Source organism: Pseudomonas sp. CAM1A (assembly GCF_047501685.1).
Lineage (GTDB): Bacteria > Pseudomonadota > Gammaproteobacteria > Pseudomonadales > Pseudomonadaceae > Aquipseudomonas.
Genome location: NZ_JBFNXP010000001.1, coordinates 679,202 through 735,390 on the forward strand (window position 1 = coordinate 679,202; position 56,189 = coordinate 735,390).

52 protein-coding genes and 1 pseudogene (2 of these 53 running past the window's edge) are annotated in these 56,189 nt (G+C 63.9%); 27 read left to right on the forward strand and 26 right to left on the reverse strand.

The features are described 5' to 3' along the window. Both ABZO33_RS03160 and uvrD read right to left on the reverse strand, forming a co-directional pair. A protein-coding gene (locus ABZO33_RS03160) for a Tim44 domain-containing protein (RefSeq protein WP_414534812.1) crosses the window boundary here: on the reverse strand, positions 1–77 show its start. Its footprint begins 772 nt before the window's first position; 77 of the gene's 849 nt are visible here — the first part of the coding sequence; it begins with the start codon at positions 75–77; its stop codon lies beyond the left edge, outside the window. Positions 78–238: 161 nt separating this feature from the next. Then, on the reverse strand, positions 239–2,422 hold the full coding sequence (gene uvrD / locus ABZO33_RS03165) for a DNA helicase II (protein WP_414534813.1): 2,184 nt from the start codon (positions 2,420–2,422) through the stop codon (positions 239–241). 253 nt (positions 2,423–2,675) lie between these two features. Here uvrD and ABZO33_RS03170 point away from each other — a divergent pair, with 253 nt between their 5' ends. Beyond that, positions 2,676–5,537: an EAL domain-containing protein gene (locus ABZO33_RS03170; protein WP_414534814.1), complete on the forward strand. Its 2,862-nt coding sequence runs from the start codon at positions 2,676–2,678 to the stop codon at positions 5,535–5,537. A gap of 82 nt (positions 5,538–5,619) precedes the next feature. Here ABZO33_RS03170 and zwf read toward each other — a convergent pair whose 3' ends face one another. Next, positions 5,620–7,062 carry a glucose-6-phosphate dehydrogenase gene (zwf, locus tag ABZO33_RS03175; protein ID WP_414534815.1) on the reverse strand — a complete coding sequence of 481 codons (1,443 nt, stop codon included), beginning with the start codon at positions 7,060–7,062 and terminating at the stop codon, positions 5,620–5,622. Between the two features lie 103 nt (positions 7,063–7,165). Here zwf and hexR point away from each other — a divergent pair, with 103 nt between their 5' ends. Together hexR and ABZO33_RS03185 are read left to right on the forward strand one after the other, a co-directional pair. Beyond that, positions 7,166–8,032: a transcriptional regulator HexR gene (hexR, locus tag ABZO33_RS03180; protein WP_023630201.1), complete on the forward strand. Its 867-nt coding sequence runs from the start codon at positions 7,166–7,168 to the stop codon at positions 8,030–8,032. Positions 8,033–8,168: 136 nt separating this feature from the next. Then, entirely contained in the window at positions 8,169–8,387 is a 219-nt protein-coding gene (locus ABZO33_RS03185) for a PA3496 family putative envelope integrity protein (RefSeq protein WP_081941302.1), read from the forward strand. On the opposite strand, the gene ABZO33_RS03190 is transcribed toward ABZO33_RS03185, so the two are convergent. Beyond that, the gene (locus tag ABZO33_RS03190) at positions 8,329–9,291 is read right to left on the reverse strand and encodes a LysR family transcriptional regulator (RefSeq protein WP_046857620.1); all 963 of its coding nucleotides are present in this window, start codon (positions 9,289–9,291) and stop codon (positions 8,329–8,331) included. The two genes, ABZO33_RS03185 and ABZO33_RS03190, sit on opposite strands and share 59 nt — an antisense overlap. 189 nt (positions 9,292–9,480) lie before the next feature. On the opposite strand from ABZO33_RS03190, the gene ABZO33_RS03195 reads away from it, so the two are divergent. From ABZO33_RS03195 to ABZO33_RS03210, 4 genes are all read left to right on the forward strand, one after another. Continuing rightward, positions 9,481–10,896 (forward strand): acetyl-CoA carboxylase biotin carboxylase subunit, encoded by a 1,416-nt coding sequence (locus ABZO33_RS03195; RefSeq protein ID WP_414534816.1) that lies wholly within the window; start codon positions 9,481–9,483, stop codon positions 10,894–10,896. An 11-nt stretch (positions 10,897–10,907) separates the two neighbouring features. Next, on the forward strand, positions 10,908–12,716 hold the full coding sequence (gene oadA / locus ABZO33_RS03200) for a sodium-extruding oxaloacetate decarboxylase subunit alpha (RefSeq protein ID WP_414534817.1): 1,809 nt from the start codon (positions 10,908–10,910) through the stop codon (positions 12,714–12,716). 206 nt (positions 12,717–12,922) lie between these two features. Further along, complete coding sequence (locus ABZO33_RS03205) at positions 12,923–14,248, forward strand: type II toxin-antitoxin system HipA family toxin (RefSeq protein ID WP_414534818.1); 1,326 nt, start codon at positions 12,923–12,925, stop codon at positions 14,246–14,248. Next, positions 14,245–14,523 (forward strand): helix-turn-helix domain-containing protein, encoded by a 279-nt coding sequence (locus tag ABZO33_RS03210; protein ID WP_414534819.1) that lies wholly within the window; start codon positions 14,245–14,247, stop codon positions 14,521–14,523. Before ABZO33_RS03205 ends, ABZO33_RS03210 begins: the two co-directional genes overlap by 4 nt. On the opposite strand, the gene ABZO33_RS03215 is transcribed toward ABZO33_RS03210, so the two are convergent. From ABZO33_RS03215 to ABZO33_RS03225, 3 genes are read right to left on the reverse strand one after another with little or no spacing between them, the layout of a single operon-like run. Further along, complete coding sequence (locus tag ABZO33_RS03215; protein ID WP_414534820.1) at positions 14,516–15,208, reverse strand: GNAT family N-acetyltransferase; 693 nt, start codon at positions 15,206–15,208, stop codon at positions 14,516–14,518. The two genes, ABZO33_RS03210 and ABZO33_RS03215, sit on opposite strands and share 8 nt — an antisense overlap. Before the next feature lie 7 nt (positions 15,209–15,215). Continuing rightward, positions 15,216–15,662 carry an N-acetyltransferase family protein gene (locus ABZO33_RS03220; protein ID WP_414534821.1) on the reverse strand — a complete coding sequence of 149 codons (447 nt, stop codon included), beginning with the start codon at positions 15,660–15,662 and terminating at the stop codon, positions 15,216–15,218. An 11-nt stretch (positions 15,663–15,673) separates the two neighbouring features. Next, positions 15,674–16,303, reverse strand: coding sequence for an FMN-binding negative transcriptional regulator (locus tag ABZO33_RS03225; protein ID WP_414534822.1), 630 nt, complete (start codon positions 16,301–16,303; stop codon positions 15,674–15,676). A 90-nt stretch (positions 16,304–16,393) separates the two neighbouring features. Between ABZO33_RS03225 and ABZO33_RS03230 the strand changes: the two genes are divergently transcribed. Continuing rightward, positions 16,394–17,920: a PLP-dependent aminotransferase family protein gene (locus ABZO33_RS03230; protein ID WP_414534823.1), complete on the forward strand. Its 1,527-nt coding sequence runs from the start codon at positions 16,394–16,396 to the stop codon at positions 17,918–17,920. A 40-nt stretch (positions 17,921–17,960) separates the two neighbouring features. Here ABZO33_RS03230 and ABZO33_RS03235 read toward each other — a convergent pair whose 3' ends face one another. The 4 genes from ABZO33_RS03235 to aspA all read right to left on the reverse strand — a co-directional run bounded on the left by ABZO33_RS03235 (position 17,961) and on the right by aspA (position 22,878). After that, complete coding sequence (locus tag ABZO33_RS03235) at positions 17,961–19,064, reverse strand: extracellular solute-binding protein (RefSeq protein WP_414534824.1); 1,104 nt, start codon at positions 19,062–19,064, stop codon at positions 17,961–17,963. Positions 19,065–19,066: 2 nt separating this feature from the next. Further along, on the reverse strand, positions 19,067–20,107 hold the full coding sequence (locus ABZO33_RS03240) for a histone deacetylase family protein (RefSeq protein ID WP_414534825.1): 1,041 nt from the start codon (positions 20,105–20,107) through the stop codon (positions 19,067–19,069). 186 nt (positions 20,108–20,293) lie between these two features. Then, a complete protein-coding gene (locus tag ABZO33_RS03245; RefSeq protein WP_414534826.1) occupies positions 20,294–21,286 on the reverse strand; it encodes an AraC family transcriptional regulator in 993 nt (330 codons plus the stop codon). 167 nt (positions 21,287–21,453) lie between these two features. Then, positions 21,454–22,878 carry an aspartate ammonia-lyase gene (aspA, locus tag ABZO33_RS03250; protein ID WP_031314847.1) on the reverse strand — a complete coding sequence of 475 codons (1,425 nt, stop codon included), beginning with the start codon at positions 22,876–22,878 and terminating at the stop codon, positions 21,454–21,456. A 181-nt stretch (positions 22,879–23,059) separates the two neighbouring features. Here aspA and ABZO33_RS03255 point away from each other — a divergent pair, with 181 nt between their 5' ends. From ABZO33_RS03255 to ABZO33_RS03275, 5 genes are all read left to right on the forward strand, one after another. Further along, on the forward strand, positions 23,060–23,989 hold the full coding sequence (locus ABZO33_RS03255) for a LysR substrate-binding domain-containing protein (RefSeq protein WP_414534827.1): 930 nt from the start codon (positions 23,060–23,062) through the stop codon (positions 23,987–23,989). A gap of 170 nt (positions 23,990–24,159) precedes the next feature. Next, entirely contained in the window at positions 24,160–24,651 is a 492-nt protein-coding gene (gene purE, locus ABZO33_RS03260) for a 5-(carboxyamino)imidazole ribonucleotide mutase (RefSeq protein ID WP_031314848.1), read from the forward strand. Positions 24,652–24,662: 11 nt separating this feature from the next. After that, positions 24,663–25,745, forward strand: coding sequence for a 5-(carboxyamino)imidazole ribonucleotide synthase (locus ABZO33_RS03265; protein ID WP_414534828.1), 1,083 nt, complete (start codon positions 24,663–24,665; stop codon positions 25,743–25,745). Positions 25,746–25,841: 96 nt separating this feature from the next. Continuing rightward, positions 25,842–26,087 carry a GlsB/YeaQ/YmgE family stress response membrane protein gene (locus tag ABZO33_RS03270; RefSeq protein WP_414534829.1) on the forward strand — a complete coding sequence of 82 codons (246 nt, stop codon included), beginning with the start codon at positions 25,842–25,844 and terminating at the stop codon, positions 26,085–26,087. Positions 26,088–26,136: 49 nt separating this feature from the next. Continuing rightward, positions 26,137–26,670 carry a DUF3299 domain-containing protein gene (locus tag ABZO33_RS03275; RefSeq protein ID WP_414534830.1) on the forward strand — a complete coding sequence of 178 codons (534 nt, stop codon included), beginning with the start codon at positions 26,137–26,139 and terminating at the stop codon, positions 26,668–26,670. A gap of 67 nt (positions 26,671–26,737) precedes the next feature. Here ABZO33_RS03275 and ABZO33_RS03280 read toward each other — a convergent pair whose 3' ends face one another. After that, positions 26,738–27,634: a D-hexose-6-phosphate mutarotase gene (locus tag ABZO33_RS03280; protein WP_414534831.1), complete on the reverse strand. Its 897-nt coding sequence runs from the start codon at positions 27,632–27,634 to the stop codon at positions 26,738–26,740. Positions 27,635–27,707: 73 nt separating this feature from the next. Then, positions 27,708–28,106: an acyl-CoA thioesterase gene (locus ABZO33_RS03285; protein ID WP_003253317.1), complete on the reverse strand. Its 399-nt coding sequence runs from the start codon at positions 28,104–28,106 to the stop codon at positions 27,708–27,710. A gap of 362 nt (positions 28,107–28,468) precedes the next feature. Here ABZO33_RS03285 and ABZO33_RS03290 point away from each other — a divergent pair, with 362 nt between their 5' ends. The 8 genes from ABZO33_RS03290 (at position 28,469) to ABZO33_RS03325 (ending at position 38,993) form a co-directional block, all read left to right on the forward strand. After that, positions 28,469–29,758, forward strand: coding sequence for an MFS transporter (locus ABZO33_RS03290; RefSeq protein WP_414534832.1), 1,290 nt, complete (start codon positions 28,469–28,471; stop codon positions 29,756–29,758). A gap of 167 nt (positions 29,759–29,925) precedes the next feature. Further along, a complete protein-coding gene (locus ABZO33_RS03295) occupies positions 29,926–30,924 on the forward strand; it encodes a phosphate ABC transporter substrate-binding protein PstS (protein ID WP_023629870.1) in 999 nt (332 codons plus the stop codon). Between the two features lie 142 nt (positions 30,925–31,066). Further along, positions 31,067–33,355: a phosphate ABC transporter permease gene (locus ABZO33_RS03300; protein WP_414534833.1), complete on the forward strand. Its 2,289-nt coding sequence runs from the start codon at positions 31,067–31,069 to the stop codon at positions 33,353–33,355. Positions 33,356–33,372: 17 nt separating this feature from the next. Next, complete coding sequence (gene pstA / locus ABZO33_RS03305) at positions 33,373–35,043, forward strand: phosphate ABC transporter permease PstA (RefSeq protein ID WP_038707069.1); 1,671 nt, start codon at positions 33,373–33,375, stop codon at positions 35,041–35,043. Positions 35,044–35,146: 103 nt separating this feature from the next. Then, positions 35,147–35,980 (forward strand): phosphate ABC transporter ATP-binding protein PstB, encoded by an 834-nt coding sequence (pstB, locus tag ABZO33_RS03310; RefSeq protein WP_125466083.1) that lies wholly within the window; start codon positions 35,147–35,149, stop codon positions 35,978–35,980. 73 nt (positions 35,981–36,053) lie between these two features. Then, positions 36,054–36,824, forward strand: a complete 771-nt coding sequence (gene phoU, locus ABZO33_RS03315; protein WP_023630537.1) for a phosphate signaling complex protein PhoU — start codon at positions 36,054–36,056, stop codon at positions 36,822–36,824. A 162-nt stretch (positions 36,825–36,986) separates the two neighbouring features. Beyond that, positions 36,987–37,898, forward strand: coding sequence for a response regulator (locus ABZO33_RS03320; protein WP_414534834.1), 912 nt, complete (start codon positions 36,987–36,989; stop codon positions 37,896–37,898). Positions 37,899–38,093: 195 nt separating this feature from the next. After that, positions 38,094–38,993 (forward strand): peptidoglycan DD-metalloendopeptidase family protein, encoded by a 900-nt coding sequence (locus ABZO33_RS03325; RefSeq protein WP_023630538.1) that lies wholly within the window; start codon positions 38,094–38,096, stop codon positions 38,991–38,993. A gap of 50 nt (positions 38,994–39,043) precedes the next feature. Here ABZO33_RS03325 and ABZO33_RS03330 read toward each other — a convergent pair whose 3' ends face one another. From ABZO33_RS03330 to phoB, 3 genes are all read right to left on the reverse strand, one after another. Further along, positions 39,044–40,384, reverse strand: a complete 1,341-nt coding sequence (locus ABZO33_RS03330; RefSeq protein ID WP_214500802.1) for a hemolysin family protein — start codon at positions 40,382–40,384, stop codon at positions 39,044–39,046. 126 nt (positions 40,385–40,510) lie between these two features. Next, positions 40,511–41,782 carry a phosphate regulon sensor histidine kinase PhoR gene (gene phoR / locus ABZO33_RS03335; RefSeq protein ID WP_414534888.1) on the reverse strand — a complete coding sequence of 424 codons (1,272 nt, stop codon included), beginning with the start codon at positions 41,780–41,782 and terminating at the stop codon, positions 40,511–40,513. Positions 41,783–41,854: 72 nt separating this feature from the next. Further along, positions 41,855–42,544: a phosphate regulon transcriptional regulator PhoB gene (phoB, locus tag ABZO33_RS03340; protein WP_003253341.1), complete on the reverse strand. Its 690-nt coding sequence runs from the start codon at positions 42,542–42,544 to the stop codon at positions 41,855–41,857. 175 nt (positions 42,545–42,719) lie between these two features. On the opposite strand from phoB, the gene ABZO33_RS03345 reads away from it, so the two are divergent. Next, positions 42,720–43,091, forward strand: coding sequence for a hypothetical protein (locus ABZO33_RS03345; RefSeq protein ID WP_414534835.1), 372 nt, complete (start codon positions 42,720–42,722; stop codon positions 43,089–43,091). A 54-nt stretch (positions 43,092–43,145) separates the two neighbouring features. Here the strand turns inward: ABZO33_RS03345 and ubiA are convergent, their stop codons facing one another. Both ubiA and ABZO33_RS03355 read right to left on the reverse strand, forming a co-directional pair. Beyond that, on the reverse strand, positions 43,146–44,036 hold the full coding sequence (gene ubiA / locus ABZO33_RS03350; protein WP_414534836.1) for a 4-hydroxybenzoate octaprenyltransferase: 891 nt from the start codon (positions 44,034–44,036) through the stop codon (positions 43,146–43,148). After that, complete coding sequence (locus tag ABZO33_RS03355; RefSeq protein WP_414534837.1) at positions 44,036–44,593, reverse strand: chorismate--pyruvate lyase family protein; 558 nt, start codon at positions 44,591–44,593, stop codon at positions 44,036–44,038. The genes ubiA and ABZO33_RS03355 overlap by 1 nt, the downstream gene beginning before the upstream one ends. A 188-nt stretch (positions 44,594–44,781) precedes the next feature. On the opposite strand from ABZO33_RS03355, the gene ABZO33_RS03360 reads away from it, so the two are divergent. From ABZO33_RS03360 to ABZO33_RS03375, 4 genes and pseudogenes are all read left to right on the forward strand, one after another. Then, positions 44,782–44,949 (forward strand): rubredoxin, encoded by a 168-nt coding sequence (locus tag ABZO33_RS03360; RefSeq protein WP_023532601.1) that lies wholly within the window; start codon positions 44,782–44,784, stop codon positions 44,947–44,949. 33 nt (positions 44,950–44,982) lie between these two features. After that, positions 44,983–46,130: pseudogene (locus ABZO33_RS03365) on the forward strand (NAD(P)/FAD-dependent oxidoreductase). 188 nt (positions 46,131–46,318) lie between these two features. Beyond that, positions 46,319–46,615, forward strand: a complete 297-nt coding sequence (locus ABZO33_RS03370) for an HU family DNA-binding protein (RefSeq protein WP_414534838.1) — start codon at positions 46,319–46,321, stop codon at positions 46,613–46,615. A 133-nt stretch (positions 46,616–46,748) separates the two neighbouring features. Next, complete coding sequence (locus tag ABZO33_RS03375) at positions 46,749–47,123, forward strand: hypothetical protein (protein WP_023631265.1); 375 nt, start codon at positions 46,749–46,751, stop codon at positions 47,121–47,123. Positions 47,124–47,211: 88 nt separating this feature from the next. Here the strand turns inward: ABZO33_RS03375 and ABZO33_RS03380 are convergent, their stop codons facing one another. The 6 genes from ABZO33_RS03380 to exbB all read right to left on the reverse strand — a co-directional run bounded on the left by ABZO33_RS03380 (position 47,212) and on the right by exbB (position 53,953). Beyond that, positions 47,212–48,621, reverse strand: a complete 1,410-nt coding sequence (locus tag ABZO33_RS03380; protein WP_414534839.1) for an aminoacyl-tRNA deacylase and HDOD domain-containing protein — start codon at positions 48,619–48,621, stop codon at positions 47,212–47,214. A 78-nt stretch (positions 48,622–48,699) separates the two neighbouring features. Continuing rightward, entirely contained in the window at positions 48,700–50,778 is a 2,079-nt protein-coding gene (gene recG, locus ABZO33_RS03385; RefSeq protein ID WP_414534840.1) for an ATP-dependent DNA helicase RecG, read from the reverse strand. Between the two features lie 4 nt (positions 50,779–50,782). Next, positions 50,783–51,709 carry a hydrogen peroxide-inducible genes activator gene (locus tag ABZO33_RS03390; RefSeq protein ID WP_102684588.1) on the reverse strand — a complete coding sequence of 309 codons (927 nt, stop codon included), beginning with the start codon at positions 51,707–51,709 and terminating at the stop codon, positions 50,783–50,785. A 94-nt stretch (positions 51,710–51,803) separates the two neighbouring features. Further along, positions 51,804–52,538, reverse strand: coding sequence for an energy transducer TonB (locus ABZO33_RS03395; RefSeq protein WP_414534841.1), 735 nt, complete (start codon positions 52,536–52,538; stop codon positions 51,804–51,806). Further along, entirely contained in the window at positions 52,535–52,963 is a 429-nt protein-coding gene (exbD, locus tag ABZO33_RS03400; RefSeq protein WP_023632733.1) for a TonB system transport protein ExbD, read from the reverse strand. Before exbD ends, ABZO33_RS03395 begins: the two co-directional genes overlap by 4 nt. Positions 52,964–52,966: 3 nt before the next feature. Continuing rightward, entirely contained in the window at positions 52,967–53,953 is a 987-nt protein-coding gene (gene exbB, locus ABZO33_RS03405; RefSeq protein WP_414534842.1) for a tonB-system energizer ExbB, read from the reverse strand. A gap of 191 nt (positions 53,954–54,144) precedes the next feature. On the opposite strand from exbB, the gene ABZO33_RS03410 reads away from it, so the two are divergent. Further along, positions 54,145–55,002 (forward strand): SDR family oxidoreductase, encoded by an 858-nt coding sequence (locus ABZO33_RS03410; RefSeq protein ID WP_414534843.1) that lies wholly within the window; start codon positions 54,145–54,147, stop codon positions 55,000–55,002. 108 nt (positions 55,003–55,110) lie between these two features. Here the strand turns inward: ABZO33_RS03410 and ABZO33_RS03415 are convergent, their stop codons facing one another. Together ABZO33_RS03415 and ABZO33_RS03420 are read right to left on the reverse strand one after the other, a co-directional pair. Further along, positions 55,111–55,836 carry a hypothetical protein gene (locus ABZO33_RS03415; protein ID WP_414534844.1) on the reverse strand — a complete coding sequence of 242 codons (726 nt, stop codon included), beginning with the start codon at positions 55,834–55,836 and terminating at the stop codon, positions 55,111–55,113. Between the two features lie 54 nt (positions 55,837–55,890). Next, positions 55,891–56,189, reverse strand: the 3' portion of a protein-coding gene (locus tag ABZO33_RS03420; protein ID WP_028689951.1) for a RidA family protein. It continues 82 nt past the right edge of the window; the window shows 299 of its 381 coding nt (coding positions 83–381); its start codon lies beyond the right edge, outside the window; the stop codon is at positions 55,891–55,893.

Below are 56,189 nucleotides of genomic sequence, written 5' to 3' on the forward strand. Positions count from 1 at the left end.
AAGCGCTTGGCGTTGGCGTCGAGGCTCAGCGTCAGGCCGACGCAGAGCGCCAGAGCGATGCTAAGAAAACGTTGCATAAGTTGGGGGTTCCCGTTTGTGTGGATTGCACGCGCGTCATGGTGCACATGAACCGGCAGACATAGCCAGCGACAACATGTTTCGAGCTTTTGCCTGATAGTCGGGAATGCAGACGGGCGTTGTCTGAAAGGTCATCGCGGGGCAAGCCCCGCGATTGGGCTCAGATGGCTTCCAGCTTGGCGTATCCGAGCATCAGCCATTTGCTGCCCTCGGAGAAGTTCACCTGAACCCGCGCCTGGGCACCGGAGCCTTCGAAGTTGAGGATCACGCCTTCGCCGAACACCGCATGCTGCACCCGCTGGCCAAGGCTGAAGGCGGTCTGCGGGATGCTGGCGTTGGCGAACAGGCTGCTGGCCGGTGTCTTCGCGCCGCCGAACGGGCGGCTGACGGTATTAGACAGGCGCACTTCCTGCACCAGCCCGGCCGGAATCTCCCGGACGAAACGCGACACCTTGTTGTAGGTCTCGCTGCCATACAGGCGGCGGGTCTCGGCGTAGGTCATGACCAGCTGGCGCATGGCCCGGGTGATGCCCACGTAGGCCAGGCGTCGTTCTTCTTCGAGGCGGCCGGGTTCTTCGAGGCTCATCTTGTGTGGGAACAGGCCTTCTTCCATGCCCACCAGGAACACATACGGGAACTCCAGGCCCTTGGCGCTGTGCAGGGTCATCAGCTGGATGCTGTCCTCGTGCTCGTCGGCCTGGGTGTCGCCGGCCTCCAGCGAGGCATGGCCGAGGAACGCCGACAGTGGCGACAGGTCGGCGTCGTCGTCGCTGGTCTCGAAGTTGCGCGCCGCGCTGACCAGTTCCTCAAGGTTTTCCACCCGGGCCTGGCCTTTCTCGCCCTTTTCTTCCTGGTGGTAGATGATCAGGCCGGATTGCTCGATGACGGTCTGGGTCATCAGGTGCAGCGGCATGTCCAGCACCTTGGCGGCGAGGTTCTCGAGCAGCTCGATGAAGGCACCCAGCGCGCTGGCGGCGCGGCCCTTGAGGGCCTTGGCGGCCAGCAACTGGCACATGGCGTCCCACATCGACAGCTGGCTGTGACGGGCGTGTTCGCGGATGGCCTCGACGGTCTTCTCACCGATGCCGCGTGGCGGCACGTTGATCACCCGCTCCAGCGCCGCGTCGTTGCCGCGGCCTTCGAGCAGGCGCAGGTAGGCCATGGCGTTCTTGATCTCGGCGCGTTCGAAGAAGCGCTGGCCGCCATAGATGCGGTAAGGGACGCGTTCGCGCAGCAGGGCCTCTTCCAGCACCCGCGACTGGGCGTTGGAACGGTAGAGGATGGCGATCTCGTCGCGAGCGTTGCCCTGCTTTATGAGACTTTCGATGGTCTCGACCACGTACCGCGCTTCGTCGTGCTCGTTGTACGCGGCGTAGAGCGTGAGCGGTTCGCCCTCGCCCATGTCGGTCCACAGCTCCTTGCCCAGGCGCCCGCTGTTGTTGGCGATCAGCGCGTTGGCGGCCTTGAGGATGCCGCCGGTGGAGCGGTAGTTCTGCTCCAGGCGAATCAACTCGGCGTCGGGGAAGTCGGCGGTGTACTGGTGGATGTTCTCGATCTTGGCGCCGCGCCAGCCGTAGATCGACTGGTCGTCGTCACCCACCGCCATCAGGCTGTCGCCACCGGAGGCGAGCAGGCGCAGCCAGGCGTACTGCACGGCGTTGGTGTCCTGGAACTCGTCCACCAGCAGGTGGCGGAAGCGCCGCTGGTAATGCTTGAGCAGGTCCGGGTGGTCGCGCCACAGGTCGAGGGCGCGCAGCAGCAGCTCGGAGAAGTCGATGACCCCGGCGCGGTCGCAAGCCTGTTCATAGGCGACATAAATGTCGCGCATGGTGGCCAGGAACAGGTCGCCGCTGGCCTGGATATGCCGTGGGCGCAGGCCCTCGTCCTTCTGGCCGTTGATGAACCACTGGACCTGGCGTGCCGGCCATTTCTGCTCGTCCAGGCCCATTTCGCGGATCACCCGCTTGACCAGGCGTTGCTGGTCGTCGCTGTCGAGGATCTGGAAGTTCTGCGCCAGCCCTGCCTCCTGCCAGTGTGCCCGCAACAGGCGGTGGGCCAGGCCGTGGAACGTGCCGACCCACATGCCGGCCGGGTTGATGCCCAGCAATTGCTCGATACGCTGGCGCATTTCCGCCGCGGCCTTGTTGGTGAAGGTCACCGACAGGATCGAGTGCGGCGAGGCCTGTTCGACCTGGATCAGCCAGGCGATACGGTGCACCAGCACGCGGGTCTTGCCCGAGCCGGCGCCGGCCAGCACCAGTTGGCGTCCGACGGAGGCCGCCACGGCCTGGCGCTGGGCGTCGTTGAGGGAGTTCAGCAGGAGGGAGAGGTCGTCATTATGCATGCGGGCATTCTATGGCCGCGCGCAGGCAGGGGCAAACGCCCGCGCTGCAAATCACCGTATAGGCCATCTACCGTTCATCGGCGCTGCTGGCAGCGCCCCGTGGTTGAGCGGTCAGACCTGGACGCACGAGACATTTTCCAAATCATGACGTAGAGCAGTTTGGTCTGACGCGACGCTTGTGTATTCTCCCTGCACATTTGTGGTCAGCCATAACAAGAACTCAAAAGAATCCAGCCATATGACCCAGGATTGCATGGCGATCGGAGCATCGCCGGAGACGACACGGAGCGTTCGCAGGCAATTCGCCACCCAGCTGTCGATCGAGCGGACTCGCCTGCTGTACCAGGGCTCTCTGCTGCCCACCTTGTTCATGTTGCTCAACGGCCTGCTCAGCGCCTGGTTGCTGTGGAGCCCTGGGCGCTACCTGCTGGTTGGCGTGTGGATGGCGTGGCTGCTGGCACTGGTGGTGCTGCGGGTGATCCAGGTGGCGGCCTTCGAATCGGCGACACCGGTTCGCCAGGCCAAGCCAGCCTGGCGGCGGATGTTCCTGCTCGGTTCGGCGTTCAGCGGCCTGACCTTGGCCAGTGCGGTGATCGCCCTGGCGCCGGCGGACAACTTCGTGCAGCAGGCCTGGGTATTCGGCCTGCTCGGGGCGGCGGCGTTGTCGGCCAGTGTCGCCTACGCGGTCAGCCTGCCGGCGTTTCTCAGCTTCGCGCTGCCATGCCTGCTGCCGCCGATCGCGTTTCTCTTCGTCTATGACGCCGGGCACCAGCGTGGCTGGGGGTGGCTGGGGCTGATCCTGCTGGTGGCGCTGATGGTAGTGGCCTGGCAGGTCAATCGTCTGATCGAGCGTGGCTTGCTGCGTCGCTTCCAGAACCAGGCCCTGATCGAACATCTGCAGTGCGCCCAGCGCCACAGCGAGGGTCTGAATCGCAAGCTCAGCGCCGAAATCGCCCAGCGCCGTCAGGCCGAGGACGACCTGCGCCAGGCGCATGCCGGCCTTGAACAGCGCGTGGCCGAACGCAGCCATGAGCTGGACCTGGCCAACCAGGCCCTGAGCAAGAGCGAGCAGCGCCTGGCCCTGGCCCTGCAGGCCAGCGAGCTGGGGCTGTGGGACTGGAACCTGGAGACCGACGAAGTCCATCACACACAACTGCATGCCCTGTTCGGCCTCGATGCCGAGCAGGTCCGTTCGGTGCGCGCCGACCTCAAGCCACGGCTGCACCCCGATGACCTGCCGCTGCTGCGGCGCACGCTGGTCGAACACCTCAAGGGGCGCACCGAGGACTATCGGGTCGAGTATCGGGTGCGTCACGCCCAGGGCCACTGGTGCTGGATCGAGGACCGTGGGCGGGCGGTGGAATCCGATGCCCAGGGCAAGGTCCTGCGCATGCTGGGCACCCGCCGTGACATCACCGCACAGAAGGAGCAGGAGGAGCAGCAGCGGCTGGCCGCTACGGTGTTCGAGGCAGCCAGCGAGGGGATCGCCATCCTCGATGCCGACTTCCAGCTGCTGGCGGTCAACCAGGCTTTCTGCGATGTCACCGGCTACGGCCGTGCCGAACTGATCGCCCGCAACGCCCTGGAACTGCCCTGTAGCCGTGACGCCCGGCGCCACAGCCAGGCCATCGACCAGGCGCTGGACCAACAGGGCCGCTGGCAGGGCGAGCTGGTCGAGGCGCGCAAGAGCGGCGAACTCTACCCCCAGTGGTTGCAACTCAACAGCGTGAGCGATGTGCGAGGGCGCATTGTCAATATCGTCGGTTTCTTCACCGACCTGTCGGCGCGTCGCGAATCCGAGGAGCGCCTGCGCTATCTGGCGCACTACGACGACCTCACCGGCCTGGCCAACCGTGCGCTGTTCCGCCTGCGCCTGCACGAGGCGGCGCAACGCATGCGCCTGAATGGCCGCAGCCTGGCGCTGCTGCACGTTGACCTGGACCGCTTCAAGCTGCTCAACGAGAGCCTGGGCCATGAGCTGGCCGACCAGTTGCTGAAAAAGATGGCCCAGCGCCTGGCCAACGCGGTGCCCGAGGCCGACACCGTGGCGCGCCTGTCCGGCGACGAGTTCGCGGTGCTGTTCGACGGCTATACCAACTTATCCAGCCTGGTGCGCGTCACCACCCGGTTGCTGGACAAACTGCGGGTGCCCCAGCGAGTGGGCGGGCACGAGGTGGTGATCAGCGCTTCGGTGGGCATCAGCCTGCTGTCCGACGCCAGCCTGGACCTCAATGCCCTGGTCAGCCAGGCTGACATGGCCAAGCAGCATGCCAAGCATCTGGGCGGCGACAGTTTCCAGTTCTATACCGAGAGCCTGCGTGCCAGCACCCTGGAGCGCCTGCAGCTGGAGAACCAGTTGCGCAAGGCTATCGACGAAGGCCAGCTGCTGGTCTACTACCAGCCCAAGCTGTGCCTGCGCACCGGTCAGCTGCACGCGGCCGAGGCCCTGGTGCGCTGGCAGCACCCGCAATGGGGCATGGTGCCACCCAGCGAGTTCATTGGCTTGGCGGAGGAAACCGGGCTGATCGCGCCGATGGGCGAGTTCGTGCTGCGCCAGGCCTGTTGGCAAGCCTGCGAGTGGTTGCGCCAGGGCCTGGAAGTGCGTGTTTCGGTCAACCTGTCGGTGTACCAGTTGCGCCAGGGCAAGCTGGTCAGCCTGGTGCGCCAGGTCCTGCAGGAGTCCGGCCTGGCGCCGCACCTGCTGGAGCTGGAACTGACCGAAAGCCAGTTGCTGGACAGTGTCGAGCACATCATCGCCACCTTCGAGCAGCTACACGCGCTGGGGGTTAAGCTGGCCATCGACGATTTCGGCACCGGCTACTCGTCACTGAGTTACCTCAAGCGCTTCCCGGTCGACTACGTGAAGATCGACCAGGCGTTCATCCGCGGCCTGCTCGAAGGCACGCAGGACGCGGCCATCACCCGGGCTATCATCGCCATGGCGCAGAGCCTGCAATTGAAGGTGGTGGCCGAAGGGGTGGAAACCCGTGAACAGCTGCAGTTTTTGCGCGAGCACGGCTGTGACGAGGTGCAGGGCTACCTGATCAGCCGGCCGGTCGATGCCGCGTCGTTCAAGGCGCTGCTGGGGCGTTCGAGCGCCGACTTGTTGGGCTAGTGTGGTTTTTTGCAAATACGACCAACGCCGCATGAGCGCAAAAAGCGCCGCGAGTTATGGTCGCTATTTGTGAAACATCACACTAGGCATGCCAGGCACGGCCCTGGCGCGCCAGCAGGCTGTTGGCCTGTTCCGGGCCATTGCTGCCGGCGGGGTAAGGGCGCGGCGCCTGGAAGTGCTCTTCCCAGCCCTGCAGGATCGGGTCGATCCAGGCCCAGGCGGCCTCGACTTCGTCGCGGCGCATGAACAGCGTCGAGTCGCCGTCCAGCACATCCAGCAGCAGGCGCTCGTAGGCGTCCCAGCGACGGGTCTGGGCGAAGGCCTGGGCCAGGTTGAGGTCCAGCTCCACTGGCGCCAGGCGCATGCCCTTGCCCGGGCTCTTGGTCATCATGCGCAGGCTGATGTGCTCGTCCGGTTGTAGCTGGATCAGCAGCTGGTTGACCTGGCCGCCGCTGAACAGCTCGTGCGGCACTGGTTTGAACTGGATGACGATCTGTGACGAGCGCCGCGCCATGCGCTTGCCGGTGCGCAGGTAGAAGGGCACGCCGGCCCAGCGCCAGTTGTCGATGTGCGCCTGGACCGCGACGAAGGTTTCGGTGTCGCTGTCGTTGTCCACGTCCTTCTCGAAATAGTAGGCAGGCACTTCCTGGCCGCCGATCTTGCCGGCACCGTACTGGCCGCGCACGGTCTTGTCCTGTACGTCCTGGCCGGTGATGGGCTTGAGGGCGCGGAGGATCTTCACCTTCTCGTCGCGTACCGCCTCGGCCTCGAACTGCGAGGGGGGCTCCATGGCCACTAGGCAGAGCAGTTGCAGCAGGTGGTTCTGCAGCATGTCGCGGGTGGCGCCGGCACGGTCGTAGTAGGCGCCACGGTTTTCCACGCCGAGGGTTTCACAGACGCTGATCTGCACATGGTCAACCTGGCCGTTGCGCCATACCGGCTCGAGCAAGGCGTTGGCAAAGCGCAGGGCCATGAGGTTCTGCACGGTTTCCTTGCCCAGGTAGTGGTCGATGCGAAAGACCTGGGATTCGTCGAACACTGCGCCGATCGCTTCGTTGATCGCGGTGGCCGACTCCAGCGAGTGGCCGATGGGCTTTTCCAGCACGATGCGCGCTTCGCTGTCGGCCAGGCCGGCGATGCGCAGGTGAGTGGCGATCGGCACGAACAGCTTGGGCGCGGTGGCCAGGTAGAAGATCCGCGTCAGCCCGCCGGGCTCGCCCAGGTAGCGGGCCAGGCGGCCGAAGTCGGCGCTCTGCGCCGCGTCCATGGGGAAGTAGTCGAGCCGTGCCGAAAAGCGCTGCCAGACGTCTTCGTCGAAGTCCTGGCGGGCGACCTGCGCCCGGCAATGGCGCTCGGCAAGCTTGACGTAGTCGTTGCGCGGCAGGTTGCGTCGGGCCAGGGCGATAATCCGCACGGCCGGGTGCAGGCGGGCTTCACGATACAGGTGGTAGAGCGCCGGGAGCAGTTTGTGCAGGGCCAGGTCACCCGTGCCGCCGAAGACCAGGATGTCGCAAGGAATCGTCAAACCACCACTCTCCACGTTCGATTAGCTGGGCGGGTTGGCAAGCATGTAGTATAACTACAAGAAAGCTACATCCCGGCACGCCGATCATAACCGAGTCCAGCCCGTGAATCTGTTGCAACATATCGACCAATCGCGGCACCTGCTGCGCAAATCGGAACTCAAAGTGGCCGACCATGTGCTGCTCGATCCGGCTGCCGTCATGCACAGCTCGATGGCCGACCTGGCGCACAGCGTGGGGATCAGCGAGCCGACCATCGTGCGCTTCTGCCGAGCGATCGGGTGCTCGGGCTTCCAGGATCTCAAACTCAAGCTGGCGCAAAGCCTGGCTGCCGGTGCCAGCTTCGGTCAGTTCGCCATCCACGAAGACGACTCGGTCGCCGACTACAGCCTGAAAATCTTCGACACCACCCTGCATACCTTGATGGAAGTGCGCGAACACCTCGATCCGCAAGCCTTGCAACAGGCGGTGACGGCCATGGCCCAGGCCCAGCGCGTGGAGTTCTACGGGTTTGGTGCCTCGGGCGCGGTCGCGGCGGATGCGCAGCACAAGTTCTTCCGCCTGCTGCTCAGCGCGGCGGCCTATTCCGATCCGCACATGCAGGCAATGTCGGCTGTCACGCTCAAGCCGGGCGATGTGGCGGTGTGCATTTCCCAGTCGGGGCGCTCGAAGGACCTGCTGATCACCGCCAACCTGGTGCGCGAGAGCGGTGCCAACCTGATCACCCTGTGCCCGAGCCAGACACCGCTGGCCGAGCTGTCGACGGTCAACCTGGCCATCGACGTGCATGAGGACACCGAAATCTACACGCCGCTGACCTCGCGCATCGCCCACCTGGTGGTGATCGACGTGCTGGCCATGGGTGTGGCCATGGCCCGCGGGCCGAGCCTGGTCAACCACCTGAAGAGCGTGAAGCGCAGCTTGCGCAGCCTGCGCCTGTCGCCCAAGTCGATCAAGGCGACCGACGACTGAGTCAAGGCAGTGCTTGCCTAGGGGCGGGCTGGCCCGCGCCCATGAAGATTTCATCATTTCGTCACCAATCCACCGCCAAACCGTAAACCACCGAAGCCAGTCTGAAACTCCCCGCATCCTTTCTGGGAGACAGGCAATGGCACGTGATCACGACGGTGTGTACCAACCCAACGCCAAGGCTCGCAAGCAGCAGGAAAAGGATCAGCGCCGCATGGAGTACCGCCGCGCGATCGAATGCTACTGCGACCAGCGCCAGTTGCTGCGCGAACTGGCCGACTACCCCGACCTGCAGGACCTCACGGTGTGGCAGGTATCGGCGGCAACTTCCCCGAGAAACGCTCAACAAGCCCGCTGATCATTGCACGTTCGCTGCGGATGAACGCTTGAAAGGCCAGGGCCACCGGCGATTGCCGCTTGCTCCGGGACTGCACCAGGCACCAGCTGCGGTACAACGGCAGTTCTTCCACCGGCAACTCCCTGAGCATGCCGGTGGCCAGTTCCATGTTGACCGCATGGCGAGTCAGCAGGGCAATGCCCAGCCCGGCCACCACGCATTCGCGCTGGGCATCGGTGGAGGCCACCTCGAGGGTCTGGGTGAAATGCACGCGCTTGTCCTTGAAAAACTCCTCGCAGGCCTTGCGGGTGCCCGAACCCTGTTCACGGACCAGCAAGGTATGCGGTTCGAGATCCTGCAGGCGCAGGCTGTCCGGCTTGCACAACGGGTGTTGCGGCGGTGCCACGGCGACGATCGGGTTGTTCAGGAAGGGCAGGAACTCCAGGCCCATGTCCTGGGGCACCATGGACATGATGACCAGATCGTCGCGGTTGTCCGACAGGCGCCTGATCGCCTGGGCACGGTTGACCACCGTCAAGGTGAGGTTGACCTCCGGGTGGCGCTGCTTGAAGGCGGCGAACAGGTGTGGCACGAAGTACTTGGCGCTGGATTCGATCGCCAGTTTCAGCTGACCCTGCAGTGAGCCCTGCATGTCCGACAGCTGCATGTCGAGGTTCTCCAGGCGCCCGAAGATATCCCGGCTGGCGCGTTGCAGCGCTTCGGCGGCCTCGGTCAGGTAGAGCTTCTTGCCGACATACTCGAACAGCGGCTGGCCGACCAGCTCCTCGAGCTGGCGGATCTGTAGACTAACGGCGGGTTGCGTCAGCGCCATCTCCTCGGCCGCCCGGCTGTAGGAGCGCAAATCACACACTTCGTTGAAGATCTGCAACTGACGTAAAGTCATACGCATCAATGACTTGCGCATTTTTTGCGGTACCCCGGCAAAACCTTGTTACCCAACTATAAGCTTTTGCTTATGCTGCCTCTAACAAATATTGATTTTTGTTTATCGACCTTCAGCGCTAGGGTGAATATGCGACTGGCCAGCGACGTCTGGTCACGCGCCGACCGGTAGAACCGGATCGTCTGTTCCTACGGCTTTGGGAAGACTCCAGTGATAACAAAAATCCTGATCGCCAACCGGGGTGAGATTGCAGTACGGATCGTGCGTGCCTGCGCCGAGATGGGCATTCGCTCCGTGGCGATCTACTCCGACGCCGACCGCCACGCCTTGCACGTCAAGCGCGCCGACGAGGCCTACAGCATCGGTGCCGAGCCCCTGGCCGGCTACCTGAACCCGCGCAAGCTGGTGAACCTTGCTGTCGAGACCGGCTGCGATGCCTTGCATCCCGGCTACGGTTTCCTGTCGGAAAACGCCGAACTGGCGGAGATCTGCGCTGAACGCGGGGTCAAGTTCATCGGCCCGGCCGCCGATGTCATTCGCCGCATGGGTGACAAGACCGAAGCGCGCCGCACCATGATCGCGGCCGGCGTGCCGGTCACCCCCGGTACCGAAGGCAACGTCGCCGATATTCATGAAGCCTTGCAGGAAGGCGACCGCATCGGTTACCCGGTGATGCTCAAGGCCACCTCCGGTGGTGGCGGGCGCGGCATCCGCCGCTGCAACAGCCGCGAGGAACTGGAACAGAATTTCCCCCGGGTGATTTCCGAGGCCACCAAAGCCTTCGGCTCGGCGGAAGTGTTCCTGGAAAAGTGCATCGTCAACCCCAAGCACATCGAGGCGCAGATTCTCGGTGACAGCTTCGGCAACGTGGTGCACCTGTTCGAGCGCGACTGCTCGATCCAGCGCCGCAACCAGAAACTCATCGAGATCGCCCCGAGCCCGCAGCTGACCCCTGAGCAGCGTGCCTACATCGGCGACCTGGCCGTGCGCGCGGCCAAGGCGGTGGACTACGAGAACGCCGGTACCGTGGAGTTCCTGCTCGCCGATGGCGAGGTGTACTTCATGGAGATGAACACCCGGGTGCAGGTGGAACACACCATCACCGAGGAAATCACCGGCATCGACATCGTCCGCGAGCAGATCCGCATCGCCTCCGGCCTGCCGCTGTCGATCAAGCAGGAAGACATCCAGCACCGCGGCTTTGCCTTGCAGTTTCGCATCAATGCCGAGGACCCGAAGAACAACTTCCTGCCCAGCTTCGGCAAGATCACCCGCTACTACGCCCCGGGCGGCCCAGGTGTGCGTACCGACACGGCGATCTACACCGGCTACACCATTCCGCCGTTCTACGACTCCATGTGCCTGAAACTGGTGGTCTGGGCGTTGACCTGGGAAGAAGCCATGGACCGCGGCCTGCGTGCCCTGGACGACATGCGCCTGCAGGGGGTCAAGACCACTGCCGCGTACTACCAGGAAATCCTGCGCAACCCGGAATTCCGTAGCGGCCAGTTCAACACCAGCTTCGTCGAAAGCCACCCTGAACTGACCAACTACTCGATCAAGCGCAAACCCGAAGAGCTGGCCCTGGCCATCGCCGCCGCCATCGCCGCCCACGCAGGCCTGTGAGGAACCGAACAATGTCCAAGAAAATCTTTGTTACCGACACGATCCTGCGCGACGCCCACCAGTCCCTGCTGGCCACCCGCATGCGCACCGAAGACATGCTGCCGATCTGCGACAAGCTCGACAAGGTCGGCTACTGGTCGCTGGAAGTCTGGGGCGGCGCCACCTTCGACGCCTGTGTGCGCTTCCTCAAGGAAGACCCGTGGGAGCGCCTGCGCAAGCTGCGTGCCGCACTGCCCAACACCCGTCTGCAGATGCTCCTGCGTGGGCAGAACCTGCTGGGCTACCGCCATTACAGCGACGATGTGGTCAAGGCCTTCGTGGCCAAGGCCGCGGTCAATGGCATCGACGTGTTCCGCATCTTCGACGCCATGAACGATGTGCGTAACCTGCGCGTGGCCATCGAAGCGGTGAAAGCCGCCGGCAAGCACGCCCAGGGCACCATCGCCTACACCACCAGCCCGGTGCATACCGTTGACGCCTTCGTGCAGCAGGCCAAGCAGATGGAAGCCATGGGTTGCGACTCGGTGGCGATCAAGGACATGGCTGGCCTGTTGACCCCGTTCGCCACCGGCGAGTTGGTCAAGGCACTGAAAGCCGAGCAGTCATTGCCGGTGTTCATCCACTCCCACGACACCGCCGGCCTGGCCGCGATGTGCCAGCTCAAGGCCGTCGAGAACGGCGTCGACCACATCGACACCGCGATTTCCAGCTTCGCCTGGGGCACCAGCCACCCGGGCACCGAGTCGATGGTCGCCGCGCTCAAGGGCAGCGAGTTCGACACCGGCCTGGACCTCGAGCTGCTGCAGGAGATCGGCCTGTACTTCTACGCCGTGCGCAAGAAGTACCACCAGTTCGAAAGCGAGTTCACCGCCGTGGATACCCGCGTGCAGGTCAACCAGGTACCGGGCGGGATGATTTCCAACCTGGCCAACCAGCTCAAGGAGCAGGGCGCGCTCAACCGCATGAACGAAGTGCTGGCGGAGATCCCGCGGGTGCGCGAAGACCTTGGCTTCCCGCCGCTGGTGACCCCGACCTCGCAGATCGTCGGCACCCAGGCGTTCTTCAACGTGTTGGCCGGCGAGCGCTACAAGACCATCACCAATGAAGTGAAGCTGTACCTGCAAGGCGGCTACGGTAAAGCCCCAGGTGTGGTCAACGAGCAACTGCGCCGCCAGGCGATCGGCAGCGAGGACGTGATCGACGTGCGCCCGGCCGACCTGCTCAAGCCGGAGATGGCCAAGCTGCGCGCCGACATTGGCGGCCTCGCGCACTCCGAGGAAGACGTGCTGACCTTCGCCATGTTCCCCGACATCGGCCGCAAGTTCCTCGAGGAGCGTGAAGCCGGCACCCTCAAGCCAGAAGCCTTGCTGCCGATTCCGGAAGCCGGCGCAGTGGGGGCAGTGGGCGGCGAAGGCGTGCCGACCGAGTTCGTCATCGATGTTCACGGTGAAACCTACCGCGTCGATATCACCGGTGTCGGCGTGAAGGCCGAAGGCAAGCGCCACTTCTACCTGTCCATCGACGGCATGCCGGAAGAGGTGGTGTTCGAGCCGCTCAACGAATTCGTCGGCGGTGGCGGCAGCAAGCGCAAGCAGGCCAGCGCGCCAGGCCACGTCAGCACCACCATGCCGGGCAACATCGTCGATGTGCTGGTCAAGGAAGGCGACGTGGTCAAGGCCGGCCAGGCGGTGCTTATCACCGAGGCGATGAAGATGGAGACCGAAGTCCAGGCGGCGATCGCCGGCAAGGTCGTGGCCATCCACGTGGCCAAGGGCGACCGGGTAACCCCGGGCGAAATCCTGATCGAGATCGAAGGCTGACAGAAGTCTTCATCTACAAGCGGTTAACCTCTGGGGAGCGGATGCTCCCCTTTTTTTAACTGCACTTTACTGCAGATTTTTGATGTCGCCTGATCGATAAATGCATTTAAATACATATTTTGAAGATGTTGTGAGATGGATCTGCACTATACTGCAGAGCTAATCAGATAGCGTTTCAAAAAAGTGCAGTAAAGTGCAGGTGGCCAATGAGCAGACTCACGCTCCAGCTATACACGGACGGCAAATGGCATGACGCCATGGCCTTGAACTTTGCTGCGCCTGAGCAAAGTTTGCTCAGCCCCTGCGAGTTTGCCTACACCTCCAGTTACGTAAAAAACCATCCAGACGCCTACGACAGCCTGTTCTGCCAAGCGGTAAGCGCCAGGCTACCCGTCGATTTTGGTGCTCATCGGCTGACACACGCGCCTGCATTCTTGTATGACATCGCCCCTGCGGGCGCGGCCAGGCGCTTCCTGCTCAAGCATATCGGCCGTGAGAAACCGGCAGACATCGGCGATGACCTGTTTTTGTTGGAGCGCTGTACACCTGCGCCTGTTGGCAACTTGCGTATCAAAGAGTCGATCGAGCGGCTGGAACTGGCAGACCCCTTGGGCTTCACCCGGGAGGATGTCGTCACCCGGGATCAACGCTTTCTGGAGTACGCCTATGAGCAGGGCGCGGCGATCGGTGGCGCAACAGGTGCCGGCGGAGAAGCGCCAAAGCTCTTGATGACCGAGGACGCCGGTGGCCGACTGTATCCGGACGCAGTGCTTGCTGATGAGCGCGCCCAGCGTCACTGGTTCATCAAGTTCGCCAGGAATCAGGCCCTGGCCAACGACCAGGAAATCCTGCGGGCTGAACACCTGTACTACAAAGCCTTGCAGCAGCTTGGCCTGGAAACGGTTGCCAGCTCGCACATGGCACTGGAAGAGGGCAGCAAACCCAGCCTGTGGCTGGAGCGCTTCGACCGACAGGTAACCACCCAAGGGGTAGAACGGTTCGCGGTGGAGTCGGTGTATGCACTGTGCGGCGTGACCGAAGCCGGTAGCCGAATGGGGCATCTGCAAGTGATAGAGGCTTTGGTCGGACTGTGGGTGGATGCAGGGCAGAGAGGTGAAGTGCCGGAAATGATTGCGGACTATTTGCGTCGAGACCTGATCAACAAGATTCTGGGCAACGCGGACAACCATGGACGCAACACGGCCATTATCCGCACGCGCGATGCGGTGCGCCTGGCGCCAATCTATGATTTGGCACCGATGGTGATGGACCAGGAAGGGACAACCCGGACGACCAAATGGCCGACACCCATCGAGCGTGCTGGTGATATCGACTGGCGGGCGGCCTGTGATGCCTTGGCGCCCCTCATGGATCCGGAGCAGGCCTTCCAGCGCCTGCGCCAGGATGCTCGCAACCTGCAGGCATTGCCGGACATCCTGTCCGACATGGGGCTCTCTGCTGCGGTAATGAACCATCCGGCCATCGCCCTTGGCGCACTGCAACAGCGGCTGAGCGCCTGGGGGCTGGCATGACAGTTTCCATTGATGTGCGCGGGTTGTTGATCGATGCTGTGCGCGAAGGTATCGCTGACGGCAGCCTGGAACTCGGCGCGGCAGTGCGACGGTTGCGTGTCGAGGTGGCCAAGATGCAGCAGGCGCCGTTTGCGAAGATGTGCAAGATTTCGGTTCGCACGCTGATCCAGATCGAGCAGGGGGAGGGCAACCCCACGCTCAAGTCGCTGAATGCCGTGTTCAGGCCGTTTGGCTTGAAAATGGGGGTGGTCAGTCGTAACCGTCCGATCAGCTGACGGTATCGCGGGGCAGGCCCAGGCGGCACGCCTCCAGCGTGCGTACTTGTCCCTCAGGCTGCTGGTTTTCCTCACTCAACCAACGCTCGAACCCCGCCGCCACGGTAGGCCATTCGGTATCGGTAATCGAATACCACGTTGTATCGCGATTACGGTCCTTGACCACCATGTGGTTGCGGAACACGCCCTCGAACATAAAACCGAACCGCTCTGCCGCGCGCTTGGAGCGGGAATTGGCGTCGTTGCACTTCCATTCCAGCCGGCGATTGCCCAGCTCGAAGCCCAGCTTGCTCAAAAGGTAAACCGCCTCGGTGCCTTTAGGCGTGCGCTGCATGGCGGCGCCGAAGGCGATGTGGCCGATCTCGAAGCGGCCCTGTTCGGGGACGATCGACATATAGCTGAGGATGCCTTGAACCTGGCCGCTGGCGCGGTCGATCACGCTGTAGAACAGCGGATCGCGGCTGGCGGCGTTGCCGTCGAGCCAGCGGTCGAAGCTGGCGCGTTCGGCGAATGGCCCGTAGGGCAGGTAGTCCCACAATACCGGGTCCGAACCCGGGCCTTGCAGCAAGTCCCAAAGGTCGTTGCCGTGGCGCGCCGGGTCAAGTTTCTCCAAGCGGATGAAACGGCCTTCGATGGGCTCGGCCTTGGGCGTACCGGCGGGTTTCCAGTTCAATGCGTCGTTCATGGGGGGCCTACAGTGCTTTGCGGAATTGGATGAAGCCCGGGCGCTCGGCGACCTGCTCGTACAAGCTGATGGCGGTGGCGTTGGTTTCGTGGGTCAGCCAGTGCACCTTGATGCTGCCGGCGGCCTTGGCCGTGGCGTAGACATGCTCGATGAGCTGCCGACCGATGCCCAGGCCACGCACTTCACTGTCCACGTAGAGGTCCTGCAAGTAGCAGGAGTTCTCGATGCTCCAGTTGGAACGATGGTAGATGAAGTTGACCATCCCCACCGCCTTGCCATCGACCCAGGCCAACACCGAATGGGTGGGTTCGTTCGCATCGAGCAGGCGTTGCCAGGTGCTGGTATTGACGGCGTCGGGCAGTTCGGTCTGGTAGAAGCGCAGGTAGGCCTGCCACAAGGGCAGCCAGGCGGCATGGTCTTCGGCGCGAACTGGGCGCAAGGTGATGGCTGTCATGGGTTTTTCCTTCAAAGGTCGCGCATGTGTGCAGCGAGTTGGTTATCCACAGGGTCGGCGCTGGCGGCCAGGCCTTCGCGGACCCCGGCGATGTCTTGTGCCGAACGGTTCTGGCTGAGCTTTCGTGCGCCCTGCAGGCGGGCGATGGGCAGGCGGAAACCGACTATGGCGCGGAGCATGCCGTCGAGGTAGTCCGCCGGAGCATCGGCGACACTCCATGGTGCTGCGCGGCCTTGCTCATGGCGCTCGGTCAGACGGCTGACGATGTCCAGCAATTGTGTCGGCGCGTGGATCACCTCCACCGGGCCCCAGGCATGCACCGCCATGTAGTTCCAGGTGGGCACTACCTTGGGGTTGTCGGCCTTGCTCGGGTAGTAGCCTGGGCTGACATAGGCGTCGGCGCCGGGGAACACCAGCAAGGCCTCAGCGCCTTGTGCCAGGTCCTGCCATTGCTGGTTGGCCCGGGCGAGATGGCCGTAGACCGTGCCGAATTCGCCTTCGCCGGTGGCGACCAGTATGGGCAGGTGGGTCGCCAGCAGCCCGTGCTCACCGTGGCTGACCAGCGTTGCCAGGCGGGTGTGCAGCATGTGCTGGTGCAGGCGGCCAAGGTCATGTTCCTGATGCGGTTTGCTGTTGTACATGCCAGTGTTCCTTGTGCTGTGGCTTCATCCTAGGCAGGCTATTGGCTCTGCGTAAGAGCCATTCATGACTGTTTTGATAGGTCCAATGCCATGAGCGAACGTACCCACGCGTTGCCTTTCGATCCAACCGGGATCGTCCTGGATCGCCGTCGCGGGCTCAGTCAGCAGCTCTACCAGGCATTGCGCGCGCGCGTGCTGGATGGGCGCCTGGAAGGCGGCACGCGGCTGCCGGCCACCCGTGACCTGGCGACAGTGCTGGCGTTGTCGCGCAACAGCGTGGTGCGTGCCTACGACCAGTTGTATGCCGAGGGCTTTATCGAAAGCCGGGTAGGCGATGGCACTTATGTAAGCCGTCTGGGAAAACTATCCACACAACTGTCCACAGGGTTATCCCTGGGTTTATCAACAGGCTTATCCACATTTCAGGCATCTGATACTGAGGATTTATCCAGTTTTGCACTGCGCAGTGAGCCATTGTTGCGTCTGAAAAAGCACCATTTACCGCCGCCCAAAGGCGATGCGCTGAGGGCTTTCAGGGTTGGCCTGCCAGCATTCGACCTGTTTCCTTTCGAGGTCTGGGCCAAGCTGCAAGCGGGTTTCTGGCGAAATCCCGACCCGGCGCTGCTCGGCTATGGCGACCCGGCAGGGGAGCTGCCATTGCGCGAATTGATCGCCACCTATCTGCGGCGGTCGCGGGGGCTTTCCTGCAGTGCTGAACAAATTGTGATCACCAGTGGTGCGCAGCAGGCAATCAGCCTTTGTGCACAGTTACTGTTGCAGCCTGGTGACGGAGTGGCTGTGGAAAACCCGGGCTACCGCGCTGCCGGGCACGCTTTCGCGCTGGCGGGGGCAAGGGTCAGGGGCGTGCCGGTAGATGAAGAGGGCATGGACTGTGCGCGTTTGGCCGAGCTGCCGGATTGCAGGCTGGCTTATGTGACCCCGGCTCACCAGTACCCTACCGGTGTGACCATGAGCCTGGCCCGGCGCCTCGCATTGCTGGCCTGGGCCGAGCGCCAGGACGGCTGGGTCGTCGAAGACGATTACGATGGCGAGTACCGCTACAGCGGTGCGCCTTTGGCACCGCTGGCGGCACTGGACCGGCAGGGTCGGGTGCTGTACGTGGGAACGTTCGGCAAGATCGCCTTTCCGGCTTTGCGGCTGGGTTACCTGGTGCTGCCCAGCCGCCTGGTGCAGGCATTCAGCCAGGCCAAGGCGCTGGCGGTGCGGCACTCGGAGGTCGGCACGCAATGTGTCATGGCGCAGTTCATGGCCCAAGGGCATTTCCAGCGGCATATCCGCCGTATGCGCCGGGCGGCGCTGGCCCGTAGGAATGTGCTGAAGGCCGGCTGGCCGGTGGACGTACCGGGGCTGGGGGCAATGCCGGACGTCGCAGCAGGGCTGCATGTGAAGGTGGCTGTGGATAACTTGGCGCGGGAGCAGGAGTTGGTGGCGCGGGCGGAGGCGGTCGGGGTGGAGGTCACTCCGCTGAGCAGCTACTGGCTGGAGGACAGCGCGGAGCCTGTGGATGAAAGGGCGGGGCTGGTGCTGGGGTTTGCGGCGGTGTCAGAAGGGGAGATTGCGCAGGCTCTTATGCGCCTGCGCAAGGCCTGGCGCTAGCCATCGCGAGCCAAGTTGGGCCGCCGCACCGCGATGGTGTTCAGGTGCCGGACTTGATCTTGGTCCAGGCCCGCGTCCGCGCCCGCTCGGCATCCCGTGGCAATGGCTTCAAGGTATACAACTTGGCCATCGCCTCCGCCGTCGGGTACAGGTTGGGGTTGTTGCGGATCGCCGGGCTGACCTTGTCGGTCGCATCCTTGTTCGGGTTCGGATAGCCGACGAAGTCGCTGATCGGCGCGATCACTTCTGGTCGCAACAGGTAGTTGATGAAAGTGTGGGCATCTTCCTGGTTGGCCGCGTTCTTGGGGATCGCCAGCATGTCGAACCAGATCGGTGCGCCTTCCTTGGGTAGGCGCATGTCCACCACCACGCCGTTCTTCGCTTCACGAGCCCGATTCGCGGCCTGGGAGAAGCTGCCCGAGTAGCCCACCGCCACACAGATATCACCATTGGCGATGTCGGCCATGTACTTGGACGAGTGGAAGTAGGTTACATGCGGGCGGATCTTCAGCAGCAGATCCTGGGCTTTCTGATAGTCGGCGGGCTTGCCGCTGTTGGGGTCCAGGCCCAGGTACGACAGCGCCAGCGGCAGGATCTCCGACGGCGAATCCAGCAGCGCCACGCCGCACTGCTTGAGCTTGGCGATGTTCTCTTCCTTGAAGATCAGGTCCCAGCTGTCCACCGGTGCGTCGTCGCCGAGCACCGCCTTGACCTTGGCTGGGTTGAAGCCGATCAGCACCGTGCCGTACATGTAAGGCACGGCGAACTTGTTACCGGGGTCGTTGGCCTCGATCAGCTTCATCAGCGCCGGATCCAGGTGCTGCCAATTGGGCAGCTTCGCCCGATCGAGAGGCTGGAACACGCCGGCCTCGATCTGCTTGGCGAGAAACACGTTGGACGGCACTACCACGTCATAGCCGGAGTTGCCGGTAAGCAGCTTGGCTTCCAGTGCTTCGTTGGTGTCGAAGATGTCGTAGATCAGCTTGACCCCGCTGTCCTTCTGGAAGTCGACCAGGGTTTGCGGGGTGATGTAGTCGAACCAGTTGTACACCTTCAGTGTGCCCGGTGCGGCGTGGGCTTGCAGGGCGCCGGTGAAAAGGCTGGTGGCGATGAGCGGGGCGAGCAGGCGTTTGAGTCGGGTCATGTTCACGCTCCTGGCTGGGCCTGCTGGAAACCTTCCAGCACATTGACCGCGTTGATGCCGATTTCCTCCACAGCGTAGCCGCCCTCCATCACGAACAAGGTCGGCTTGCCCAGCTGGGCGATGCGCTTGCCCATCGCCAGGTAGTCGGGACTGTCGAGCTTGAACTGGGAGATCGGGTCGTCCTTGAAGGTATCCACGCCAAGGGAGATCACCAGTACATCGGCATCGAAGGCGGCGATGCGCTGGCAGGCGTCTTCCAGGGCTGCGCTCCAGGCTGCCCAGTCGCTGCCGGCAGGCAGCGGGTAGTTGATGTTGCAGCCCTCGCCGGCACCTTCGCCGGTCTCGTCGGCGTAGCCGAGGAAAAACGGGAACTCGTCCTGCGGGTCGCCGTGGATCGAGGCGAAGAACACGTCGTTGCGGGTGTAGAAAATGTCCTGCGTACCGTTGCCATGGTGATAGTCGACATCGAGGATGGCCACCTTGCGCCGGCCTTGGTCGATGAAGGCCTGGGCGGCAATGGCTGCGTTGTTCAGGTAGCAGTAACCCCCCATCACTTCGCCTGCGGCGTGGTGCCCTGGCGGCCGGCACAGGGCGAAGGCGGCATGGGCGCCTTGCTGGATCGCGGCCTGGGCGGTCAGGGCGACCTGGGCGGCGCTGTAGGCGGCCTGCCAGGTGCCAGCGGTGATCGGTGCACCGGCGTCGAAGCTGTAGTAACCGAGCTCGCCGTGCAGGCCGCTTGGTTTGACCTGGCGCAGGGTGCGCGCCGGCCAGGTGAACGGCAGCAGGTCACCTTCCTGGCCAAGCGCGGCCCAACGGGCCCAAGCGCCTTCGAAGAAATCCAGGTAGTCGGCGCTGTGGATGCGCTGCAGCGGCGCGCGGCCAAAGTCGGCGGGGCCCTGCACGGGCCCGAGGTTGCGCTGCTTGACCCGCTCAAGGACGTGGTCGGCGCGCGACGGCATTTCGAAACAGGGCATCAGCTTGCCGTCGATGAGCTCGCAGCGGCCATGGTGCAGGCGGTGGTCATCGGAATAGATCGTCAGCATTTATTGTTCTCCGGTAGGGCTGGCGTGGACCAATTCTGCTGGGTAGCCAGGTGAGGGAGAACGATGGGAACGGCCAAAAGGGGATCGATGTGGCCAAGCCATCCTGGCTGACCCTTTCGCGGGGCAAGCCCGCTCCCACGTGATAGTCGTGGGAGCGGGCTTGCCCCGCGATGAGGCCGGTACAGGTCAACCGCGAAAATGGCTCGGCGCCACGCCGCTCCAGCGCTGGAAGGCATGCCGGAAGCTCGCGGTCTCGCTGAACCCCAAGGTTTCGGCAATGCGGTAGATCGGCATCTGGTCCTCGGCCAGCAACTGCTTGGCCCGCTCGAAGCGCAACTCGTCGAGCAACTGTTGATAACTGCTGCCCAGCGCCTGCAGGTGCCGGCGCAAGGTGCGCGACGAGCAGTTCATCTGCCGTGCCAGGCCGTCCAGCCCGGGAGCGGCCTCCAGCTGCTGGATCAGTAACTGGCGAATGCGTCCGAGCCAGGCCTGGCGTCCGGTGAACTCCAGGTTCAGCCGACGGCAGCGTTCGCCCATGGCCTTGTGAGTGATCGGATCGGCCAGCGGCAGTGGCATGTCCAGCCAGCGGCGCTCGAAGGCAAAGGCGTTGTCGCCGGCCTCGAAGCCGAGCGGGCACTGGAATGCACTGTCGTAGAGCGCGTGGTAGCCGGGGCGCGAGTGTTCGAAACGCGCCGCCAGCAGCGGCAGCGGGCGGCCGAGCAAATCGTCACAGATCACTTTCAGCGACAGCAGGCAGAATTCGGCATTGAAGGCGGCCAGCCCAGGCGCATCGTAATGGTCGCTGGCGCTGAGCCACACGCGCTGGCCATCATCCACCAGGCGCAGCTGGAAAACTGTTCCCAGCAGTGCCGGAAAGGTCAGCGCCAGGCGCAGGGCGTCACCCAAAGTGGCACTGGAGAGCAGGGCGTAACCGAGCATGCCGTAGCACGACACGTGCATGCGCCGGCCGAGTTCCAGGCCGATGTCCTGGCGCCGGGCAACGGCGTTGGCGCAGACCTGCAGTTCCTGCTGGGTGGTGATGCGCGCATCGGCGTGGCCCAGGTCTGCGGGGCCTATGCCGCTGCCGGCGAGCATGTGCTGCGCGTCCACGCCGTCTTCCTGAAACACCTGGAGGATCAGCGAAACCGCGTTGAGGGTGGTGAGGTGGCTGTGCAGCATGCTCGGCATCCCGTTGGGCTGGGGAGCATTATCGAGCAAGTTGTGTGCCGTTCAGCAGGCGCCTGTTCCGTGCATAAAAAAAGGGCCCGTAGCATGCGCTCGGGCCCTTGAAAGGTTGAGAGGTGTCTAGTCCCTCGACCTGGTGAGACTGTTTGCAGCGGCCTGGGTTACGCCTTCAGCGGAACCAGACGGGGAGCGATCATGTTTTCCGGACGCAGGATGTCGTTGAGCATCTCTTCGTCCAGCAGCTTCTCTTCGCGCACCAGTTCCAGCACGCCGCGGCCGGTTTCCAGGGCGACGCGGGCGATACGGGTGGCGTTTTCGTAGCCGATGTACGGGTTCAGGGCGGTGACCAGGCCGATCGAGTGCTCGACCAGTTCACGGCAGCGCTGTTCGTTGGCGGTGATGCCGACGATGCAGTGCTCGCGCAGCATGTCCATGGCGCGTTGCAGCAGGCGGATCGAGTCGAAGATCTTGTAGGCGATCAGCGGTTCCATCACGTTCAGCTGCAGCTGGCCACCTTCGGCGGCGACGGTCAGGGCCAGGTCGTTGCCCATGATGGCGAACGCGACTTGGTTGACGGCTTCCGGGATAACCGGGTTGACCTTGCCTGGCATGATCGAGCTGCCTGGCTGGCGCGCCGGCAGGTTGATCTCGTTGATGCCGGTGCGTGGGCCGCTGGACAGCAGGCGCAGGTCGTTGCAGATCTTCGACAGCTTGACCGCGGTGCGCTTGAGCATGCCGGAGAACAGCACGAAGGCGCCCATGTCGGAGGTGGCTTCGATCAGGTCGGCAGCCGGCACCAGCGGCTGGCCGCTGATGATCGCCAGGCGCTGCACGGCCAGCATCTGGTAGCCCGGGTCGGCGTTGATGCCGGTACCGATGGCGGTGCCACCCAGGTTGATTTCGGTCAGCAGTTCCGGAGCCAGCGAGCGCAGGCGCTGCAGGTCTTCGGTCATGGTGGTGGCGAAGGCGCGGAATTCCTGGCCCAGGGTCATCGGCACGGCGTCCTGCAGCTGGGTACGGCCCATCTTCAGTACGTGGTCGAACTCTTTACCTTTGGCAGCGAATGCCTGGATCAGGCTGTCGAGGCTGGCCAGCAGGGCGTCGTGGCCCAGCAGCAGACCCAGACGGATCGCGGTCGGGTAGGCGTCGTTGGTCGACTGCGCCATGTTCACATCGTTGTTCGGGTGCAGGTACTGGTACTCACCCTTCTGGTGACCCATGGCCTCCAGCGCGATGTTGGCGATGACTTCGTTGGCGTTCATGTTGGTGGAAGTACCAGCACCGCCTTGAATCATGTCCACCACGAACTGCTCGTGGTAGTCGCCTTTGATCAGTCGTGCGCAGGCTGCGCTGATCGCGGCGTGCTTGGCATCGCTCAGGTGCCCCAGCTCACGGTTGGCGTCAGCAGCTGCCTGCTTGACCATCGCCAGGCCGACTACCAGTTTCGGGTAGTGCGACAGCGGAACACCGGAGAGGTGGAAGTTGTTGGCAGCGCGCAGAGTCTGGATGCCGTAGTAGGCATCGGCAGGGACTTCAAGGGTACCAAGCAGATCTTTTTCGACGCGGAACGATGCAGCGGAGGACATGATGGATATCATCTCGATTTTGACCCGGCACCTGCCGGAATGGCGCCAATGCTAGGGCTGCCCAGATTTTGCGGCCAATGCTGTTGCACGCTAACCTATGCGCAAACGGCATACGGTTTGATGTGACGCCGATTGACAATCGAGCGTGTTCCATTTTGGTGCACGCAGTGCGGAGTAGTCGATGAACCTCGAAAGCAAATGGCTGGAGGACTTCAGTGCCCTGGCCTCGACCCGCAGTTTCTCGCAAGCGGCCGAGCGCCGGTTCGTTACCCAGCCAGCGTTCAGCCGACGCATACGCAGCCTGGAAGCGGCGCTTGGCCTGACCTTGGTGAATCGTTCCCGCACACCTATCGAACTGACCGAGGCCGGGCAGCTGTTTCTCGTCACTGCGCGCACCGTTGTCGACCAGTTGAGCGAAGTTCTTCGCCATTTACATCACCTGGAAGGCGGCCAGGGCGAGGTGATCCAGGTCTCGGCCGCGCACTCTTTGGCATCGGGCTTTTTCCCGCGCTGGGTGGCGCAATTGCGCAACGATGGCCTGAACATCGCCACGCGCCTGGTCGCCACCAACGTCGGCGATGCGGTGCATGCATTGCGCGAAGGCGGCTGTGACCTGATGCTGGCGTTCTATGACCCGGACGCGGCGCTGCAAATGGACGCCGAGATCTTCCCGTCACTGCACATGGGCACTACCGAAATGCTTCCGGTGTGTGCCGTGGGCCCCGACGGCAAGCCGTTGTTCGACCTGGAGGGGGAGGCCAGCGTGCCGTTGCTGGCCTACAGCGCCGGCGCTTTCCTCGGCCGATCAGTCAACTTGCTGCTGCGCCAGCGCAACCTGCGCTATACCACTGTCTATGAAACGGCCATGGCCGACAGCCTCAAGAGCATGGCGCTCGAAGGCATGGGTATCGCCTGGGTGCCGAAACTGTCGATGCGCGGCGAGCTGGAGCGCGGCGAGCTGGCGATCTGCGGTGGCAGCCAGTGGCATGTGCCACTGGAAATCCGCCTGTATCGCTGTGCCCTGGTGCGCAAGGCCAACGTGCGCTTGCTGTGGCGCAAGCTGGAGGGTGGTTCAGTTGACCCAAAAGTCAGCCAAACCCCCGAAAAATAAGGCCGACAGTTGGTCGCCGGGGTGCCTTAAACGCACTCCCTTGCGGTATACTGCGCGGCCTTTCGACCGGACAGCTCCGGTCCAGATCAGCAAACAAGCCACGCCGGTCGTCCCGCGTGGCTTGTTGTTTTTTGACGCGCCTGCGGGCGCACAAGCGAAGAGGCTCGACGATGAGTGCACTGGTTGGCGTGATCATGGGCTCCAAGTCCGATTGGTCCACCCTTAGCCACACCGCCGATATGCTGGAAAAACTCGGCATTCCCTACGAAGTGAAGGTGGTTTCCGCCCACCGCACCCCGGACCTGCTGTTCCAGTACGCCGATGAGGCCGAAGGCCGCGGCATCGAAGTGATCATCGCCGGTGCCGGCGGCGCCGCCCACCTGCCGGGCATGTGCGCCGCCAAGACCCACCTGCCGGTGCTCGGCGTGCCGGTGCAGTCGTCGATGCTGTCGGGTGTCGATTCGCTGCTGTCGATCGTGCAGATGCCTGCCGGCGTCCCGGTCGCCACCCTGGCCATCGGCAAGGCTGGCGCGATCAACGCAGCCTTGCTGTCGGCGAGCATCCTCGGGGCCAAGCACCCGCAGTTCCACGCGGCGCTCAAGCAGTTCCGCACCGAGCAGACCGACACCGTGCTGGACAATCCAGACCCGCGTCAGGCTTGAGGCTGAAACCCATGAAGATCGGTGTAATCGGTGGTGGCCAGCTGGGCCGCATGCTGGCCCTGGCGGGCACTCCGCTGGGCATGAACTTCGCTTTCCTCGACCCGGCACCGGACGCCTGCGCCGCGCCGCTGGGCGAGCACCTGCGCGCCGATTACGGCGACCAGGACCATCTGCGCCAGCTGGCCGACGAAGTCGACCTGGTGACCTTCGAGTTCGAAAGCGTGCCGGCCGAGACCGTGGCCTTCCTCTCGCAGTTCGTCCCGGTCTACCCGAGCGCCGAGGCCCTGCGCATCGCCCGTGACCGCCTGTTCGAGAAGAGCATGTTCCGCGACCTGGGGATTCCCACCCCGGCCTTTGCCGACATTCTTTCGCAGGCGGACCTCGATGCCGCGGTGGCCAGCATCGGCCTGCCGGCCGTGCTCAAGACCCGCACCCTGGGTTACGACGGCAAGGGCCAGAAGGTCCTGCGCAAGCCCGAAGACGTGGTCGGCACTTTCGCCGAACTGGGCAGCGTGCCGTGCCTGCTTGAAGGCTTCGTGCCGTTCACCGGTGAAGTGTCGCTGGTGGCCGTGCGTGCCCGCGATGGCGAAACCCGCTTCTACCCGCTGGTGCACAACACCCACGACAGCGGCATCCTGCGCCTGTCGGTGGCAAGCGTTGCGCACCCGCTGCAGGCCTTGGCCGAAGACTACGTCGGCCGCGTGCTGCAGAAGCTCGACTACGTCGGCGTCATGGCCTTCGAGTTCTTCGAAGTCGACGGTGGCCTGAAGGCCAACGAAATCGCCCCGCGTGTGCACAACTCCGGGCACTGGACCATCGAAGGCAGCGAGTGCAGCCAGTTCGAGAACCACCTGCGCGCCGTGGCCGGCCTGCCGTTGGGCTCGACCGCCAAGGTCGGCGAGAGCGCCATGCTCAACTTCATCGGTGAAGTGCCGCCGGTGGATAAGGTGGTCGCCATCGATGACTGTCACCTGCACCACTACGGCAAGGCATTCAAGGTCGGGCGCAAGGTCGGCCACGCCACCCTGCGCTGCCAGGACATGGCCACCCTCAAGGCCAAGATTGCCGAAGTAGAGGCGTTGATCGCCGGCTGATCGAACTTCTGCCGGGCATTGCCGCTCTGAGATGGCAACATGCCAAAGCGCTGACTAGGCTTTGGCATGTTTCATGTTCATCACAGAGGGATTGCCATGGGCATCATTGGAACCATCTTCATCGGCCTGATCGTCGGCCTGCTGGCGCGTTTCCTGAAACCGGGTGACGACAGCATGGGCTGGATCATGACCATCCTCCTCGGCATCGCCGGTTCCCTGGCCGCCACCTACGGCGGACAAGCCCTGGGCATCTACGAGGCCGGGCAGGCCGCGGGCTTCTTCGGGGCCCTGGTCGGCGCGATCATCCTGCTGGTGATCTACGGCTTCATCAAGAAACGCTGAATTCCCGCTAGAATGCCCGGCAATTCATCCTGAGTTGCCGAGCATTTTCATGCGTGCGTTATTCCTCATCCCCCTGTTGCTGACCAGCGCCCTGGCCCATGCCGAGCTGCCCGAGACCGACTGGCTGGAGCTGATGCCCAAGTCGGACCAGAAGGCGCTCGAGCAGATGCCCGAGATCGACCACAACTCCCCGGAAGCCTTGGGCACCTTCACCGCCAAGGGGGGGCTGAAGCAGAGCAAGGGCCTGCCGGCAGTGATGTACTCGACCAAGACCGTGGCCGCCATGAACGGCAGGCAGATCCGCCTGGGTGGGTATCCGGTGCCGCTGGAGAGCGATGCCAAAGGCAACAGCACGCTGTTTTTCCTGGTGCCGTACCCGGGGGCCTGCATCCACGTGCCGCCGCCGCCACCGAACCAGTTGGTGCTGGTGCGGTATCCGAAAGGATTGAAGATCGACGATATCTACACACCGTTGTGGGTGACCGGCACCTTGAAGGTGGAGAAAGTCAGCAATGACCTGGCGGATGCGGCGTATGCGTTGGAGGCGGGGCAGGTGAGGGTGGTGGAGGATGCGGACCTGTAGGCATTGTAATGCCTTGGCTGGCCCTATCGCCGGCTTGCCGGCGATGCGGTCGGCCGAAATGCCTGAATCAGAGCGCCTCGCTACCGATCGCCACGCTCATCGCATGAGTCGCCCCTGGCTTGAGCACCACCACGTCATCCATCACATTCGCCGTCTCGATGCACAGCATGCGCTGCCAGCCATCGTCGGCCATGTCCGGCAGGTCGCGGGCGCGGTCGGTCCAGGGGTTCCAGATTACCGCAGTGCGTGAGCCGCCAGCGGTAAGGGTGATACGCCGGTTCCAGTGCGGATCGACAATTGCCAGTTGCGCAGGCGCGTTCAGGTAGATGCGATCAGTCTCGCCCGCGAAACCCAGGTTGCCCTGCTGTTTGCGTTGTTCCCAGTTGGCCAGTGTTTCGATGTAGGCCAACCCGTCCACGCCTTCCACCTGCAGCTGGCGCACATCGCTCACGGCGAAATAGCTGTGCAGGGCCTGGCTCAGGGTAACGTCGGTATTGCCGAGGTTGTAGCTGGTCAGGGTGAGCTTCAGCTGGTCACCCAGCTCTACCAGGAGCTTGAGTTGGACCTCATGAGGCCAACCCGGCAGGTCGCCTTGGGCTTCGGGCAATTCGAACTCGACCTGCAGGTGATCGCCTTGTTCCTCGGCGCGCAACAACTGCCAGTCGCGGCCACGCACCAGGCCGTGGGCCGGCGGCTGCTCGCCCTTGAACATGGCTTTGACCGAATCCGGGTTGCGTTCGAAGATACCGAACCAAGGCCAGCACACGGGTGCGCCGGCACGCACCGACTTGCCCTGGCGGAAGATCGCCTGGTCGCTCAGCCACAGCAGCGGTGGCTGGCCCAGGCGCTGATAGCTCAGGACCTGGGCGCCCTGCTGGGCAATCAGTAGTTCGGCATGATCGCTGGTGATGCGCCAGCAGTTGAGTTCGCCGTGCAGCTCGGTCTCGACCGTGAAGTTAGCCATTGCGCTCGTCTCATTGATTGTCTGTCAGGCCGTTGGACCCGGTGACGTGCAATGAGTTTACCGCTCGCCAGGCTCAGCGACGAGGTACGGAGCGAGTGCGACCACTGCCATCGATGGCGACGAACACGAACACCGCCTCGGTGACCTTGCGCCATTCGCTGGACAGCGGGTCGTCGCTCCACACTTCGACCATCATCTGGATCGAGCTGCGGCCGATCTCCAGGGTCTGGGTATAAAAGGACAGTTGCGCGCCCACGGCCACCGGGACCAGGAACGCCATGCGGTCGATGGCTACCGTGGCCACTCGGCCTCCGGCGACGCGGCTGGCCATGGCGGTGCCGGCCAGGTCCATCTGGGCGACCAGCCAGCCGCCGAAGATATCGCCGAAACCATTGGTTTCGCGCGGCAGCGCGGTGATCTGCAAGGCCAGGTCGCCTTGCGGGATAGGATCTTCTTGTTCGAGCTCAATCATGCCGTGGGGCCTCTGACCCGTGACGCTTCGTTGGTGGCGCAATAACGGACGCCGTAAAAACGATTCAGCAACACGCATACTACGCTGATTTCGCTTCAGGGGGCGGCCTCAGGGAAACTCTGCGAAACAGTCTGACAACGATGACCGACGTTTTCGCACAACATCCCTCAGGATAAGCAACCTTTTCCTACGAGCGGGCAGTATATATACCTGCACAGCCAGCGACGACCGCGCATTCATGAATATCTGTATGGATTTTGTACCGCTATGAGCGCGGCTCGGCAATTTGCTATCTTCGCCGACTACTCAATCCAGAAGCCGCATGCCAAGCGGTCCGCAGACCTACAAGAGAAAGAACAGCGATGACCTCCGTGCAGAGCAGTATCGAGCAGCCGTCCCGGCCGTTGTCCCGCAGTGACTACAAGACCCTCTCGCTGTCCGCCCTGGGCGGTGCCCTGGAGTTCTACGACTTCATCATCTTCGTGTTCTTCGCCACGGTGGTGGGCAAGCTGTTCTTCCCCGCCGACATGCCCGAATGGCTGCGCCTGATGCAGACCTTCGGCATCTTCGCCGCCGGCTACCTGGCCCGGCCATTGGGCGGCATCGTCATGGCCCACTTCGGCGACCTGCTCGGACGCAAGAAGATGTTCACCCTGAGCATTTTCATGATGGCCGTGCCGACCCTGGTGATGGGGCTGCTGCCCACCTATGCGCAGATTGGCCTGTGGGCGCCGATCCTGCTGCTGCTGATGCGGGTTATCCAGGGCGCGGCCATCGGTGGCGAGGTGCCCGGGGCCTGGGTGTTCGTCTCCGAGCACGTGCCGGCGCGCAACACCGGCTATGCCTGCGGCACCCTGACCGCCGGCCTGACCTCGGGCATCCTGCTTGGCTCGCTGGTGGCGACGCTGATCAACACGATCTACAGCCCCGAGGAAGTGGCGGACTACGCCTGGCGTATCCCGTTCCTGCTCGGTGGGGTGTTCGGCTTCTTCGCGGTCTACCTGCGCCGCTGGCTGCATGAGACCCCGGTGTTCGCCGAGATGCAGGCGCGCAAGGCTCTGGCCGAGGAGTTGCCACTGCGCGCGGTGCTGCGTGATCATCGCGGCGCGATCATCCTGTCGATGCTGCTGACCTGGCTGCTGTCGGCCGGCATCGTGGTGATCATCCTGATGACCCCGGCCTTGCTACAGAGCCTCTACCACGTCAGCCCCACCGACTCGCTAAAGGCCAATAGCCTGGCCATCGTGCTGCTCAGCCTGGGCTGCGTCGGCGCTGGCAGCCTGGCCGACCGTTTCGGTGCCGGTCGGGTGTTCATCCTCGGCAGCCTGGCGCTGCTGGCGTCGTCCTGGGCCTTCTACCACAGCCTGCCGACCCGCCCGGACCTGCTGTTCCCGCTCTATGCGCTGACTGGCCTGTGCGTGGGTATCGTCGGCGCCGTGCCTTACGTGATGGTCAAGGCGTTCCCGCCGGTAGTGCGCTTCAGCGGCCTGTCGTTCTCCTACAACCTGGCCTATGCGATCTTCGGTGGCCTCACGCCGATGGTAGTGACTGCGCTGCTGAAGTTCAGTCCGATGGCACCCGCCTATTACGTGGCGTGCCTGTGCGCCGTTGGTCTACTGGTGGGCATCTATCTGCTCGCACGCAAACGCTGAAACCCGCTCTAACTCCCCCTCTGCAACATCCTGTAAAGGCCATCCCGGTTACCGGTGATGGCCTTTCATCCAATTGTCACATTCGAGTCATAGAGTGTTCATGCGGCCTGCAGATACTTGGGCCCGTTCCATCTCACAACCCACGATATTCCTGCTAGGAGCAAGGCATGAAACTGAAGCGTTTGATGGCGGCCCTGACCTTTGCCGCCGCTGGCGTCGCTGCCGCCAATGCGGTCGCCGCTGTCGATCCTGCAATCCCGACCTACACCAAGACCACCGGTGTTTCGGGCAACCTCTCCAGCGTCGGTTCCGACACCCTCGCGAACCTGATGACCCTGTGGGCCGAGGCCTACAAGAAGGAATATCCGAACGTAAACATCCAGATCCAGGCCGCCGGTTCCTCGACCGCGCCACCTGCCCTGACTGAAGGCACCGCCAACCTGGGCCCGATGAGCCGCAAGATGAAGGACGTCGAGCTGCAGGCGTTCGAGCAGAAGTACGGCTACAAGCCGACTGCCATCCCGGTTGCCGTTGACGCCCTGGCCGTGTTCGTTCACAAGGACAACCCGATCAAAGGCCTGACCATGGCCCAGGTCGACGCCATCTTCTCCTCCACCCGTCTGTGCGGTGGCAAAGCCGACGTCAAGACCTGGGGCGACCTGGGTGTGACCGGCGACCTGGCCAACAAGCCAGTTCAGCTGTTCGGCCGTAACTCGGTATCCGGCACCTACGGCTACTTCAAGGAAGAAGCCCTGTGCAAAGGCGACTTCAAGCCTAACGTCAACGAACAGCCTGGCTCGGCTTCGGTCGTGCAGTCGATCAGTTCCTCGCTGAACGGCATCGGCTACTCGGGCATCGGCTACAAGACCGCCAGCGTCAAGACCGTGGCCCTGGCCAAGAAAGAAGGCGGCGCGTTCGTCGAAGACAACGAAGCCAACGCCCTGAACGGTACCTACCCGCTGTCGCGCTTCCTCTACGTCTACGTCAACAAGGCCCCGAACAAGCCTCTGGCCCCGCTGGAAGCCGAGTTCGTCAAGCTGGTGCTGTCGCAGGCCGGCCAGCAAGTTGTCGTGAAGGACGGCTACATCCCGCTGCCAGCCAAGGTGGTCGACAAGACCCTGGCCGACCTGGGCCTGTCCCACGCGGGTAACGTTGCAAAGAAGTAAGTAATTGAGGATGAGGCCGGTGCCAAAAATGCCGGCCTCCTCCACGAATTCCTTAGTCCGAAGCCAGGGCTCCTGCGCGGCGGGCTTTTTTGCGTCACTGCACTGTCATGTTTTTGTCATACGGGACCGCTAGGGTGTGCGCATGAATGATCTGGCCAACTCCACAATGACCCAAAATTCTCCTCCGGTGCGCATTGACTTCAATACGCCCGAGTTGCAACGCAAGCGCCGCCTGCGCGCCCTCAAGGATCGCCTGACCCGCTGGTACGTCCTGGTGGGCGGGCTCGCCGTGCTGGCGGCGATCACGCTGATCTTCTTCTACCTGGCCTATGTGGTGCTGCCGCTGTTCCAGGGTGCCACGCTGTCCAGCAAGAAGGCGCTGGAGCCGACCTGGCTGCAGCAGGACGCCGGTAAACCGCTGCTGATCGCCCTCGAGGAACAGAACCTCGTGGGTATGCGTGTATCCGACAAGGGCCAGGCCCTGTTCTTCGATACCAAGACCGGCAACGAACTGAAGCGCGTCGACCTGCCGCTGCCGGCCGGCGCCCAGGTCAGCTCGATCAGCACCGACCAGCCGGGCAGCCCGCTGGTGGTGGTGGGCCTGTCCAACGGCCAGGCGCTGGTGTTCCACCACACCTACAAGATCACCTATCCGGACAACAAGAAGACCATCGAGGCGGGCATCGACTTCCCCTATGGTCAGGACCTGTTCACCCTGGATGACCAAGGCCGCGCACTGGAACATGTGAGCGTCAACGTCAACGGCGACACTTTGTTGCTGGCCGGTTCCACCGGTGCGCACCTGCAGGTGATCGAACTGTCGCGCACCGAGAACATGATGACCGACGAGGTCACTGTCGAGCAGAACCGTATCGAACTGCCGCAGATGACCGAGGTGGTGAAGAACATCTTCATCGACCCGCGCCAGCAGTGGCTGTACGTGGTCAACGGCCGTGCCACCGCCGACGTGTTCAGCCTGCGCGACAAGAGCCTCAACGGCCGCTACAAGCTGCTCGAGGACGGCAACGCCGAGATCACCGCGACCGCCCAGCTGGTCGGTGGCATCTCGCTGATCTTCGGTGACTCCAAGGGTGGCCTGAGCCAGTGGTTCATGGCCCGTGACCCCGATGGCGAGTCGCGCTTCAAGTTGATCCGCAGCTTCCAGATGGGCAAGGCCCCGGTGGTGCAGATCGACGCCGAGGAGCGCCGCAAGGGCTTCATCGCTCTGGATAGCGAAGGCAAGCTCGGCGTGTTCCACAGCACCGCGCACCGTACCCTGCTGGTCGAGCCGGTCGCCGAAGGCGCGGGCATCCTCGCCCTGTCGCCACGCGCCAACCGCATCATCATCGAGCAAGGCGGCAAGCTGTTGCCGCTGAGCCTGAAGAACCCGCACCCGGAAGTCTCGTTCAGCGCGCTGTGGGGCAAGGTCTGGTACGAGAACTACGACGAGCCCAAGTATGTCTGGCAGTCGACCGCCTCGAATACCGACTTCGAACCCAAGCTGAGCCTGTCGCCGCTGACCTTCGGTACGCTCAAGGCCGCGTTCTACGCGATGATCCTGGCCGCGCCGCTGGCCATTGCCGCCGCCATCTACACCGCCTACTTCATGGCCCCGGGCATGCGCCGCAAGGTCAAGCCGGTGATCGAGTTGATGGAAGCGATGCCGACGGTGATCCTCGGCTTCTTCGCTGGCCTGTTCCTGGCGCCGTATCTGGAAGGTCACCTGCCGGGCGTGTTCAGCCTGTTCCTGATCATGCCGATCGGTATCCTGCTCGCCGGCTTCAGCTGGAGCCGCCTGCCGGAGTCGATCCGCCTGCGCATCCCGGATGGCTGGGAAGCGGCGATCCTGATCCCGGTCATCCTCGTGATCGGTTGGTTTGCCCTGTACATGAGCCCGTTCCTCGAGAGCTGGTTCTTCAATGGCGACATGCGCCTGTGGATCAGCAACGACATCGGCATCACCTACGACCAGCGCAACGCCCTGGTGGTCGGTATCGCCATGGGCTTCGCGGTCATCCCGAACATCTACTCCATCGCCGAAGACGCCGTGTTCAGCGTGCCGCGCAGCCTGACCCTGGGTTCGCTGGCCCTGGGCGCGACGCCATGGCAGACCTTGACCCGCGTGGTCATCCTCACCGCCAGCCCGGGCATCTTCTCGGCGCTGATGATCGGCATGGGCCGTGCGGTGGGCGAGACCATGATCGTGCTGATGGCCACCGGCAACACCCCGGTGATGGAGCTGAACCTGTTCGAGGGCATGCGCACCCTGGCCGCCAACGTGGCCGTGGAAATGCCCGAATCGGAAGTCGGCGGTAGCCACTATCGTGTGCTGTTCCTCGCCGCCCTCGTGCTGCTGATGTTCACCTTCGTGATGAACACCCTGGCCGAGCTGATTCGCCAGCGCCTGCGCAAGAAATACTCGTCGCTTTGATAGAAAGGTAGAGATCCGTGAAAAAGGATTCCCTCAAAGGCTGGTTCAAGAGCGGCGCCCCCGGCGTCTGGATCAGTGGCGGCGCGGTGGCCATGGCGGTCATCATGACCGTCGGCCTGCTGGCCGTGATCGCCGTGCGTGGCCTGGGCCACTTCTGGCCGGCCGACCTGGTCCAGGCCACCTACAAGGTGCCGGGCCAGGCTGACCACATCGTCATCGGTGAAGTGGTGCAGAAGGAAGAAGTGCCCCGTGAACGCCTCAAGGGTGCCGGCCTGCCGGTGCCCGACCAAGGCCCGGAGTTCATGACCCGCGAGCTGATCAAGGTGGGCAACCGCGACCTCAATGGCAGCGACTTCACCTGGGTGGTCGGCGAGTGGCTGGTCGACCAGCAGAAACCTGCCGACCTGATTGCCCTGGAGCGCCGCGAATGGGGCAACTTCTACGGCTATCTGGTCAGCGTCAAGGAAGAAGGCCGCGTGGTCGCCCAGGGGCCGGAAGCCTGGAACGAGCTGCAGGCCCGCCTCAAGCGCGCCAGCCAGCTCAACGACCAGCTTGTGAAGCTCGAGAAGAAGGACATCGGTGCCATCAACCACGGCCTGGAGCGCCTGCGCCTGCACAGCCGCAAGCTGGAGCTGGACGGCAAGCTCGACGCCGCCGCCCAGGCCGACATGGACGCCGAGCGCGCCGAGCTGAACAACCGCTACAAGGCCATCGAAGAGCGCCTCAACGGCCTGCACCAGGAGTTCGCCCGCGACAGCCTGGTAGCCCGCGACGGCAACGGCCGCGAAGTGGAGATCAACCTGAGCAAGGTGGTCCACGCCATCCAGCCGAACGCCATGTCCGGTTTTACCAAGATGGGCGCCTACTTCGCCAAGGTGTGGGAGTTCCTCAGCGACGACCCGCGTGAGGCCAACACTGAAGGCGGTATCTTCCCGGCCATCTTCGGCACCGTGATGATGACCCTGATCATGGCAGTGATCGTCACCCCGTTCGGTGTACTGGCTGCCGTCTACCTGCGTGAATACGCCAGGCAGGGGCCGGTGACTCGATTGATCCGTATTGCCGTGAACAACCTCGCCGGCGTCCCGGCGATCGTCTACGGCGTGTTCGGCCTGGGCTTCTTCGTCTACGTGCTGGGCGGCTCGATCGACCGGCTGTTCTTCCCCGAGTCGCTGCCGGCACCTACGCTGGGTACGCCGGGCCTGCTGTGGGCTTCGCTGACCCTGGCGCTGCTGGCCGTGCCGGTGGTGATCGTGGCCACCGAGGAAGGCCTGGCGCGTATTCCGCGCACCGTGCGCGAAGGTTCGCTGGCCCTGGGCGCGACCAAGGCCGAGACCTTGTGGAAGATCGTCCTGCCGATGGCCAGCCCGGCCATGATGACCGGCATGATCCTCGCCGTGGCCCGCGCCGCCGGCGAAGTGGCCCCGCTGATGCTGGTGGGTGTGGTGAAGCTGGCGCCATCGCTGCCGGTGGACGGTAACTACCCGTACCTGCACCTGGACCAGAAGATCATGCACCTGGGCTTCCACATCTACGACGTCGGCTTCCAGAGCCCCAACGTCGAGGCCGCGCGGCCGCTGGTGTACGCCACCGCGCTGCTGCTGGTGCTGGTGATCGCCACCCTCAACCTCTCGGCGGTGTGGATCCGTAACCACCTGCGCGAGAAGTACAAGGCCCTGGACCATTGATTTCAAAGCCTAAGCCACAAGCGGCAAGCGCCAAACAGCTCGCCGCTTTGCTCAAACTTGCAGCTTGCAGCTGATAGCTTGCAGCTACAAAAGGAGTAAGAACATGCAACACGAAGCTCATACCCACGGCATCGACATGTCGGCCCTGGGCCGCGACAAGCAGAGCCTGCGCCTGGCTGAAGAGACCGTGGCCATCGAAGTGCCCGGCCTATCGCTGTTCTACGGCGACAAGCAGGCGCTGTTCGACGTCAGCATGAACATCCCCAAGCAGCGTGTGACCGCCTTCATCGGCCCGTCCGGCTGCGGCAAGTCCACGCTGCTGCGCACCTTCAACCGCATGAACGATCTGGTCGACGGCTGCCGTGTCGAAGGCGCCATCAACCTGTACGGCAACAACATCTACCGCAAGGGCGAGGACGTGGCCGAGCTGCGCCGTCGCGTGGGCATGGTGTTCCAGAAGCCCAACCCGTTCCCCAAGACCATCTACGAGAACGTGGTCTACGGCCTGCGTATCCAGGGCATCAACAAGAAGCGCACCCTCGACGAGGCCGTCGAGTGGGCGCTGAAGGGCGCGGCCCTGTGGGATGAGGTCAAGGACCGCCTGCACGAGTCGGCGCTGGGCCTGTCCGGTGGCCAGCAGCAGCGTCTGGTGATCGCCCGTACCATTGCCGTCGAGCCGGAAGTGCTGCTGCTCGACGAGCCGTGCTCGGCACTGGACCCGATCTCGACGCTGAAGGTCGAAGAGCTGATCTACGAACTGAAATCCAAGTACACCATCGTCATCGTCACCCACAACATGCAGCAGGCGGCCCGTGTTTCGGACTACACCGCCTTCATGTACATGGGCAAACTGGTCGAATTCGGTGATACCGACACCCTGTTCACCAACCCGGCGAAGAAGCAGACCGAAGACTACATCACCGGTCGCTACGGCTAACACCGGCAGGGTAGGAACGCCAGGGAACGACACGAACGACTTGAAGCCTGCAGCTGCTTCGCGGAGCGAAACGATGATCAACAAAGAAAGCCTTACCCACCACATCTCCCAACAGTTCAACGCCGAGCTCGAGGAGGTGCGCAGCCACCTGCTGGCCATGGGCGGGCTGGTGGAGAAACAGGTGAATGACGCCGTCACCGCGCTGATCGAGGCCGACTCGGGCCTGGCCCAGCAGGTACGTGAAGTCGACGAACAGATCAACCAGATGGAGCGCAACATCGACGAGGAATGCGTGCGCATCCTCGCCCGTCGTCAGCCGGCGGCCTCCGACCTGCGCCTGATCATCAGCATCTCCAAGTCGGTGATCGACCTGGAGCGCATCGGTGACGAATCGACCAAGATCGCCCGCCGTGCCATCCAGCTGTGCGAGGAAGGTGAGTCGCCGCGTGGTTATGTCGAGGTGCGCCATATCGGTGACCAGGTGCGCAACATGGTCCGCGACGCGCTGGACGCCTTCGCCCGCTTCGACGCCGACCTGGCGCTGTCGGTGGCCCAGTACGACAAGACCATCGACCGCGAGTACAAGACGGCGTTGCGCGAGCTGGTCACCTACATGATGGAAGATCCGCGCTCGATCTCCCGCGTGTTGAGCGTGATCTGGGCCCTGCGTTCGCTGGAGCGCATCGGCGACCACGCGCGCAACATCTCCGAGCTGGTGATCTACCTGGTGCGTGGTACCGACGTGCGCCACATGGGCCTCAAGCGCATGAAGGCCGAGGTGCAGGGCGAAGCGTTCGATGAGGGCGAAATCGCTAATGTTCCGGCTGAACCGGACGATAAATAAGATTGCTCCCGAGCATGAACGCCCGGCAACCGCCGGGCGTTTTCGTTTGCGGTCGAGCACCAGCAGGCACCCGCGAACCGTGTGAGAAGTCCCGGCGTGACCAGTGGTTTGGCAAATGGCCATCAGTCGGCGGTATGCTAGCCGGGATCAAGAGGAGTATCGATGAGTAAAGTGAATGTGCTGGTCGTGGATGATGCCCCGTTCATCCGCGACCTGGTAAGGAAGTGCCTGCGCAATGCCTTCCCCGGCATGGTGATCGAGGACGCGGTCAACGGTCGCAAGGCCATGGCCATGCTGAGCAAGGAACGTTTCGACCTGGTCCTGTGCGACTGGGAAATGCCGGAGATGTCCGGCCTCGAACTGCTGACCTGGTGCCGCCAGCAGGAAGAGATGAAGACCATGCAGTTCATCATGGTGACCAGCCGTGGCGACAAGGAAAACGTGATCCAGGCCATCCAGGCCGGCGTTTCCGATTTCGTCGGCAAGCCGTTCACCAACGAGCAACTGCTGACCAAGGTGAAGAAGTCGCTGACCAAGATCGGCAAGCTCGACAGCCTGATGTCCAGCGCGCCAGCGCGGGTCAACTCGGCGTTTGCCAATGACTCGCTCAGTGCCCTGACCGGTGGTCGCCCTGAAGCTGCCAAGGTGACTGCGCCTGCCGCCGCGCCCGTGGCAGCAGCGGCCAAGCCGCTGCTCAACGCCCCCACGCCAAAGACTGCCGCTGCGGCGGCCCAGGCTGGTCGTGGCCAAGGCCAACTGCGCCTGGCCAGCGGCACTCAGCCGTGCATGATCAAGGCCCTGAGCCTGAAGGAAGCCCTGCTGGTGGTGCGCCGCGGTACCAACCTGCCACAGGTGCTCGAAGGCGCGGTGCTGGATCTGGAGCAAGGCGAGAATGCCGAAACGGCGCGCCTGAACGGCTACCTGCACGCCATTGCGGCGTTGGAGCCCAAGCCTGAGAGCGACTGGCTGCAGCTGACCTTCAAGTTCGTCGACCAGGATGCGCAGAAGCTCGACTACCTGTCGCGGCTGATCGCCCGCGGCACGGCGCAGAAGCACTTCACCCCCGGGGCCTGATGGCCGGGCTGTACTCTCTGTAGGAGCGGCTTCAGCCGCGATCACCCGCGAAGCGGGTGCCATAGCCGCGTTGCCTGCATCGCGGCTGAAGCCGCTCCTACAGGGGCCCGCTAAAACTTCCGACCAGCTGTCACAACTTGTCTTTATCTGGGCTGCTAGGCTTCGACAGAACGCAACTGTCAAAAAGCCACCATCATGCCGCCCTCCCGACTGCTGCTGTTCTGTGCCTTGCTCACGGCCTCGGCGTCGAGCCTGGGCATGACCATCTACAAGACCACCGATACCTATGGCGTGGTTTCCTATTCCGACCGACCCAGCGTGGGCGCCAAGGTTTTCGTGTTCCGCGAACCCATGGTCGAGCGCCTGGACGGCCAGGTGCGGCTGAAGACCGAGGATTTCGCCGGTGGTGTGCGTTTTGTCGCGCGCAACGAGCTGTTCGTGCCGATGGAGGTTGAACTGCGTGTGGAGCGCCTGGCCAATGCCCAGGGCGGCAACGCCCCGCGCATCGTCCGGCGCCTGGTGCCGCCGCGCTCGAACCTGATCCTCAGCGTGGTACAGGCTCGCCAGGGGGCTCGCCTCAAGTACGACACCAAGTTCCGTTACGCCATGGGCGACCCGGGCCAGCGCCCGCAGGGCTATCGGTATCCGTTCCCCTGGAAGGGCGGGCCGTTCCGCCTGAGCCAGGGCCCCAATGGCCGTTTCAGCCACTTCGGGCCCAAGGGCCGCTACGCCATGGATATCGCCATGCCCGAAGGCACGCCGATCATCGCGGCACGCGGCGGGGTGGTGGTGAAGATCGAGAACAACCAGAGCGGGCGCGGCAACAATCCGGCGGGCAATTTCGTCAGGATCCTGCACCCGGACGGCACCATGGGCGTTTACCTGCACCTGATGCGCGGCTCGGTGGTGGTGGGCGAGGGGCAGCGGGTTGCTCAGGGGCAGCCATTGGCCAAATCGGGCAACACCGGCAACAGCAGCGGGCCGCACCTGCATTTCGTGGTGCAGCGCAATGTGGGGCTGGCGCTGGAGTCGATCCCGTATCAGTTCGACCGGCCAATCGGTGGGCTGCCGGACTTTACCGCAGGGAATCCATGACGCATCGCGGGGCAAGCCCGCACCCACAGAGGTAGGCGCGGGTTCTCGGGTCAATCGAGCTTGAGCACCTTGGCCAGCACGATCTTCGGCCCTTTCATCTTCTTGATGATGATGCGCAGGCCTTCGACCTCCAGCACTTCCTCTTCCTCAGGGACGCGCTTGAGGGTCTCGTAGATCAGCCCGGCGAGGGTTTCCGCCTCGATGTGGTCCAAGTCGATACCCAGCAAGCGCTCGACCTTGAACAGCGGCGTATCACCGCGCACCAGCAGCTTGCCCGGCTGGTAGGCGAGGATGCCGCGCTCGGTCTTGCGGTGCTCGTCCTGGATATCGCCCACCAGCACTTCCAGCACGTCTTCCATGGTCAGGTAGCCGATCACCTTGCCGTCGGCTTCCTCGACCAGCACGAAGTGCGCGCCACCCTTGCGGAACTGCTCAAGCAGCTGGGCCAGCGGCATGTGCCGCGACACCCGTTCCAGCGGGCGGGCGAGGTCTGCAAGGTCGATGGTTTGCGGCAAGTGATCGAGCTCTGCGAGCTCCAGCAGCAGGTCCTTGATGTGCAGCAGTCCGGTGAATTCCTCGCGCTCGGCGTCATACACCGGGTAGCGGCTGAACTTGTGACGGCGCAGCAGGGCGAGGATTTCCTTCAGCGGCGCATGGGCATCGATGCTGACCATGTCCTCGCGGGAGTTGGCCCAGTCGACCACTTCCAGCTCGCCCATCTCCACGGCCGAGGCCAGCACGCGCATGCCCTGGTCGCTTGGGTCCTGGCCACGGCTGGAGTGCAGGATCAGCTTGAGCTCCTCGCGGCTGTAGTGATGCTCGTGGTGCGGCCCAGGCTCGCCTTGGCCGGCGATGCGCAGGATGGTGTTGGCGCTGGCGTTGAGCAGGTAGATCGCCGGATACATCGCCCAGTAGAACAGGTACAGCGGCACGGCGGTCCACAGCGACAGCAGCTCGGGCTTGCGGATCGCCCACGACTTGGGGGCCAGCTCGCCGACCACGATGTGCAGGTAGGAGATCACGAAGAAGGCGACGAAGAACGAGATCGCCTTGATCAGCTCCGGGCTGTCCACGCCGACATAGGCCAGCAGCGGCTCGAGCAGGTGGGCGAACGCCGGCTCGCCGACCCAGCCCAGGCCAAGGGAGGCGAGGGTGATGCCCAGCTGGCAGGCCGAGAGATAGGCGTCGAGCTGGTTGTGCACCTTGCGCAGGATGCTGCCACGCCAGCCATGCAGCTCGGCGATGGATTCGACGCGGGTGGAGCGCAGCTTGACCATGGCGAACTCGGCGGCCACGAAGAAGCCGTTGAGCAGCACCAGGAACAAGGCAAAGAGAATCATGCCGAAATCGGCGAACAACGAGGTGAGGCTGATACCAGGGGAAGGGTCCATGATGGGGTTTTTACGGGGTCCGTCTTTGAAAGGGAGAAAAAAAGTGCCAGCTATGGCTGGCACGGGGGATCCAATGTAGCGGCTGAAGCAGCAAAAGCAAAGGGCTGCAAAGCAGCCCCGGTAATGTCAGGCTTTGTTTGCGACCAATTGCGCTGGCGCAAAGTGGCAGGTAAAGGTGCTGCCATGCCCCGGTACGCTGCTGATTTCCAGGCGTGCGCGATGGCGCATCAGTACGTGCTTGACGATCGCCAGGCCCAGCCCGGTGCCGCCGGTGTTGGAGGCGCGGCTGGAGTCGACCCGGTAGAAGCGTTCGGTCAGGCGTGGCAGGTGCTTGGCCTCGATACCGACCCCCGAGTCCTGCACACTGAGGTGCGCGCCCTGGTCGTCGGCCCACCAGCGAATGCGGATATTGCCCTCATCCTGGGTGTACTTGACCGCGTTGAACACCAGGTTGGAGAACGCGCTGCGCAGCTCCGACTCGCTGCCCTTGAGGCGTATGCCAGGCGTTGCTTCCAGGCTGATCCGCTGGTTGCGCGGGCCCGAAAGTGCCTGGGCGTCGTTGTAGATCGTGGTGAGCAGCGTGTCGACCGCCACCGGCTGGTTGTCAGACGGATAGTCGGTGGCTTCGAGCTTGGCCAGCAGCAGCAGGTCGTTGAGCAGGGTCTGCATGCGTGAGCCTTGCGCGCTCATCTGCTTCAAGGCACGGCTCCAGCGGGGGTTCACGTCCTCGACGTTGTCCAGCAGCGTCTCGAGGTAACCGGTGATCACCGTCAACGGCGTGCGCAGCTCGTGGGAGACGTTGGCGACGAAGTCCTTGCGCATCTGTTCCAGCTGGTGGATGCGGGTCACGTCGCGCACCAGCATCAGGTGCTCGTTGTTGCCGTAGCGGGTGAGGTGCAGTTGCACGCGCAGGCGGTCGTTGATCGGCGACGGGATTTCCAGCGGTTCGGCGTAGTTCTCCGACTCGAAATACTCCTTGAAGCGCGGGTGACGCACCAGGTTGGTCACCGGCTGGCCACCGTCCTGCGGGGTCTTGAAGCCCAGCAGGGTTTCGGCGGCGCGGTTCCACCACTCCAGGTTGCCGTCGCTGTCGAGCATGATCACCGCATCGCGCAGGGCGGCGGTGGATTCCTGGACCCGGTCGATCACTGCCTGCAAGCGACCGCGCACGCGCTGGTCGCGGCGTTGCAGGTGATAGATGCTGTCGAACACTTCGCCCCACAGGCCGTAGCCATCGGGTGGCGCTTCATCGGGTTGATGATTGCGCAGCCAGTCGTGCAGGCGCAGCAACTGCTTCAGTGTCCAGCCCAGGTAGAAGGCTAGGCCGATGGCCAGGCTCCAGCCGTAGTACCCGCTGACCAGCCCGCCGATCAGGCAGACGGTGATCAGCAGGAGCATGTGGCGAATCAGGGTCGCGTGCCAGTTCTGGTTCAATTCACGGTCCTTGTACAGCGGGCGCTTGGGCTTCGATCAGCTTTTGGTCGAGAAGCGATAGCCAGTGCCGCGGACGGTTTGTACCAGATTTTCGTAGGCTTCACCCAGTGCCTTGCGCAGGCGGCGGATGTGCACGTCGACGGTGCGCTCCTCGACATAGACGTTGCCGCCCCAGACCTGGTCGAGCAACTGGCCGCGGGTGTAGGCGCGCTCCTGGTGGGTCATGAAGAACTGCAGCAGGCGATACTCGGTGGGGCCCATCTCGGCCGGCTTGCCGTCGATGGTCACGCGGTGGCTGATCGGGTCGAGCAGCAGGCCGCCGACTTCGATCGGCGCTTCGCTGTCGCTTGGGCCGGTGCGGCGCAGCACGGCCTTGAGGCGGGCCACCAGTTCACGGGGCGAGAACGGCTTGGTGATGTAGTCGTCGGCGCCGACTTCCAGGCCCTGGATCTTGTTGTCCTCTTCGCCCTTGGCGGTGAGCATGATGATCGGAATGTCGCCGGTCAGCTCGTCGCGCTTGAGGCGGCGGGCCAGTTCGATGCCGGAGGTGCCCGGCAGCATCCAGTCGAGCAGGATCAGGTCCGGCTTGCGGTCGACGATGATGGCGTGGGCCTGCTGCGAGTTCTCAGCCTCCAGGCAGTCATAGCCGGCCATTTCCAATGCAACGGCGATCATCTCGCGGATAGGCGCTTCGTCGTCGACGATCAGAATGTTTCTGCCAACCATGCTCAATTACCTCTCCCAGGAACGATGTCTTGGCCCGCATTAGATAACGGAATTATTGCAGCTGTGTGACAGGGCGTGGGCGGTTCTGGCGACATTGCGTGACTGGACTAGGCTACAAGGGGCCGCGAGGGCGGCCGCGAACATTCAATCCACCCCTGAAACAATGGTGATTCCAATGACACGACATACGCTGAGCTGGATGGCCCTTTGCGCTGCGCTGGCAGTGCCGGGGGTGGCGTCGGCTCATCACGCCATGGAGAAGGATGGCATGTGGGTCGACCACGATGGCATGACGCTGTACACCTTTGACAAGGACGCTGGTGGCAAGTCCATGTGCAATGGCGAGTGCGCCAAGAACTGGCCGCCGCTGATGGTGAAGAATGACGACGAGGCGCCGAAGGACAAGTGGACTCACGTCACCCGCGACGATGGTTCGATGCAGTGGGCCTATGACGGCAAGCCGCTGTACACCTTCGTCAAGGACAAGAAGGCCGGGGAGACCACCGGTGATGGCATGAAGGATGTCTGGCACGTCGCCAAGCCTTGATGCACCAGGCGTGGGAGCGCCGCACCGCCGCTCCCACCATTGGCCTGCATAATTTCAGCGCAGCGCGTAGTCCAGCACTACACCCATGAAGATCAACAACCCCGCCCAATGGTTATGCAGGAACGCCTTGAAGCACGACTCGCGGTCCAGTTTGCGCGTCGACCAGAACTCCCAGGCGAAGCATATCGCCGCCGCCAGCAGCCCAAGGTGGAACCAGCCGCCCAGCTCGAAGCGGTTGCCCGCCAGCAACAGGCAGCCCAGCGACAGCAGCTGCAAGGTCAGGATGATCACCCGGTCGGCCTCGCCGAACAGGATGGCGGTGGATTTCACGCCGATCCTCAGGTCGTCGTCACGGTCGACCATGGCGTAGTAGGTGTCGTACCCCACCGTCCATAGCAGGTTGGCGATATACAGCAGCCAGGCGCTGGCCGGCAGCTCGCCACCCGCGGCGGTGAAAGCCATCGGGATACCCCAGGAATACGCGGCGCCCAGCACCACCTGCGGGTAGTAGGTGTAGCGCTTCATGAACGGGTAGCAGAAGGCCAGGGCGACCGCGCCGAACGACAGCCACACCGTGGTGGCGTTGGTGCACAGTACCAGCAGGAAGCTCACCCCCACCAGCAGGGCGAACAGCACCAGCGCTTCGCGGGGCTTCACCCGGCCGCTGGCCAGTGGCCGGTCGGCAGTGCGTTTGACATGGCCGTCCACCTTGCGGTCGGCGAAATCGTTGATGCAGCAGCCGGCGGCACGCATCAGCATCACGCCCAGGCCGAAGATCAGCACGTTGGCCAGGGTCGGCGAGCCATTACCGGCGATCCACACCGCCGACAGCGTCGGCCACAGCAGCAGGTAGATACCGATCGGGCGGTCCATGCGACTCAGCTGGATGAAGTCCCAGGCTCGTGGGTGCAGGCGGTTGAGCGACTTGAGCAGTTGCAGGTACATCAGCGGTTTTCCTCCTTGGCCGCGTGCCACAGGGCGGGCAGGAACACCTCGGCCACCAGCAGGTCGAGGCCGGCGCGTTCGAAACGCGAGCGACGTCCCCACAGTCCGGCGCTGGCGACCTCGGTGGGCAGCCAGGCCTGTGGATAACTACACACTTCGATTGGGTGGCGGACGAACGCCTGGTCGCAGAACAGCAGCTCGCCCAGCGAGCGGCTGCCCAGGGTTTCCAGGTCCAGCCCGCCACGCTCCAGCGCTGTGCGGCTGGCGACGCTGCGGGCGAATACCCACGGCTGGCCATGGCCGCGCAGATAGACCTCGCGCACCCAGCCCTGCGCGCCGGGGGCAAGGCTCAAGGCGGCGCATTCGTCGTCGCGCAGGGGCTGCCAGCCCTCGAACAGGGGCGTGACGCTGAAGTGATCGTGGGAGAGATGGGTCAGGCGACGGGTCAGGGAGCCCTCGTCGAACAGCCAGCCCAAGGTCGGCTGGTCGAGGGTGGTCGCCAGCTGCGGATACGCCAGCCACGCGACAGCGGCTGCTTGCGGGGTTTCGTACGGCACGTCGGTATGCTTGATACAGGCCAGAGAGGCGGCGAGCTTAGCATGATTGCCATCCTGGCTTGCATACTGCCAGCAGGGTCAGTACAAAAGCCGACCAGAGATTGCACGGTGGTCCCCTGGCGGGCTTGTCCCGCACCGAGGCCATCAGTTGCAACGCACCCAGTAGCCTGAGCGAGGAACAGCAGTAAATGAAGAAGTGGCAATGTATTGTCTGCGGCCTGATCTATGACGAAGCCGACGGTTGGCCGGACGACGGCATCGCCCCCGGCACCCGCTGGGAAGATGTACCGGAAGACTGGCTGTGCCCTGATTGTGGCGTAGGCAAGAGTGACTTCGAAATGATCGCCATTGGCTGATCACAAACCTGGTTTGAACAAGGAACGCACGACATGACGTCCCCCGTGGTGATCATTGGTACCGGCCTTGCCGGCTACAACCTGGCGCGAGAGTTTCGCAAGCTGGACGGCGCACGCCGCTGCTGCTGATCACCGCCGATGACGGTCGCTCCTACTCCAAGCCGATGCTGTCCACCGGCTTTGCCAAGCAGAAGGACGCCGACGGCCTGTGCATGGCCGAGCCGGGCGCCATGGCCGAGCAGCTCAAGGCCGAGATTCGCACCCATACCCGCATCAGTGGCATCGACCCGGGCCACAAGCGCCTGTGGATTGGCGAGGAAGCGGTGGAATACCGCGACCTGGTGCTGGCCTGGGGCGCGCAGACGGTGCAGGTGCCTGTGGAAGGCGATGCGGGCGAGCTGGTCTTCCCGATCAACGACCTTGAGGACTACGCACGTTTTCGCGTCGCTGCCGCAGGCAAGCAACGGGTGCTGATCCTCGGCGCCGGCCTGATCGGCTGCGAATTCGCCAACGACCTCACCTTGGGCGGCCTGCAGTGCGAGGTCGTGGCGCCGTGCGAACAGGTAATGCCGACCTTGCTGCACCCGACGGCGGCGGCCGCTGTACAGGCAGGCCTGGAAGGGTTGGGCGTGCGTTTCCATCTCGGCCCGGTGCTGACCCGCCTGCAACGTTCGGGGGCGGCTGTGGAGGCGCACCTGTCCGACGGCAGCGTCATCCCTTGCGACCTGGTGGTGTCTGCGATCGGGCTGCGGCCGCGTACCGACCTGGCGGCGGCAGCGGGCCTGCAGGTCAACCGCGGGGTGGTGGTGGATCGCCAGCTGCGCACTTCTCACGCCAACATCTTCGCCCTGGGCGACTGTGCCGAGGTCGATGGCATCAACCTGCTGTACGTCATGCCCTTGATGACCTGTGCTCGTGCCTTGGCCCAGACCCTGGCCGGCAACCCGACTGCGGTGGCCTATGGCCCGATGCCGGTCACCGTGAAGACCCCGGCCTGCCCGCTGGTGGTATCCCCGGTGCCGCCCGGCCACGAGGGCACCTGGGTGGTGGAAGGTAGCGGCGCCGACCTGAAAGTGCTCTGCCAAGGCGCCGATGGCCAACTGCTGGGCTACGCCCTGACCGGCGGCGCGGTCATGGAGAAACTGGCGTTGAATCGCCAGTTGCCACCCTTGATGGCGTAAATAGCGGGCGTTCTGTCGGAATTATCCTGTTCTTGCCGCGACAATGGCCGCCCAGATACTGGCGCGGCCCCGGTCGGCGTGCCATCCTCACTGGCGTCTGCCGCAGCCTAGAGCCTGCGGTGCCTTGAACGCTGCTCCCTTCGGCAGCACGGCATAACAACAAGAAATCCCGTCAAAGAGGCTTCACTATGCGTAAACCAGAACTCGCCGCCGTCATCGCCGAAAAGGCCGATCTGACCAAGGAAAAGGCCAACCAGGTCCTCAACGCGATTCTCGACAGCATCACCGGCGCACTCGACAAGGACACCGTCACCCTGGTCGGCTTCGGCACCTTCGAAAAACGCCACCGCGGCGCTCGCACCGGCAAGAACCCGCAGACCGGCGAGCCGGTCAAGATCAAGGCCAGCAACACCGTCGCCTTCAAACCAGGCAAGAACCTGAAAGAGAGCGTCAACGCACCGGCCAAGCCTGCCAAGAAAAAGTGATCGACAAGCCATCGAGACGGGCGCCTTATGGCGCCCGTTGTGTTTCTGGTGAGCAAATGCGGCGAACTTGCATAATCAGGGCGATAAACGGATAAACTGCGCGACTCAGTCATTTTTCACTCGAGGCGCGTTGATGAAGTTTCGTTTTCTTCTCTGGGCCATGGGCTTGCTGATGGCCAAGGCCAGCCGCAACAACCCGGCGTTCCAGCAGCAGCTGCAGGACAAGGATCTGGTGTTCCAGATGCAGACGCTCGACGGCAAGGTTGCCCGGCACTTCATCGTCAAGGACCTGCGCATCAGCAGCAAGGGCGGCCTGCACCCGCAGCCGGCGTTCGCCATTGCCTTCAAGGATGCCGCGTACGGCTTTGCCACGCTGCAGGCCGGTAACAAGCAGCTGGCGTTCATGCAGGGGATTCAGGAGAAGAACATCCAGATCAAGGGCAATCCGGCGCTGGTGATCTGGTTCCAGGGCTTGATGAAGTACCTGAAACCGAAGAAGAAAGTGTAGGAGCGGCTTTAGCCGCGATACAGGCACCGCGGTTTCTGGCACCCGCTTCGCGGGTGATCGCGGCTGAAGCCGCTCCTACGGGGCGGCCTTAATGCGAATGCGGTGCGTGGAACTGCGACGCCAGCTCGCGTAGCAAAGCCTCGGCCTCCAGCACCTTGTTCACCACCTCTTCGGCCTTGTCCCGGGTCAGCCCCAGGCGCTCGAGCAGGGCATCCGGGATCTCGTCCTTCGGCCCCGAGCCGATCCCCCGGGCGCGCAGCAGGCGCGTCGCGAGGCACACCAGGTTAGGGAACGCCGCATAGTCACCGTCGTACGCCGGATCGTGCTGAAAACGCAGTGCTGTTGACAGTTCGTCGGGCATGTCCCACAGCTTCATCAGCCAGGCACCGATCTGTTCACGGCTGATCCCCAGCAAGTGCTGCTCCACATAGCTGTGGCACAGGTGCGGGTTGACCTCCAGATGACGGCAGATCAGCGAGAAATGCGGTGGGAAGACGTGGGCCAGCAGCAGGTAGCCGAAGTTGTGCAGCAGCCCGGCCAGGTAGGTCAGGCCCGCTTCCGGGCGCTCGGCGCGCGGCATGGCACGGGTCAGGCCCTCGATCACGGCAGCGGTATAGATCGACTGCTGCCAGTATGGCGTGGCCTGTTGCGGGTGGTCCTTGGGCAGGCTCAGGGTCTTGCCCAGGGCCAGGCCCAAGGCCAGGTTGATTACCAGGTCAAAGCCCAGTACCCGCACGATGGCGTCTTCCACCGAGCGGATCTTGCCGGGCGAGGCATAGTAGGGCGATGCCGCCCAGCTGACGACTTGCGCAGCCAGGGCCGGGTCGGTTTCGACCACGCCAGTGATGTCGTCGATGCTGGCATTGGGGTCGACACGCAGCTTGATGATCTTCTGCGCGGTGTCGGCCAGCGGCGGAATCTCGATGGTCTGCTCCAGGCGTTGCTGGATGCGCCGGGCGGTGAAGGCCTGGACCGCGCGGATGACTTCCTTGGGAGGGCCGTCCAACTGATCGAAACTCAGGCGAATATCGCTGATCGGCTGGCCGAAGGTGCTGGCGCTGGCCTTGACCAGCATCTTCTTGAAAGCCGTCCGGCCAACTTCCAGGAGCAGCCCGGCTTCACCGGACTGGATCAGCAGGGTTTCGTTGTCGAGCAGGCTCTTTTCGTACTGGCACGGCGAGCTGGTCAGCGCGGGAATGGCGGGCAGGGCCTTGAGGTGATGCTTGTCGAGCATCTGTTTCAAGCGCTCCAGCGGCACGGCCTTGAGCTTGCGGCCGGTCAGTTCCTCGAGGCGCTTGAGGTCCAGCAACTGGCTTTGCGGGAACAGCACCATCAAGGCACCGATCTCGTCATCGAGCAGCACGGCCTGAACGCGCGAGTTGGCCGGCAGCCCCGGGTGCTCGGGCACCTCGCGGAAGCTGACGCCGAGCTTGTCGAGCAACAGCCGGATGACAGACGGTGCGTGTAGGGTTGCGGTATCCAGGGCAACTTCAGTCATGGCCTGTATCCAATCATTTCTGTAAACGCGAAGTATAACCAGCCTGGCCGCCAAGCTGGATCCATTATGGGACGGGCGTCACACCTGGCCATATTGTTGGCCGTGGCGCAACCAGCGGTCGAGCAGCGGGCTGACGTGGTCGGGCCAGCGTGCCAGCAGGGCCTGGGCCGCGTCGCGCACAGCCGGCAACAGGTCGGCGTCGCGCATCAGGTCGGCGACCTTGAACTGTAGCAGGCCGGTCTGGCGGGTCCCGAGCATCTCGCCGGGGCCACGCAACTCCAGGTCCTTCTCTGCTATGACGAATCCGTCGTTGGTTTCCCGCATGATGCCCAGGCGCTCGCGGCCGATCTGCGACAGCGGCGGGTGGTAGAGCAGTACGCAGTGGCTTGCCGCGCTGCCCCGGCCGACCCGCCCACGCAGCTGGTGCAGCTGGGCCAGGCCCAGGCGCTCGGGGTTCTCGATGATCATCAGGCTGGCATTGGGCACGTCGACGCCGACCTCGATCACCGTGGTAGCCACCAGCAGTTGCAGGTCGCCGGCCTTGAACTCGGCCATCACCGCCGCTTTTTCCGCAGGCTTCATGCGTCCGTGGATCAGCCCCACGCGCAGTTCGCCCAGGGCGCTACCCAGCTCTTCGAAGGTGCTTTCGGCTGCCTGGCAGGTCAGTTCCTCGGATTCCTCGATCAGGGTACACACCCAGTAGGCCTGGCGCCCTTCGGCACAGGCGGCGCGCACCCGCTCGACCACCTCGAAACGACGGCTGTCGGCGACCAGCACGGTATTCACCGGTGTACGACCAGGGGGCAGTTCGTCGAGGACCGAGGTGTCCAGGTCGGCGTAGGCGCTCATGGCCAGGGTGCGTGGGATCGGGGTGGCGGTCATGATCAACTGGTGCGGGCACAACTGGCCCATGACGCCTTTCTTGCGCAGGGCCAGGCGCTGTTGCACGCCGAAACGGTGCTGCTCGTCGATGATCGCCAGGGCCAGGTGCTTGAACTGTACCTCGTCCTGGAACAGCGCATGGGTGCCGACCACCATTGGCGCGCCATTGGCGATCTGCTCCAGGGCACTGGCGCGGGCCTTGCCCTTGAGCTTGCCGGCCAGCCACGCGACTTCGATGCCCAGCGGCTCGAGCCAGCGCTTGAAGGTGATGAAATGCTGCTCGGCGAGGATCTCGGTGGGGGCCATCAGCGCCACCTGGTAGCCGGCCTCCAGGGCCTGCAGCGCCGCGAGGGCGGCGACCACGGTCTTGCCGGCGCCCACGTCACCCTGTACCAGGCGCATCATCGGTTCGGGTTGGCTGAGGTCGTAGGCGATCTCGTTACCGACGCGCTGCTGGGCACCGGTTGGGTTGAAACCGAGGTTGGCCAGGTATTGCGCTGGCAGGCGGGTTGCCTTGGGCAGTACCGGCGCACGCAGGCTGCGCTGGCTTTCACGCAGGCGCTGCTGGGAGAGCTGGTGGGTCAGCAGTTCCTCGAAGGCCAAGCGGTGCTGGGCCCAGTGATGGCCCTCGGCAAGCTCGTCGAGGTCAGCATCGGCCGGTGGGTTGTGCAGGTAGCGGATGGCGTCGCTCAGCGGTGCCAGCTGGTAGTCGCGGGCCAATTCGTCGGGCAGCCAGTCGGGCAGGCTGCGCGGGCCGAGCAGGCCCAGGCTCTGCTGGCACAGCAGGCGCAGGCGTTGCTGGGTCAGGCCTTCGGTGGTCGGGTAGATCGGCGTCAGTGTCTGTTCGACCGGCGGCGGTGCTTCATCGCCGTTTAGCGCCCGGTATTCCGGGTGGTAGATTTCCAGCCCCGAGGCCCCAGGGCGCGCTTCGCCATAGCAACGCAGGTGGGTGCCTCGCTTGAGGCCCTCCTTCTGCGCATTGCTGAAATGGTAGAAGCGCAGGCTCAGCGTGCCGCTGCCATCGCCCAGGCGCACCACGAGACTGCGACGCTTGCCCATGGTCACGTCAGCGCCGCTGACCACGCCCTCGATCACCGCATCCTGGCCGGGACGCAGTTGGCCGATGGGCACCACGCGAGTGCGGTCCTGGTAGCGCAACGGCAGGTGGAACAGCAGGTCCTGCAGGTTCTCCAGGCCGACCTTGGCGAGTTTTTCCGCCATGGCATCACCTACACCCTTGAGCGTGGTGACCGGGACGTTCGACAGCTCGGTCATGGGCTCAGGCCGGTTGTTCCACGGGTGGCTTGGCCACCGAGCAGAGACGGATCGAGTCGGCGAGGATCTCGATGGCCTTCGGCCGCGGGAAGCTGGCGCGCCAGGCGATGGCCACGGTGCGGAACGGTGCGGGCGCGGTCAGCGGGCGGACTTCGATGACGCCTGGCGCGTAATGATGGCTGTGCACCGCCGACAACGGCAGGATCGAGACGCCCAGGCCGGAAGCGACCATGTGGCGGATGGTTTCCAGCGAGCTGGATTCGACCGTGGTGTGTTTGGAGGCTTCGCCGCCCTTGTTCAGGGTCGGGCAGGCTTCGAGCACCTGGTCGCGGAAACAATGACCCTCGCCCAGCAGCAACAGGCTCTTGTCGTTGAGCATGGCGGTGTCGATGGTGTCCTTGGCGGTCCACGGGTGGTCGGCCGGCATCAGCGCACAGAACGGTTCGTCGTACAACGGCAGGGTCAGCACGTCGGCCTCGTTGAACGGCAGGGCGATGATCACCGCGTCCAGTTCGCCATTGCGCAGCTTCTCGCGCAGTACGTGGGTGAAGTTTTCTTCGATGTACAACGGCATCTGCGGCGCCACGCGGTGCAGTTGCGGGATCAGGTGCGGGAAGAGATAAGGGCCGACGGTGTAGATGGCGCCGACCTTGAGCGGGGCGGTCAGCTGGTTCTTGCCGGCCTGGGCCAGCTCGCGGATGCCTTGGGCCTGTTCCAGCACCTTCTGCGCCTGGGCGACGATGCTCTCACCGACCGGCGTGAGGCGCACCGCGCTCTTGCTGCGCTCGAAGATCAGCACGCCGAGTTCGTCCTCGAGCTTCTTCACGCCCACCGACAGGGTCGGTTGGCTGACGTGGCAACGCTCGGCCGCATGGCCGAAGTGCTGCTCTTGCGCGAGGGTGACGATGTAGCGAAGTTCGGTGAGGGTCATAACGTGCGTCCATGAAGTTGCGGCCCCAGCATAGCGGCTGCAATCGATAGACGCACGTTATCAGACTTGCCGTTTTGTGACAGAAACAAAAACGTCAGCGTCGGTCCAGCGAGTAGACGAACGGCGCAACCACTTCGATCGTGCCATTGTTCAGCAACTCCGCCGGAGGCTTCGGTACCGTGCCGGCACGGCGGATCATCTCCAGCGTGGCCCGGTCCAGCGCCGCGCTGCCCGAACCACCGGCCAGCGTGTACGAGACCACCTTGCCTTCGGCGTCGACCACGAAGCGCAGGCGGTTGATGCCCTGCAACCCACGGCGGCGAGCGTCCTCGGGGTACTTCTTGTACTTGGCCAGGTGGCGCAGCAGGTCGCTCTGCCAGCTCGGCAGGGCATTGCTGTTGGACGCGATGCTTGGCTGTGGCGCCGCCGACTTCTGCGGTGGCGTATTGCTGGGCGGTGTATCCGCTACATCGTCCTTGGCCGGTGGTTCGTCCTTCGGCGGCTCCAGTTTTTTCTCAGGCTTGGGCGGCTGTGGCTTGGCCTTGGGCTTGGGCGGCTTGGGGATGGCGATTTTCGGCTTTGGCGCCTCTGCCAGCTTCGGCAGTGGCGGTTYCTCGACCGGTGTCGGCGGTTTCGGGGCGGCCTTGGGCGGCGGCGGTGGCGCGGGCTCTGGCAACGGTGCCAGCTCGACCATCATCGCTGCCGGCGGCAACTCGAGGGCCTGGGGCACCGACCAGTTGAGCGTCAGCAGCACAGCGACCGCGTGCACACCCAGCACGATCGCCAGGCTGCCACCGTAGCGCGCCATGTTTGAGCGCGTTTTCGTCATTTCTTGGCTGCCGTCTCGAGTCCGACCAGGCCGACCTTGAGGTAGCCGGCGGCACGCATGGTGTTCATCACTTCCATCAGGTCGCCGTAGTCGACGCCCTTGTCAGCCTGGAAGAAGATGGTGGTTTCCTTGTCGCCCTTGGTCTTGGCGTCGAGCATGGCGCCAAGCTGATCGCGCTGGGCCACCTCGTCGTCGCCGAGGTAGAGCTTCTTGTCGGCCTTGACGCTGACGAACACCGGCTTCTCGGGCCTCGGCGCCGGCTTGGCGGTCGAGGCGGGCAGGTCGACCTTGATGTCGACCGTGGCCAAGGGCGCCGCGACCATGAAGATGATCAGCAGCACCAGCATCACGTCGATGAACGGCGTGACGTTGATTTCGTGGTTCTCGGCGAGGTCGTCGCCACCTTCGTTGAGATGCAGGCCCATGGTTTACCCCACTTTCACCATGTGCGGGGCGGCGCGTTCGCCACCCTGGTGGTCCAGATCACGGCTGACCAGCAGCAGGACCTGGGCGGAGGCGTCGGACACCTGTGCCTTGTAGCCGGCGATGGAGCGGGCGAAGACGTTGTAGATGACCACGGCCGGGATCGCGGCAACCAGGCCCAGGGCGGTGGCCAGCAGGGCTTCGGCGATGCCTGGGGCGACCACGGCGAGGTTGGTGGTCTGGGTCTTGGCGATGCCGATGAAGCTGTTCATGATGCCCCAAACGGTACCGAACAGACCGACGAACGGGGCGGTGGAGCCGATGGTGGCCAGCACGCCGGTGCCGCTGCTCATGGTGCGACCGCTGGCGGCCACCAGGCGCTCGAGGCGGAAGCTGACGCGTTCCTTGATGCCTTCCTTCTCGCGGGCGTTGGCCGACAGGCGCATCTCTTCGAGGGCGTCATGCACCAGGGTGTGGGCCAGGGTGCCTTCCTTGTTCGACACCTCGGCGGCTTCCTTCAGGCTCACCGAGCGTTTCAGCGCGGCGATCTCGCCATGCAGGCGGCGCTTGGCGCCCATCAGCTCGAAGCCTTTGGCGATCCAGATGGTCCAGGTGATGATCGAGGCGATGGCCAGGCCGATCATCACGGCCTTCACCACCACGTCGGCGTTCTTGTACATGCCCCATGGGGACAGGTCGTGGGCCATGCCCAGCGAGGTGTCTTCGACCATCGCCTGCACGTTCTCGTCGGCCGGTGCCTGGCCATCAACTGGGGCGTTGGCGTCGGCAGGCGCGTCGGTTGGCGCAGCTACCGGTGCCTGGCCTTCGGCGGCTGGCGCGGCCGGAGCGCTGGCGGCTGCCGGTGCAGCGGCATTAGCGGCGGGCTCATCGGCCATGGCCACAGGGGCCAGTACCAGGCTGAACATCAGCGCGGCAATGGCGCGCCAGGCGCGCGACGGGGTTGGCGAAGCGGAAGGTTGAGTACGTGTCATGCTGGCCGGACCTGATGAAGAGAAATGGGTTGAGTTCTTCAAGGCCTCGAAGCAGGCCGAGAACAGACAGGGCCGCCATTATTGCAAGTAATTCTTGTTAACAAAAGAATGGAGAGCGCTTTTTTTAACCTTTGTCTAGCCGCTGATCGCTAAATCCGGTTAGCGTGAACCTTTGGATTTGGAGTTTCATGATGTCGGACCTGAGTGCATTGATCGTCGGCTGCGGCGATGTGGGAGGCCGTCTGGCCCGCCAGTTGCTCGCCCATGGGTGGCAGGTCGATGGCCTGCGCCGGTCGGTGCGGGACCTGCCCGAAGGGGTGCGGCCCGTTGCCGCCGACCTGTCGAACCCGCGCCTGCCAGACGCGTGGCCAGCGCGCGCGCCGGACTACCTGGTGTACTGCGTGGCGGCCAGCCAGCATGACGAAGCAGGCTATCAGGCCGCCTATGTCGACGGTTTGCGCCATGTACTCGGCTGGTTGGCAGCCAATGGCCAGCAGCCGCGTCGCCTGCTGTTCGTTTCCAGCAGCAGTGTCTATGCACAACAGGATGGTGAGTGGATCGACGAAACCGCAGCCACCGCGCCCGAGGGGTATTCGGGCAAGGTGATGCTCGAAGCGGAGCGCCTGGCGCTGGACAGTGGCATTGCCGCCAGCATCGTGCGCCTGACCGGCATCTATGGGCCGGGACGTGAGTGGCTGCTGAGCCAGGTACGCCAAGGCTACCGAGTGGCCGAGGAGCCGCCGTTGTATGGCAACCGCATTCACGCCGAGGATGCCGCTGGTTTGCTGGCGCACCTGCTGCAGGCCGATGCCCGGGGTGTGACGTTGGATGATTGCTACATCGGCGTCGATGACGATCCGGCGCCACTGGCCGAGGTGGTGGGCTGGCTGCGCGAGTACCTGGGGGTCACCGAGTGGTCGGATGAGCAGCGGGTGCGGCGTGCCGGCAGCAAGCGGTGCAGCAATGCGCGGGCGCGGGCGCTAGGATGGGTGCCGCAGTACCCGAACTATAAAGAGGGGTATGCGGCGATTCTGCAAGGCAAGGGCTGAGCTTTGTAGCGGCTTTGCCGGCCTCATCGCCGGTAAGCTGGCTCCCACTGGTATTGCGAAGACCCTGGGCAGCACCGGCGCTGTGAAAACTGGCTTGTCGGTGGTCGATCAGTCTTTTTCCAGCACCCACTGCCGGGCGCCGGCAGTCAGTTGCGGCATTTCATCCGGCTGGGCGCGGTTCACCGCCTGGAAGATCTCCAGGGTGTCGCCGTCGCGCTTGAAGATCCACGGTGCGCCACGCTGGTTGCGCTCCAGCCACAGGCTGTCGTTGCCATCGCCCATGGTCGCGCAGTCACCCGCCAGGCACAGGGCAAAGCGGTCCGGGCCGGGCAGGCCGGTGACATTGCCGGTATCGCTGAAGCGCACTACCGCGCCCTTGCCCTGACCCTCGACGATCTTCCAGTCACCGCCCAGGTATTGCTGGTACAGCGCCTTCTCGAAGCTGCCGCCTAGCGCAGCGCCTTGCGGCGTTTTGCTGCGCACGAAGGTTTGCTCATGGCCGGAGGGGTCGATCACCACAAGTTCGTCGCCATCGAGCTTGAGCTGCTCGGTCAGGTCGCCTTCGAAGTTGACCTGCCAGTCCTTCTCGTTAGCGCTCAGGCGCCCGTCGGCGGCCTCGAAGCCATTGCTGAAGCTGGCCTGCTGGTTCTTGACGTCGATCTTCCACTCGAACACCGGACCTTTTGCGTCCAGGGCCTGGCGCAGGCTGGTGCCTTTGCTGGCGGCATCGATGGCGGCCTGGTTGATCCAGGTGCCGTTGAAATCTTCAGGCTTGTGGCTGGCGCAGCCGCCCAGGAGCAGGGCTGCCAGCGTGAGAGGCAATGCGTGGCGCATGGAGAAAACCTTGAGGCAGGAGGGGGTGACGGGCCTTGGCCCGTCACCGGGGTATTACTCGAGAACCAGGATGGCGTCCATCTCGACCTGGGCACCCTTGGGCAGGGCGGCCACGCCGATGGCGGCGCGGGCCGGGTAGGGCTGCTCGAAGTAGCGGCCCATGATCTCGTTGACCTTGGCGAAGTGGCTCAGGTCGGTGAGGAAGATGTTCAGCTTGACGATGTCCTTGAACGAACCGCCAGCGGCTTCGGCCACCGACTTCAGGTTCTCGAACACCTGGACGGTCTGGGCTTCGAAGCCCTCGACCAGTTCCATGGTCTTCGGGTCGAGCGGGATCTGACCCGACATGTACA

Coding starts and splice junctions, on each gene's coding strand:
- uvrD (WP_414534813.1), bottom strand. CDS start 2,422: ATGCATAATGACGACCTCTCCCTCCTGCTGAACTCCCTCAACGACGCC.
- ABZO33_RS03170 (WP_414534814.1), top strand. CDS start 2,676: ATGGCGATCGGAGCATCGCCGGAGACGACACGGAGCGTTCGCAGGCAA.
- ABZO33_RS03185 (WP_081941302.1), top strand. CDS start 8,169: ATGGCACGTGATCACGACGGTGTGTACCAACCCAACGCCAAGGCTCGC.
- ABZO33_RS03190 (WP_046857620.1), bottom strand. CDS start 9,291: ATGCGCAAGTCATTGATGCGTATGACTTTACGTCAGTTGCAGATCTTC.
- oadA (WP_414534817.1), top strand. CDS start 10,908: ATGTCCAAGAAAATCTTTGTTACCGACACGATCCTGCGCGACGCCCAC.
- ABZO33_RS03205 (WP_414534818.1), top strand. CDS start 12,923: ATGAGCAGACTCACGCTCCAGCTATACACGGACGGCAAATGGCATGAC.
- ABZO33_RS03210 (WP_414534819.1), top strand. CDS start 14,245: ATGACAGTTTCCATTGATGTGCGCGGGTTGTTGATCGATGCTGTGCGC.
- ABZO33_RS03215 (WP_414534820.1), bottom strand. CDS start 15,208: ATGAACGACGCATTGAACTGGAAACCCGCCGGTACGCCCAAGGCCGAG.
- ABZO33_RS03220 (WP_414534821.1), bottom strand. CDS start 15,662: ATGACAGCCATCACCTTGCGCCCAGTTCGCGCCGAAGACCATGCCGCC.
- ABZO33_RS03225 (WP_414534822.1), bottom strand. CDS start 16,303: ATGTACAACAGCAAACCGCATCAGGAACATGACCTTGGCCGCCTGCAC.
- ABZO33_RS03230 (WP_414534823.1), top strand. CDS start 16,394: ATGAGCGAACGTACCCACGCGTTGCCTTTCGATCCAACCGGGATCGTC.
- ABZO33_RS03235 (WP_414534824.1), bottom strand. CDS start 19,064: ATGACCCGACTCAAACGCCTGCTCGCCCCGCTCATCGCCACCAGCCTT.
- ABZO33_RS03240 (WP_414534825.1), bottom strand. CDS start 20,107: ATGCTGACGATCTATTCCGATGACCACCGCCTGCACCATGGCCGCTGC.
- ABZO33_RS03245 (WP_414534826.1), bottom strand. CDS start 21,286: ATGCTGCACAGCCACCTCACCACCCTCAACGCGGTTTCGCTGATCCTC.
- aspA (WP_031314847.1), bottom strand. CDS start 22,878: ATGTCCTCCGCTGCATCGTTCCGCGTCGAAAAAGATCTGCTTGGTACC.
- ABZO33_RS03255 (WP_414534827.1), top strand. CDS start 23,060: ATGAACCTCGAAAGCAAATGGCTGGAGGACTTCAGTGCCCTGGCCTCG.
- purE (WP_031314848.1), top strand. CDS start 24,160: ATGAGTGCACTGGTTGGCGTGATCATGGGCTCCAAGTCCGATTGGTCC.
- ABZO33_RS03265 (WP_414534828.1), top strand. CDS start 24,663: ATGAAGATCGGTGTAATCGGTGGTGGCCAGCTGGGCCGCATGCTGGCC.
- ABZO33_RS03270 (WP_414534829.1), top strand. CDS start 25,842: ATGGGCATCATTGGAACCATCTTCATCGGCCTGATCGTCGGCCTGCTG.
- ABZO33_RS03275 (WP_414534830.1), top strand. CDS start 26,137: ATGCGTGCGTTATTCCTCATCCCCCTGTTGCTGACCAGCGCCCTGGCC.
- ABZO33_RS03280 (WP_414534831.1), bottom strand. CDS start 27,634: ATGGCTAACTTCACGGTCGAGACCGAGCTGCACGGCGAACTCAACTGC.
- ABZO33_RS03285 (WP_003253317.1), bottom strand. CDS start 28,106: ATGATTGAGCTCGAACAAGAAGATCCTATCCCGCAAGGCGACCTGGCC.
- ABZO33_RS03290 (WP_414534832.1), top strand. CDS start 28,469: ATGACCTCCGTGCAGAGCAGTATCGAGCAGCCGTCCCGGCCGTTGTCC.
- ABZO33_RS03295 (WP_023629870.1), top strand. CDS start 29,926: ATGAAACTGAAGCGTTTGATGGCGGCCCTGACCTTTGCCGCCGCTGGC.
- ABZO33_RS03300 (WP_414534833.1), top strand. CDS start 31,067: ATGAATGATCTGGCCAACTCCACAATGACCCAAAATTCTCCTCCGGTG.
- pstB (WP_125466083.1), top strand. CDS start 35,147: ATGCAACACGAAGCTCATACCCACGGCATCGACATGTCGGCCCTGGGC.
- phoU (WP_023630537.1), top strand. CDS start 36,054: ATGATCAACAAAGAAAGCCTTACCCACCACATCTCCCAACAGTTCAAC.
- ABZO33_RS03320 (WP_414534834.1), top strand. CDS start 36,987: ATGAGTAAAGTGAATGTGCTGGTCGTGGATGATGCCCCGTTCATCCGC.
- ABZO33_RS03325 (WP_023630538.1), top strand. CDS start 38,094: ATGCCGCCCTCCCGACTGCTGCTGTTCTGTGCCTTGCTCACGGCCTCG.
- ABZO33_RS03330 (WP_214500802.1), bottom strand. CDS start 40,384: ATGGACCCTTCCCCTGGTATCAGCCTCACCTCGTTGTTCGCCGATTTC.
- phoR (WP_414534888.1), bottom strand. CDS start 41,782: ATGCTCCTGCTGATCACCGTCTGCCTGATCGGCGGGCTGGTCAGCGGG.
- phoB (WP_003253341.1), bottom strand. CDS start 42,544: ATGGTTGGCAGAAACATTCTGATCGTCGACGACGAAGCGCCTATCCGC.
- ABZO33_RS03345 (WP_414534835.1), top strand. CDS start 42,720: ATGACACGACATACGCTGAGCTGGATGGCCCTTTGCGCTGCGCTGGCA.
- ubiA (WP_414534836.1), bottom strand. CDS start 44,036: ATGTACCTGCAACTGCTCAAGTCGCTCAACCGCCTGCACCCACGAGCC.
- ABZO33_RS03360 (WP_023532601.1), top strand. CDS start 44,782: ATGAAGAAGTGGCAATGTATTGTCTGCGGCCTGATCTATGACGAAGCC.
- ABZO33_RS03370 (WP_414534838.1), top strand. CDS start 46,319: ATGCGTAAACCAGAACTCGCCGCCGTCATCGCCGAAAAGGCCGATCTG.
- ABZO33_RS03375 (WP_023631265.1), top strand. CDS start 46,749: ATGAAGTTTCGTTTTCTTCTCTGGGCCATGGGCTTGCTGATGGCCAAG.
- ABZO33_RS03380 (WP_414534839.1), bottom strand. CDS start 48,621: ATGACTGAAGTTGCCCTGGATACCGCAACCCTACACGCACCGTCTGTC.
- recG (WP_414534840.1), bottom strand. CDS start 50,778: ATGACCGAGCTGTCGAACGTCCCGGTCACCACGCTCAAGGGTGTAGGT.
- ABZO33_RS03390 (WP_102684588.1), bottom strand. CDS start 51,709: ATGACCCTCACCGAACTTCGCTACATCGTCACCCTCGCGCAAGAGCAG.
- exbD (WP_023632733.1), bottom strand. CDS start 52,963: ATGGGCCTGCATCTCAACGAAGGTGGCGACGACCTCGCCGAGAACCAC.
- exbB (WP_414534842.1), bottom strand. CDS start 53,953: ATGACACGTACTCAACCTTCCGCTTCGCCAACCCCGTCGCGCGCCTGG.
- ABZO33_RS03410 (WP_414534843.1), top strand. CDS start 54,145: ATGTCGGACCTGAGTGCATTGATCGTCGGCTGCGGCGATGTGGGAGGC.
- ABZO33_RS03415 (WP_414534844.1), bottom strand. CDS start 55,836: ATGCGCCACGCATTGCCTCTCACGCTGGCAGCCCTGCTCCTGGGCGGC.